Origin of the sequence: Streptomyces enissocaesilis (genome assembly GCF_039533765.1) — a bacterium.
In the GTDB taxonomy this organism is placed as follows: domain Bacteria; phylum Actinomycetota; class Actinomycetes; order Streptomycetales; family Streptomycetaceae; genus Streptomyces; species Streptomyces enissocaesilis.
This window is the reverse complement of sequence record NZ_BAAAUD010000062.1, coordinates 1-46,814: the sequence shown is the minus strand read 5'-3', so window position 1 is coordinate 46,814 and position 46,814 is coordinate 1. Positions and strand designations below refer to the sequence as shown.

Annotated in this window: 45 protein-coding genes, 4 tRNA genes and 2 pseudogenes; 22 read left to right on the top strand and 29 right to left on the bottom strand. The window is 69.8% G+C overall.

The window, feature by feature from the left end; genetic code table 11:
• Positions 1–244, top strand: a pseudogene (locus ABD374_RS31505) (hypothetical protein); the annotation flags it as partial.
• Here the strand turns inward: ABD374_RS31505 and ABD374_RS31500 are convergent.
• Positions 237–623 (bottom strand): DUF3592 domain-containing protein, encoded by a 387-nt coding sequence (locus tag ABD374_RS31500; RefSeq protein WP_344500029.1) that lies wholly within the window; start codon positions 621–623, stop codon positions 237–239. The pseudogene ABD374_RS31505 and the gene ABD374_RS31500 sit on opposite strands and share 8 nt — an antisense overlap.
• Positions 624–704: 81 nt before the next feature.
• Here ABD374_RS31500 and ABD374_RS31495 point away from each other — a divergent pair, with 81 nt between their 5' ends.
• The 12 genes from ABD374_RS31495 to ABD374_RS31440 all read left to right on the top strand — a co-directional run bounded on the left by ABD374_RS31495 (position 705) and on the right by ABD374_RS31440 (position 12,039).
• The gene (locus tag ABD374_RS31495; protein WP_344500027.1) at positions 705–1,628 is read left to right on the top strand and encodes a hypothetical protein; all 924 of its coding nucleotides are present in this window, start codon (positions 705–707) and stop codon (positions 1,626–1,628) included.
• Between the two features lie 21 nt (positions 1,629–1,649).
• Positions 1,650–2,849 carry a phage tail protein gene (locus ABD374_RS31490; RefSeq protein ID WP_344500025.1) on the top strand — a complete coding sequence of 400 codons (1,200 nt, stop codon included), beginning with the start codon at positions 1,650–1,652 and terminating at the stop codon, positions 2,847–2,849.
• Positions 2,846–4,132 (top strand): phage tail tape measure protein, encoded by a 1,287-nt coding sequence (locus ABD374_RS31485; protein ID WP_344500023.1) that lies wholly within the window; start codon positions 2,846–2,848, stop codon positions 4,130–4,132. Before ABD374_RS31490 ends, ABD374_RS31485 begins: the two co-directional genes overlap by 4 nt.
• 36 nt (positions 4,133–4,168) lie before the next feature.
• Positions 4,169–5,104: a phage distal tail protein gene (locus ABD374_RS31480; RefSeq protein ID WP_344500021.1), complete on the top strand. Its 936-nt coding sequence runs from the start codon at positions 4,169–4,171 to the stop codon at positions 5,102–5,104.
• A 49-nt stretch (positions 5,105–5,153) separates the two neighbouring features.
• Positions 5,154–6,356 carry a hypothetical protein gene (locus ABD374_RS31475; protein WP_344500019.1) on the top strand — a complete coding sequence of 401 codons (1,203 nt, stop codon included), beginning with the start codon at positions 5,154–5,156 and terminating at the stop codon, positions 6,354–6,356.
• 8 nt (positions 6,357–6,364) lie between these two features.
• Positions 6,365–7,471 (top strand): hypothetical protein, encoded by a 1,107-nt coding sequence (locus ABD374_RS31470; RefSeq protein ID WP_344500033.1) that lies wholly within the window; start codon positions 6,365–6,367, stop codon positions 7,469–7,471.
• Positions 7,472–7,474: 3 nt separating this feature from the next.
• Complete coding sequence (locus tag ABD374_RS31465) at positions 7,475–8,191, top strand: hypothetical protein (protein WP_344500017.1); 717 nt, start codon at positions 7,475–7,477, stop codon at positions 8,189–8,191.
• Between the two features lie 155 nt (positions 8,192–8,346).
• Entirely contained in the window at positions 8,347–9,792 is a 1,446-nt protein-coding gene (locus ABD374_RS31460) for a phage tail protein (protein WP_344500015.1), read from the top strand.
• A gap of 82 nt (positions 9,793–9,874) precedes the next feature.
• The gene (locus ABD374_RS31455) at positions 9,875–10,516 is read left to right on the top strand and encodes a peptidoglycan recognition protein family protein (protein ID WP_344500013.1); all 642 of its coding nucleotides are present in this window, start codon (positions 9,875–9,877) and stop codon (positions 10,514–10,516) included.
• A gap of 74 nt (positions 10,517–10,590) precedes the next feature.
• On the top strand, positions 10,591–11,544 hold the full coding sequence (locus ABD374_RS31450) for a peptidoglycan-binding protein (protein ID WP_344500011.1): 954 nt from the start codon (positions 10,591–10,593) through the stop codon (positions 11,542–11,544).
• Positions 11,545–11,555: 11 nt separating this feature from the next.
• Entirely contained in the window at positions 11,556–11,792 is a 237-nt protein-coding gene (locus ABD374_RS31445) for a hypothetical protein (protein ID WP_344500009.1), read from the top strand.
• Positions 11,776–12,039, top strand: coding sequence for a hypothetical protein (locus tag ABD374_RS31440; protein ID WP_344500007.1), 264 nt, complete (start codon positions 11,776–11,778; stop codon positions 12,037–12,039). Before ABD374_RS31445 ends, ABD374_RS31440 begins: the two co-directional genes overlap by 17 nt.
• Before the next feature lie 72 nt (positions 12,040–12,111).
• Here the strand turns inward: ABD374_RS31440 and ABD374_RS31435 are convergent, their stop codons facing one another.
• From ABD374_RS31435 to ABD374_RS31395, 9 genes are all read right to left on the bottom strand, one after another.
• Positions 12,112–16,026 carry a DNA-directed RNA polymerase subunit beta' gene (locus ABD374_RS31435; RefSeq protein WP_344500005.1) on the bottom strand — a complete coding sequence of 1,305 codons (3,915 nt, stop codon included), beginning with the start codon at positions 16,024–16,026 and terminating at the stop codon, positions 12,112–12,114.
• Positions 16,027–16,124: 98 nt separating this feature from the next.
• Positions 16,125–19,607 (bottom strand): DNA-directed RNA polymerase subunit beta, encoded by a 3,483-nt coding sequence (gene rpoB / locus ABD374_RS31430; protein ID WP_344500003.1) that lies wholly within the window; start codon positions 19,605–19,607, stop codon positions 16,125–16,127.
• 547 nt (positions 19,608–20,154) lie between these two features.
• On the bottom strand, positions 20,155–20,541 hold the full coding sequence (gene rplL, locus ABD374_RS31425) for a 50S ribosomal protein L7/L12 (RefSeq protein WP_344500001.1): 387 nt from the start codon (positions 20,539–20,541) through the stop codon (positions 20,155–20,157).
• 110 nt (positions 20,542–20,651) lie between these two features.
• Complete coding sequence (gene rplJ / locus ABD374_RS31420; RefSeq protein ID WP_028812389.1) at positions 20,652–21,182, bottom strand: 50S ribosomal protein L10; 531 nt, start codon at positions 21,180–21,182, stop codon at positions 20,652–20,654.
• A 318-nt stretch (positions 21,183–21,500) separates the two neighbouring features.
• The gene (rplA, locus tag ABD374_RS31415; protein WP_069927476.1) at positions 21,501–22,223 is read right to left on the bottom strand and encodes a 50S ribosomal protein L1; all 723 of its coding nucleotides are present in this window, start codon (positions 22,221–22,223) and stop codon (positions 21,501–21,503) included.
• 79 nt (positions 22,224–22,302) lie between these two features.
• Entirely contained in the window at positions 22,303–22,737 is a 435-nt protein-coding gene (rplK, locus tag ABD374_RS31410; protein ID WP_028812391.1) for a 50S ribosomal protein L11, read from the bottom strand.
• Between the two features lie 161 nt (positions 22,738–22,898).
• Positions 22,899–23,789, bottom strand: a complete 891-nt coding sequence (gene nusG, locus ABD374_RS31405) for a transcription termination/antitermination protein NusG (RefSeq protein WP_344499997.1) — start codon at positions 23,787–23,789, stop codon at positions 22,899–22,901.
• A gap of 74 nt (positions 23,790–23,863) precedes the next feature.
• Complete coding sequence (gene secE, locus ABD374_RS31400) at positions 23,864–24,151, bottom strand: preprotein translocase subunit SecE (RefSeq protein ID WP_344499995.1); 288 nt, start codon at positions 24,149–24,151, stop codon at positions 23,864–23,866.
• 106 nt (positions 24,152–24,257) lie between these two features.
• Positions 24,258–24,330, bottom strand: a tRNA-Trp gene (locus tag ABD374_RS31395).
• Positions 24,331–24,523: 193 nt separating this feature from the next.
• On the opposite strand from ABD374_RS31395, the gene ABD374_RS31390 reads away from it, so the two are divergent.
• Positions 24,524–25,750, top strand: coding sequence for a pyridoxal phosphate-dependent aminotransferase (locus ABD374_RS31390; protein ID WP_344499993.1), 1,227 nt, complete (start codon positions 24,524–24,526; stop codon positions 25,748–25,750).
• Positions 25,751–25,889: 139 nt separating this feature from the next.
• On the top strand, positions 25,890–26,909 hold the full coding sequence (locus tag ABD374_RS31385) for an adenosine deaminase (RefSeq protein WP_344499991.1): 1,020 nt from the start codon (positions 25,890–25,892) through the stop codon (positions 26,907–26,909).
• Here the strand turns inward: ABD374_RS31385 and ABD374_RS31380 are convergent.
• A complete protein-coding gene (locus ABD374_RS31380; RefSeq protein WP_344499989.1) occupies positions 26,878–27,495 on the bottom strand; it encodes a TetR/AcrR family transcriptional regulator in 618 nt (205 codons plus the stop codon). The genes ABD374_RS31385 and ABD374_RS31380 overlap by 32 nt on opposite strands.
• A 96-nt stretch (positions 27,496–27,591) precedes the next feature.
• Here ABD374_RS31380 and ABD374_RS31375 point away from each other — a divergent pair, with 96 nt between their 5' ends.
• Positions 27,592–28,230 (top strand): NAD(P)-dependent oxidoreductase, encoded by a 639-nt coding sequence (locus ABD374_RS31375; RefSeq protein WP_344499987.1) that lies wholly within the window; start codon positions 27,592–27,594, stop codon positions 28,228–28,230.
• A 57-nt stretch (positions 28,231–28,287) separates the two neighbouring features.
• On the opposite strand, the gene ABD374_RS31370 is transcribed toward ABD374_RS31375, so the two are convergent.
• The 6 genes from ABD374_RS31370 to ABD374_RS31345 all read right to left on the bottom strand — a co-directional run bounded on the left by ABD374_RS31370 (position 28,288) and on the right by ABD374_RS31345 (position 30,848).
• Entirely contained in the window at positions 28,288–29,268 is a 981-nt protein-coding gene (locus ABD374_RS31370; RefSeq protein ID WP_344499985.1) for a UDP-N-acetylmuramate dehydrogenase, read from the bottom strand.
• A 153-nt stretch (positions 29,269–29,421) separates the two neighbouring features.
• The gene (locus ABD374_RS31365; protein ID WP_344499983.1) at positions 29,422–29,850 is read right to left on the bottom strand and encodes a MaoC family dehydratase; all 429 of its coding nucleotides are present in this window, start codon (positions 29,848–29,850) and stop codon (positions 29,422–29,424) included.
• On the bottom strand, positions 29,850–30,302 hold the full coding sequence (locus ABD374_RS31360; RefSeq protein ID WP_344499981.1) for an FAS1-like dehydratase domain-containing protein: 453 nt from the start codon (positions 30,300–30,302) through the stop codon (positions 29,850–29,852). Before ABD374_RS31360 ends, ABD374_RS31365 begins: the two co-directional genes overlap by 1 nt.
• A gap of 99 nt (positions 30,303–30,401) precedes the next feature.
• Positions 30,402–30,566: a 50S ribosomal protein L33 gene (gene rpmG, locus ABD374_RS31355; protein WP_003956487.1), complete on the bottom strand. Its 165-nt coding sequence runs from the start codon at positions 30,564–30,566 to the stop codon at positions 30,402–30,404.
• An 89-nt stretch (positions 30,567–30,655) separates the two neighbouring features.
• Positions 30,656–30,728, bottom strand: a tRNA-Met gene (locus tag ABD374_RS31350).
• Positions 30,729–30,775: 47 nt separating this feature from the next.
• Positions 30,776–30,848 (bottom strand) — tRNA-Thr (locus tag ABD374_RS31345).
• 232 nt (positions 30,849–31,080) lie between these two features.
• Between ABD374_RS31345 and ABD374_RS31340 the strand changes: the two genes are divergently transcribed.
• Positions 31,081–32,340: an amidohydrolase family protein gene (locus ABD374_RS31340; protein WP_344499979.1), complete on the top strand. Its 1,260-nt coding sequence runs from the start codon at positions 31,081–31,083 to the stop codon at positions 32,338–32,340.
• A 104-nt stretch (positions 32,341–32,444) separates the two neighbouring features.
• Positions 32,445–33,101: an SDR family oxidoreductase gene (locus ABD374_RS31335; RefSeq protein ID WP_344499977.1), complete on the top strand. Its 657-nt coding sequence runs from the start codon at positions 32,445–32,447 to the stop codon at positions 33,099–33,101.
• 110 nt (positions 33,102–33,211) lie between these two features.
• On the opposite strand, the gene ABD374_RS31330 is transcribed toward ABD374_RS31335, so the two are convergent.
• Positions 33,212–33,293 (bottom strand) — tRNA-Tyr (locus tag ABD374_RS31330).
• A gap of 224 nt (positions 33,294–33,517) precedes the next feature.
• Between ABD374_RS31330 and ABD374_RS31325 the strand changes: the two genes are divergently transcribed.
• The 3 genes from ABD374_RS31325 (at position 33,518) to ABD374_RS31315 (ending at position 35,384) form a co-directional block, all read left to right on the top strand.
• Positions 33,518–34,006 (top strand): YajQ family cyclic di-GMP-binding protein, encoded by a 489-nt coding sequence (locus ABD374_RS31325; RefSeq protein ID WP_028812401.1) that lies wholly within the window; start codon positions 33,518–33,520, stop codon positions 34,004–34,006.
• 182 nt (positions 34,007–34,188) lie between these two features.
• The gene (locus tag ABD374_RS31320; protein WP_344499973.1) at positions 34,189–34,731 is read left to right on the top strand and encodes a methylated-DNA--[protein]-cysteine S-methyltransferase; all 543 of its coding nucleotides are present in this window, start codon (positions 34,189–34,191) and stop codon (positions 34,729–34,731) included.
• The gene (locus ABD374_RS31315; protein WP_344499971.1) at positions 34,728–35,384 is read left to right on the top strand and encodes an alpha-ketoglutarate-dependent dioxygenase AlkB family protein; all 657 of its coding nucleotides are present in this window, start codon (positions 34,728–34,730) and stop codon (positions 35,382–35,384) included. The genes ABD374_RS31320 and ABD374_RS31315 overlap by 4 nt, the downstream gene beginning before the upstream one ends.
• Before the next feature lie 46 nt (positions 35,385–35,430).
• Here ABD374_RS31315 and ABD374_RS31310 read toward each other — a convergent pair whose 3' ends face one another.
• The gene (locus ABD374_RS31310) at positions 35,431–35,700 is read right to left on the bottom strand and encodes a GlsB/YeaQ/YmgE family stress response membrane protein (protein ID WP_344499969.1); all 270 of its coding nucleotides are present in this window, start codon (positions 35,698–35,700) and stop codon (positions 35,431–35,433) included.
• 57 nt (positions 35,701–35,757) lie between these two features.
• On the opposite strand from ABD374_RS31310, the gene ABD374_RS31305 reads away from it, so the two are divergent.
• Complete coding sequence (locus ABD374_RS31305; RefSeq protein WP_344499967.1) at positions 35,758–37,017, top strand: APC family permease; 1,260 nt, start codon at positions 35,758–35,760, stop codon at positions 37,015–37,017.
• Between the two features lie 179 nt (positions 37,018–37,196).
• Here the strand turns inward: ABD374_RS31305 and ABD374_RS31300 are convergent, their stop codons facing one another.
• The 10 genes and pseudogenes from ABD374_RS31300 to ABD374_RS31255 form a co-directional block, all read right to left on the bottom strand.
• Positions 37,197–37,589 carry a YccF domain-containing protein gene (locus tag ABD374_RS31300; RefSeq protein ID WP_344499965.1) on the bottom strand — a complete coding sequence of 131 codons (393 nt, stop codon included), beginning with the start codon at positions 37,587–37,589 and terminating at the stop codon, positions 37,197–37,199.
• Positions 37,586–38,449: a zinc metalloprotease HtpX gene (gene htpX / locus ABD374_RS31295; RefSeq protein WP_344499963.1), complete on the bottom strand. Its 864-nt coding sequence runs from the start codon at positions 38,447–38,449 to the stop codon at positions 37,586–37,588. The genes ABD374_RS31300 and htpX overlap by 4 nt, the downstream gene beginning before the upstream one ends.
• A 144-nt stretch (positions 38,450–38,593) precedes the next feature.
• Positions 38,594–40,102 carry an NADH-quinone oxidoreductase subunit N gene (locus ABD374_RS31290; RefSeq protein WP_344499961.1) on the bottom strand — a complete coding sequence of 503 codons (1,509 nt, stop codon included), beginning with the start codon at positions 40,100–40,102 and terminating at the stop codon, positions 38,594–38,596.
• Entirely contained in the window at positions 40,099–41,658 is a 1,560-nt protein-coding gene (locus ABD374_RS31285; protein WP_344500031.1) for an NADH-quinone oxidoreductase subunit M, read from the bottom strand. The genes ABD374_RS31290 and ABD374_RS31285 overlap by 4 nt, the downstream gene beginning before the upstream one ends.
• Positions 41,659–41,685: 27 nt before the next feature.
• Entirely contained in the window at positions 41,686–43,680 is a 1,995-nt protein-coding gene (locus ABD374_RS31280) for an NADH-quinone oxidoreductase subunit 5 family protein (protein WP_344499959.1), read from the bottom strand.
• Positions 43,677–44,075 (bottom strand): NADH-quinone oxidoreductase subunit NuoK, encoded by a 399-nt coding sequence (gene nuoK / locus ABD374_RS31275; protein WP_344499957.1) that lies wholly within the window; start codon positions 44,073–44,075, stop codon positions 43,677–43,679. The genes ABD374_RS31280 and nuoK overlap by 4 nt, the downstream gene beginning before the upstream one ends.
• Positions 44,075–44,665: an NADH-quinone oxidoreductase subunit J family protein gene (locus ABD374_RS31270; RefSeq protein ID WP_344499955.1), complete on the bottom strand. Its 591-nt coding sequence runs from the start codon at positions 44,663–44,665 to the stop codon at positions 44,075–44,077. Before ABD374_RS31270 ends, nuoK begins: the two co-directional genes overlap by 1 nt.
• Entirely contained in the window at positions 44,662–45,273 is a 612-nt protein-coding gene (locus tag ABD374_RS31265; RefSeq protein ID WP_344499953.1) for a NuoI/complex I 23 kDa subunit family protein, read from the bottom strand. Before ABD374_RS31265 ends, ABD374_RS31270 begins: the two co-directional genes overlap by 4 nt.
• Complete coding sequence (locus tag ABD374_RS31260; RefSeq protein WP_344499951.1) at positions 45,273–46,241, bottom strand: complex I subunit 1/NuoH family protein; 969 nt, start codon at positions 46,239–46,241, stop codon at positions 45,273–45,275. Before ABD374_RS31260 ends, ABD374_RS31265 begins: the two co-directional genes overlap by 1 nt.
• Positions 46,238–46,814, bottom strand: a pseudogene (locus tag ABD374_RS31255) (NADH-quinone oxidoreductase subunit C); the annotation flags it as partial. The pseudogene ABD374_RS31255 and the gene ABD374_RS31260, both read right to left, overlap by 4 nt.

The window sequence follows — 46,814 nt, the reverse complement described above, 5'->3', positions numbered from 1 at the left end:
CCTCCTGAGGCACTACGGCGTGGACCTGCTGGATTGGCACCGCGGCCGGCTCACGGCCCGCCGGCTCGCAGTGCTGATCAAGCACATGCCACGTGACAGCGCCCTGCTCAACGAAATCGACGGTCGCGCCCGGTGTCACGCTCGGGTGACAAGAAGGCGCATGAACCCGCGCCTACGGCACAGGCACAGGACACCGAGCCGGAAAACGCTGGGCCCTGCCGAACTGGCCGGGTTCTTCAGCTGAACGCGACCATCAGCAGGAGAACGGCTTCCACTACTACGAGGGTGATGACGTCCCCTTGCTTCCACAAGGGCTTCCTCGCCGTCAAGGCCGTCTCCACACGGCCAGGCTCCCTGGGGTCATAGCAGACCGTGACGGACGTGCCGACACGGGTTCCGGACGGAACGTCGCTCTCACTGGCGGTGCAGGACATTTTCCGACCGTCCGGTGCTCGATAGCTGAGGAGGAACGTCGGTCCGCCCTTGCCGCGCCATTCACGGTCGTAACAGTGAGCCGCGACCTCGACCCCTCGCGCCCGCAGCAGCAGTCGACGTCGGATTATCCAGGCGAGGGCAATTAGTCCAAGAAAGGGCGGTATTAATTTCAGGATCTCTGGGTTCACTTTCAGTCCCTCTTGAAGTCGACCAGGCAAGAGAGACATTCAACCACGCCCCCAGAACCAGATCAAGGCGGGTGAGACAACGTGACAGAACTTACGAATGAACAGCTTTCTGATCAAATTAGCTCCTTGCGGGAGGACTTGCGAAAAAAAGCAGACAAAGAATCCCTCGAAAACCTCCTGAAGCGCGAAGATGTTCGACCCAAGGCGCTGGTCGACGGTCCGGAGGAAAACAAGGAACCGGCGCCGGCGGATCCCAAGCCGGAGGGTGGCGCGGCGAAGGGAGGTGAACAGAAAGAAAATCCGGACCCGAACGACCTTACTACACAGAAGGAGCTTGAGGAGGCGACCGCAGATTCCGTTTGGCAGCACGTAAAGCCCATGGAGTTTGTCGGCGCTGCTCTTGCCTGGCAAGCACTCAAATTTGAGATTCCCACGCTTTTCAACCTTGAAATTTTCACCGAGAAGATGCTCAGCAAGGTGGAACTCTTCAAGAATGAAGAGGGTCGTGGATTCCAAATTCAGCGCAGCGAATATGGATGGATGTCGATCAAGCGGAGGGCCGCCGAGGCGAACGCCGACGGCGATGGCAGCGACCCCACCCTGCCCGGAGACAGCGACCCCGCCAACCGCACCCCGCCCGCAGACGGCGACAACACCAACCGCACCCCACCCGCCGACGGCGACAACACCAACAACGCAGGTAACGCGGGCGGCGACGGCAGTAACGGCGCGACTCCTCGCGCCCGGGAATCCCGCCGCGCGCGTCGCCGTCGCGAGCGGGAGGCGCAGCAAGCCGCCGGCCGGGCCCAGTCTGCCGGAGGACCCGCCGGAAGGACGCCGTCTGCCGGTGGCCGCACGCCGCCCCGGACGCCGGTACCGCCCACGGGCCCGGTGCGCGCGGTCGGGGACGCCGCTCGTGCGGCAGCCCCTGCGGTGCAGGGGTTGACCCGCGACGTGAACAACCTCGGGGGAACCGGAGACCGAACATCGCGCACCATCGGTTAAGTCACAGAAATCTGGTGGCCCATGTCTCTCGTCAGCTCTCTCGGTAGAGCATCCAATTCATTCAAGGATTTCCAGTCCAAAGCCACTTCCACCGACCGCGCGCTCAGCGGACTCCGCAGCGGCGCCACCCGCGGTGAGCAGGGCCTCAAGAACATTCGGAGCGCTGCGCAGGGCTCCACTCGTGAACTGAACAACCTCAAGTCGGCCGCCGACCGGGCGGACAAGTCGCTCGCCAAGGCCGGAAAGACCGGCACGACCAGCGGAAACCAGGTCGGTCAGTTCAAGAAGGGTGCCGACAACGCCTCGAAGGGGATGAACGGCCTCAACAAGTCCATGAAGGGCAACTTCATCGCCCGGCTCATGGAACTGTTCATGCCGCTCATCGAGAAGGTGGTCGAGATGGCCGCCCGATCGAAGACCATGCAGAAGGTGCTCAAGGTCGCCTTCGACGCCATCAAGAAGGTCATCACCGCCGTCATGAAGGCCATCGGCCCGATCATGAAGGCGGCCGGAAAGCTGATCAAGACGGTCTGGGACGGCATCAAGAAGGCCGTCACGGTCGTCGTGAACGCGGTCTCCAAGGTCATCTCGACCACCTTCAACGCCATCAAGAAGGTCATCACCTCGGTGATGAACGGCGTGAAGTCGGTGATCTCCGGTGTCTGGAACGGCATCAAGCGCATCATCATGCCGGTGGTCAACTGGATCAGGGATGTCGTCCCGAGGGCGTTCAGCGCCGTCAAGGACAAGCTCTCCAGCATCTGGGGCGGCCTGAAGGACATCGCCGGCCGGGCGTTCGACAAGATCAAGGGTGCTGTGAAGGGCCCGATCAACGCCGTCATCGGCCTGATCAACAGTGCGATCGGCAAGCTGAACGGCATCAAGGTCTCGATCCCGAGCTGGGTCCCCCTCGTCGGTGGCAAGACCTTCGGCGTCAGCCTGCCGAGGATCCCGCAGCTGGCTCAGGGTGGTGTCGTCCAGCCGCGTCGCGGCGGTGTCCACGCCATCGTCGCCGAGGCCGGTGAGGCCGAGGCCGTCCTGCCGCTGTCCAAGCTGGACCGGCTGCTGCGCCACACCGCACGGGCCGCCCGCGCCCAGTCGATCAACTCGGGCGCCGGCGCGACGCACGGCTTCCAGATCGAGCACTACTACGAGGCGTCCTCCAGCGATCTGCGCGAGACCGCCTCCGCCCTGCTGTTCCTGTCGAAGGCGCGCGGATGAGCACCGCCCTGGTCGTCTCCGTGAACAGGGTGATGCCCCACCTGCGGGGGCTGCCCAATGCCGCGAAGCTGCTCCAGGGCCACGTGCGCGGCGCCACGCGCGCGTTGAACGGCTTCCGGAGCGGGGTCGCCCGCAGCGGCTCCGCTCTCGACCGCGTCCGTTCCTCCGCATCCTCCGCCGCCCCCCAGGTCCAGCAGATCAAGGCCCGGGCCGAAGGCGCCGGTCAGTCGCTCACCAAAGTGGGCCGCACCGCCGCCACCGCCGGGACGCAGATCAAGGGCGGTGCCGGGAAGACCAGGGGCGCGGCCGCGCCGCTGAAGTCGCTGGCTTCGGGGGCGGATTCGTTCGGCAAGGTCTCCGGGCTCCTCGGCAAGGCCACCGGGCCCATCTCCCGGATCATGTCGGCCCTCGGCACCGGCCTGACCATCGCCGCCGGCGTCATGACCGGCATCAACGTCGCCATGCGCGCCAACCCGCTCGGGTTCCTGGCCGGGCTGATCGTCCCCGTCCTCGCGGCCATCATCACCTACGCCATGAACACCGAGACCGGCCAGAAGATCATGAAGCAGGTCTTCGACCACGTGCTGAAGGTCTTCCAGCAGATCCTGAAGTTCCTCGGCCCGGTCGTCACCTTCTACGGCACCGTCATCGGCACCTACTTCAAGGCCGTCGGCGTCATCATCACCACCGTCGTCAAGGTCGTCGGCGCCGCCGTCTCCGGTGACTTCGGCAAGGCCAAGGGCGCGATCTCCCGGGCCACCGAGGCGCTCAGCGCTCTCGTCCGCCGTCCCTGGAACGCGTTCAAGACCGTGATCCAGCCCGTCCTGGACTGGATCACCAAGAAGATCCCCGACATGTTCACCCGGGTGAAGGACGCCACCTCCAGCACCCTCGGCGGCATGGGCGATTTCATCTCCACCGGCCTCCAGACCCTCGCCGGTGTCATCACCGGCCCCATCAAGGGCCTGATCGCCTTCGCCAACTGGGTCATCGACGGCCTCAACAGCCTCAGTGGCGAGTTCCTCGGCAAGAAGTTCGGCATCAAGCTCGACAAGATCCCGCAGCTCGCCGAGGGCGGCGTCGTCGACCCCTCGCGCGACGGCGCCTCCGCCGTACGCCCCCTGTCCTCGCTCGACCGGCTGCGGCCGGCCGAGACCGGGCACCGGGCGGGCGGCCCCCGCTCCCCGCACCGCGACCGGCTGCACACCTACCGCGAGCCGGAGGGCCGCAGCGCCCTCACGGTCGCCGAGGACCTGCTCTTCCTGCACCGGACCGCGGCCTGAGGGCGCGGCCTGACGAAAGTGAGGTGACGGCCCGTCATGGCCGAGACCACAATCGCATACACGGACGAGACCGCACCCGGCTCACTGATCACCCGCGACGGGCAGATCCAGTGGGCCGGACTGCTGATGGGTCCCGGGACGCCGTACCAGATCGACCGTTCCGGCATCACCGGCTGGGACGATCTGCCCACCCTCGACACCGGTGACGTCGCCCGGCCCGACCAGCACGGCGCCTGGCCCGGCGCGGTCTGGGCGCAGCCCCGGCTGGTGACCGGCACCGTCTGGCTGGTCCCGCCGACCGCGGCGCAGGCCGCGGACACCACCGCCGCGTTCCGCGCGGCCACCGGCCCCGAGGGCGGGGAGCGCTGGCTCGCGGTGCGCCTGCACGGCGAGACGCTCGCGGTCCGCGCCCGGGTCAGCCGCCGGGTGGTCCCCCAGGACCGCACGTACGTACGGCAGGGCATGGCCAAGGCCAGCCTCCAGTGGACGGCGACCGACCCCCGCCGCTTCAGCACCGCCCTGCGCGAGGGCCAGGCCGTGCTGCCGGTCCCGGAGCCCGGACTGGTCTGGGACAACGAGGTCGGCAGCGGACTGGACTGGCCGATGGACTGGGGCGGCGACGCGGAGGCCGGCAGTTTCACCGCCGTCAACGAGGGCGGCGCGGCCGCCCACCCGGTGATCGAGTTCCGCGGCCCGGTGCGCCGCCCGACCCTGAGCCGGCTCAGCGACGGCCGCCAGCTCCAGTACGACATCGCGCTCGGCGCCGGTGAGGTCCTCACCGTCGACACCGAGGCGGGGACGGTCCGGCTCAACGGCACGGCGTCCCGGCTCTACACGGCGACGCCCGCGTCGGCGCCCGAGCAGCTGTTCCGGCTGGAGCCGGGGCGTACGTCGCTCGCCTTCCGCTCCGACGACGCGACACCCGACCCCCGGGCCTCGGTCACGGTCCGCTGGCGCGACTCCCACTGGTGACCGGCCCCGCACTCCCCGACGTCCGCAACGCATCTCCCAGGAGGACCTCATGCCCGTACGCAGCGCATGGCTGATCAACCGCACGACGACCGACTCCGGTCAGTCCCGCTCCGACACCCGGCTCGCCCCCACCGGCACCATGGCTCCCAGCGGCGCGCTGACCAGCGTCTCCGGTGTCGTCCCGGGGTCCAAGGACGGCCGGTACATGATGGACGCCCTGTACGTCTACGGTGACACCGCCGGGATGACGGCGAACGTCGCCCCCGGCCGTGCCGTCGTCCAGGGCTCCCCCGCGGCCGGCGCCTACCCGGTCGTCCTCACCGACTACACCCAGATCACCTTCGACGACGGCGACGCGAACAACCCGCGCGTCGACCTGGTGCTGCTGCGGGTGTACGACGCCCAGTTCGCCCCGGTCTCCGGGCGCACCGAGGCCGTCCTGGAGATCCTCAAGGGCGCCCCGGCGCCCAACCCGGAGCCGCAGCCGGTGCCGGAGGGCGCCATCGCTCTCGCCCGGGTCAACGTCCCGGCCGGCGCGTCGGTCGGCACCGGCGGTCTGGACTGGTCCAAGGCCGTCTACGACATGCGCCACACCACGGTGGCGGCCGGCGGCATCCTCGCCGAGTCGTGGAACCGCGACAGCAAGGGCGGCTACGCGGGCCAGTACCGCGACAACGCCAGTCAGCTCCAGCGCTGGGACGGCGCCCGGTGGGTCTCCTACCCGCGGCACATCGGCGGCGTCGCTCCGCAGGGCGCGCTGGCGGCCGGCGAGTACGCGGGCCAGTACCGCGACGAGGGCGGCAGGCTCCAGCGCTGGGACGGCTCCGTGTGGCGGCCGATCGTCCCCGCCACCGGCTGGGCCTACAACAACGACGGCGGCTACTGCAAGTCCACCACCTGGGTGGAGGCCGTCACCGACACCACCGGCCCGTCCATCTCCGCCCAGTTCACCACGCCGGTCTCGGGCGCGGTCCTCGTCACCGTCGGCTACTTCGGCAGCAACCCGGTGGACGGCGCCTGGTCGAAGATGACCGCGGTCATCCGGCTGGCCGGCGCCGTCGTACTCCCGGCCGACGAACAGCGGGCGGCCCAGGCGACCGGGAAGAACGGCCACTCCGTGGTGCACACCTTCCGGGTCACCGGCCTCAAGCCGCACACGGTCTACACCGCGGTCGGCGCGTACTCGTCCTCAGCCACCAGCAACAACGCCTGGGTCGACAACCGGTTCATCCGCGTCGACCCGATGCTGTGAGCCGCCCCATGGGCGGAGCCGTCATCACGCCCGTCTACCGGGCGGTCTTCTGCGACCTGCGTACCGACCAGGTCCTCGACGTCCTGCCGCTCACGGAGGCCAAGTTCGACGACTTCATCGGCAAGTCGGGATCACTGTCGGCGACCGTCCCGCTGCCCGAGCCGGCCCTGGCCGCCCGCGCCAAGGAGGCCCTCCAGCCCGGCCGTACCGCGGTCTGGCTGGAGCGGGACGGGGACATCTGGTGGGGCGGGGTGCTCTGGACCTGCACCCCCGCCACCGACGAACAGGGCCGGATGACGGTGCAGTTCCAGGCGGGCACCTTCGACTCGTACCTGGACCACCGCATCCTCTCCGCCGACATGCTGCTCGTCCAGGCCGACCAGTTCGACATCGCCCGGGCCCTGGTGGCCCACGCCCAGGAACAGGAGGGCGGCGACATCGGGATCAGTCTGGGCGCGGAGATGTCGGGGATACGGCGCGACTTCGCGTCCGGCTACACCGCCCTGGCCCGGGTCCGGGAGCTGATCGACAAGCTGGCACAGCTGGCGGACGGTTTCGAGTGGCGCGTCCACTGCCACCGCGACGGTCAGGGCCGCCGCGTCAAACGGCTCCAGCTGGGGCATCCGAGGATCGAGTCGAGCCAGGCGGACATCGTCCTGGACCATCCCGGCTCCGTCCTGTCGTACAGCCTGCCCACGGACGCCACCGTGCAGGCGAACGTCTGGGTCGCCCGCGGCGAGTCGGACAACACCGACCAGGCCCAGGACTCGCTGCCCCTCACCGCCATGGAGAGCGAGCCGGCCGACCTGACCGGCGGCTGGCCCCGGCTGGAGCGCACCTCGGACCACAGCGCTGTCAAGGACGCGGCCACCCTCCGCTCCCTGGCCAGGGCCGAACTGGCGCGGCAGCGCCGGCCGGAGCTCATCCCCGAGCTGACCGTCGTCCTCGACGGTCGGATCACACCCGCCCTGCTCGGCGCCCGGATCCGGCTGCGGATCCACGACCTGTGGCACCAGGACGGGCTCGACGCCCACTACCGGATCGTCGGGCTCGCCGTGAACCCGCCGCAACGCACCAAGCCGGAAACGGCCACGCTCTACCTGGAAGGGGTGTAACCCGTGGCGATCATCCCCACCGATCTGCTGGACCGCATCCGCACCCTGGAACGGCAGATCCGGGACCTCATGGGCAGTGCCAACACCACTCCCGCGCTCAACCAGATCAGCGACGGCGATGTCGTCATCGGTGACGGCGGCCGACTGCGCGTCCGGACCGCCGGCGGTGAGGACCTGATCCACATGGGCCGGGTCCAGCCCGACCGCGGCCCGGGCACCCCGCAGCAGGGTCTGATGATCCGCCGGGACGACGGATCCATGGCGCTGACCGTACGGACGACCGCCCCGGACCAGCTGGAGACCCAGCCGGTGCAGATCTTCGACCGGCGCGGCAACGTCGTCGTCGCCGACGACGCCGCCCAGCGCGGCCTCGCCCGTCCGTACATCCCCTACCCGCTGCCCCGGCCGGTCGACGTGGCCCGCTGGGAGTCGACCGGGAACACGGACTGGACCACGCTCTACAGCGGTCCGGCCATCTCCCAGCACCCGCGGCTGTACGCCCGGATAGCCGTCCAGGGCCCGGCGGGCGCGGAAGTCCGCCTCCGCGTCGACGGAGTCCAGGTGGGTCCGGCCGGCGGCCCCGGCGCGGACCTGGAGTTCAGGGAGTCCCTGGGCGTCGGCTTCAGCGCGACGGTCACCTTCGAGATCCAGGCGAAGGTCGCGGCGGCGGGCGACACCGTCCGCTGCCGTCCGCTCGCGCTGTACGGCGTCCAGTCCTGACCCCGGGTCCCGTCCACCGGACCGCACCGCCCCTCCGGTCGCACCGTCCTCCTCCGGAGGCATGCCCGCATGCCTCCGGAGGACTGCACCGGGCTGACGATCCGGTCCCCCGCCCCCGTCGGCCATCGCCCCCGAACCTGTGAAGGAGACCCTCCGTGCTCCCCGCGTCAATCCCCACCGTCCGTGTCACCGCCCGGTATCTGACCCCGGACGGCAGCCCGATGAGCGGATCCGTCGAGTTCCGCCCGCCGTCCCTGCTCACCCACGCCACCGCCGACGTCTTCGTCGGCGGACCGACCGTCGCCCGCCTCGACGGCGAGGGCCGGATCAACGTCGTGCTGCCGGCCACCGACGCCCCCGGCTGGAACCCGGTGGACTGGACCTACCAGGTCACCGAGAAGCTCGCCGGACTCGGCCGCAACCGCGCGTACCAGATGGCACTGCCCGCGTCCCAGTCGGCGATCGACCTGGCCGACTCGGCCCCGGCCGACCCGAACACCCCGAACTACGTGGCCGTCCCCGGCCCGCCCGGCCCGGTCGGCCAGATGGGCCCGGCCGGCCCGGCGGGCCCGGTCCGGTCCGTCAACGGGCGCACCACTCCCGACATCACCCTCACCGCCGCCGATGTCTCCGCCATCGCCGCCAACCGGGCGGGCGTGGCCGGCGGTGTCGCGAGTCTCGGCCCCGACGGCAAGGTGCCGACGGGGCAGCTGCCCGCGATCACGGGCGCCGTCTCCTCGGTGAACGGACGTACCGGCGACGTCACCGTCACCGCCGCCGATCTCGGCGCGCTGACCCCGGCCTCCGGCGACACCCGCTACCTCGGCATCAACGCGGCCCCGGTCAAGACCGTCAACGGCCAGGCGGGGGCGGTCCAGCTGACCGCCACCGACGTCTCGGCGGTCGCGGCCGGCGACGCCGTGCTGATGACCGGCGACCAGACGGTGAACGGCGCCAAGACCTTCGTGGTCCCTCCCTCCACCAGCGTCAACCCGTCCACCGCCAACCAGCTGGCCCGACGCGGCTACGTCGACTCCGTCTCGGCCGCCGGCACCTGGTCCCCCGGCTCGATGGGCTTCTCCAGCTGGGCGTTCGACCCGGCGGCGTCCTCGGCCAACTCCGTCCAGTACTGCGTCAGCGGCTGGGTGTACCTGATCGGCGTCCCGCTGCACACGGCCACGACCGTGCGGAACGTGGTGTTCTACATCCCCGGTTATGTGGGCGGCACCCTCGCGGCCACCTCCTTCGCCGGCCTCTACACCAGCGCCGGCGCCAAGGTCGGCCAGACGGCCGCTCTGAACGGCCTGCTCACCGCGACCGAGGGCAGGACGGCCGTACTGCCGCTGACCACCGCGTACGCCGCCGCTCCCGGCAACTACTGGGTGGCACTGGTGGTCAACGGCCCGAGCCCCAACACCAGCGGCCCGGCCTTCATGCGCGGCGCGTCCATGGGCGAGGCCCCGGGCGGCAGTGCCCGGATGCCGGGCGCCTTCATCCGCCACGGCCGGCTCCCCACCACGGGCCAGACCGCGCTCCCGGCGTCGTTCACCCCGTCGACGGTGCTCGCGGACTCGAACGCGATCTGGGCCGCGCTCTCCTGACCCCCACGCACCACCCGCACCACGAGCCCCGTGCCGTCCTCCACCGGCACGGGGCTTTCCCGCTCTCCGGAAGGACATCCCCATGGCCACTCCCCTCACCGCCGACCAGCTCCTGGCCGCCCTGCGCACCGAAGGCGTCACGGTCGTCGAGCACGACGGCTGGCGCACCCACAACCGCAACCACGTGGGCGCCTGGGGTCCTGTCAACGGCGTGATGATCCACCACACCGTCTCCAGCGGCACCACCGCCTCCGTCGAGCTCTGCTACAACGGGTACGAAGGCCTGCCCGGCCCCCTCTGCCACGGCGTCATCGACAAGGACGGCACCGTCTACCTGGTCGGCAACGGCCGCGCCAACCACGCCGGCGGCGGCGACCCGGACGTCCTGAAGGCCGTGATCGCGGAGAACTACGGAGACCGCCCGCCGACCACCAACGAGCACCAGGGCAGCGCCGGGGCCGTCGACGGCAACACCCGCTTCTACGGCTTCGAATGTGTGAACCTCGGCGACGGCGCGGACCCCTGGCCCGCCGCCCAGCTCGACGCCGTCGAGCGCGTCTCGGCCGCCATCTGCCGCGTCCACGCCTGGACCTCCAAGTCGGTCATCGGCCACCTGGAGTGGTCCGACTGGAAGAGCGATCCGCGCGGCGTCCCCATGCCCGGCATGCGGACCCGGATCGCGAGCCGCCTGGCCGCCACCCCGCCGCAGCCGCCCGCCTCCTGACCCTCCCGCCCCACCCGTACACCGCCCCGCGCCCGCCGAGGCCCGGGGCTCTCGCATGTTCGGAGGAGACCCGTATGGCCACTCCCCTCACCGCGGACCGGCTGATCACCGCGCTCCGCGCCGAAGGCGTCACCGTTGCCGAGCGCAACGGCTGGCGCTCCCGCAACCGCAATCACGCCGGTGCCTGGGGCCCCGTCAACGGCGTGATGATCCACCACACCGTCTCCAGCGGCACGGCCTCCTCCGTCGAGCTCTGCTTCAACGGATACGCGGCGCTGCCCGGCCCGCTCTGCCACGGCGTCATCGCCAAGGACGGCACCGTCCATCTGGTCGGCAACGGCCGGGCCAACCACGCCGGCGGCGGCGACCCGGCCGTCCTCGACGCGGTCAGCGCCGAGAGCTACGGCAGCCGCCCGCCCGCGAGCGGCAAGCACCAGGGCAGCTCCGGGGCCGTCGACGGCAACGCCCGCTTCTACGGCTTCGAGTGCGTCAACCTCGGCGACGGCGCGGACCCCTGGCCCGCCGCCCAGCTCGACGCCGTCGAGCGGGCCTCCGCCGCGATCTGCCGCGCCCACGGCTGGAGCGCCAAGTCCGTCATCGGCCACCTGGAGTGGTCCGACCACAAGAGCGACCCGCGCGGCTTCGCCATGGCGGACATGCGCGCCCGGATCGCCGCCCGCCTCGCCTCGGCCCCGAGTGGCAAGCCCGCCCCGCGCCCGGCCCCGCCGAAGCCGGCCCCCTCGAAGCCGGTTCCCCCGAAGACCACCCCGCCGCGGAAGTACCACCCCTTCCCCGGCGCGGACTTCTTCACCGGCCGGACCAGCTCCCCGGTCATCACCGCGATGGGCCGGCGGCTGATCGCCGAGGGGTGCTCCCAGTACGCGGTCGGGCCCGGTCCCCGCTGGACCGAGGCCGACCGCCGCAGCTACGCGAAGTGGCAGCGCAAGCTCGGCTTCCGCGGCTCCGACGCCGACGGGATGCCCGGGCGCACCTCCTGGAACGCCCTGAAGGTCCCGTACACCAACTGAGGAGACCCACCATGTCCGACGCCGCCAAGCGCACGGCACGCACCGTCCTCCAGTCCGCCGTCGGCATCGCCGTCGTGCTCCCCGCCCTCGTCGACGCCTCCGGCCTTCCGGCCACGCTCCCCTGGGTCGCCGGAGCCCTGGTCATCGCCGGCGCGCTGACCCGGATCATGGCCCTGGAGGCCGTCCAGAAGACCCTGCCCTCGTGGCTCCGGAGCTACTCGGGGGCCGCCGATGATGGAGATCGATAGGAACGACCCCGTGATGGTCGCCCTTGAGCTGGAACGGCTCCGCGGCACGCTGGAGGCCGGGTTCGCCCGCGCCGACGGAGCGCTCGCCCTCCTCGTCCAGCGCAGCGACCAGACCGACAAACAGCTCGCCGACCACGAGGCGCGGCTGGACGCGCTGGAGCGCAGCCGCTGGCCGCTGGCGAGCATCACGGCCGTCACCGCCACCGCCGGTTTCACCCTCGCCCTCTGGCAGGCGGTCGGCCGCTAGGCCGGCCGTGTCCGCACAGCCCGAAGGGCGGCCACCCCCACGGGGTGACCGCCCTTCGGCCGAGCGACTCGCTTACTGGTTGTACGGACCGTAGTCGTAGTCCTCCAGCGGGACGGCCTGGCCGGAGCCGGTGCCGAACGGCGAGTAGTCGATGTCGTCGTAGCCGACGGCCGAGTACATCGCGGCCTTGGCCTCCTCGGTGGGCTCCACCCGGATGTTGCGGTAGCGGGACAGACCCGTACCGGCCGGGATGAGCTTACCGATGATGACGTTCTCCTTGAGGCCGATCAGGGAGTCGGACTTGGCGTTGATCGCCGCATCCGTCAGAACCCTGGTCGTCTCCTGGAAGGACGCCGCCGACAGCCACGACTCGGTCGCCAGCGAGGCCTTGGTGATACCCATCAGCTGCGGACGGCCGGAGGCCGGGTGGCCGCCTTCCGTGACCACACGACGGTTCTCGCCCTCGAAGCGGCCGCGCTCGACGAGCTCGCCCGGAAGCAGCTCGGCGTCGCCCGACTCGATGATCGTCACGCGGCGGAGCATCTGCCGGATGATGATCTCGATGTGCTTGTCGTGGATCGACACACCCTGGCTGTTGTAGACCTTCTGGACCTCGCCGACCAGGTGGACCTGGACCGCGCGCTGACCGAGGATCCGCAGCACGTCGTGCGGGTTGGTGGCACCCACGGTGAGCTTCTGGCCCACCTCGACGTGGTCGCCCTCGCCCACGAGCAGACGGGCACGCTTCGAGATCGGGAACGCCGTCTCGTCGCTGCCGTCGTCCGGGGTGACGACGATCTTCTTGGTCTTCTCGGTCTCCTCGATACGGATGCGGCCGGCCGCCTCCGAGATCGGGGCGACACCCTTGGGCGTACGAGCCTCGAAGAGCTCGACCACACGGGGCAGACCCTGGGTGATGTCGTCACCGGCCACACCACCGGTGTGGAAGGTACGCATCGTCAGCTGGGTACCGGGCTCACCGATGGACTGGGCGGCGATGATGCCGACCGCCTCACCGATGTCGACCAGCTTGCCGGTGGCGAGCGAGCGTCCGTAGCAGAAGGCACAGGTGCCGACCGCGGACTCGCAGGTCAGGACCGAGCGGGTCTTGACCTCCTCGACGCCGTGCATGACCAGCTGGTCGATGAGCACGTCACCGAGGTCGACGTTGGCCGGCGCGATGACCTTGCCGTCGATGACGACGTCCTCGGCGAGCATGCGTGCGTACACGCTCGTCTCGACGTCGTCGGTCTTGCGGAGGATGCCGTCGGCGCCCTTCTCCGCGATCTTCAGCTTGAGGCCGCGATCGGTGCCGCAGTCCTCCTCGCGGATGATCACGTCCTGCGAGACGTCCACCAGACGACGGGTCAGGTAACCCGAGTCGGCGGTACGCAGGGCGGTGTCGGCGAGACCCTTACGGGCACCGTGGGTGGAGATGAAGTACTCCAGCACGGACAGACCCTCACGGAACGACGCCTTGATGGGCCGCGGAATGGTCTCGTTCTTCGCGTTCGACACCAGACCACGCATACCGGCGATCTGACGCATCTGCATCATGTTTCCTCGGGCACCCGAGTCAACCATCATGAAGATGGGGTTCGTCTTGGGGAAGTTCGCGTTCATCGCCTCGGCAACCTCGTTGGTCGCCTTGGTCCAGATCGCGATGAGCTCCTGAGTGCGCTCTTCCTTGGTGATGAGACCGCGCTCGTACTGCTTCTGGACCTTCTCGTCCTGCGCCTCGTAGCCCTTGACGATGGCCTTCTTGGCCTCGGGCACGACGACGTCGGAGATGGCCACGGTGACGCCCGAACGGGTCGCCCAGTGGAAGCCGGCCGCCTTCAGGTTGTCGAGCGTCGCCGCCACGATCACCTTGGGGTAGCGCTCCGCCAGGTCGTTGACGATCTCGGAGAGCTGCTTCTTGCCCACCGAGTAGTCGACGAACGGGTAGTCCTCGGGCAGCAGCTCGTTGAAGAGTGCGCGGCCCAGCGTGGTGCGCAGCCGGAAGCTGTCACCCTGCTGGAACTCTCGCTCCCCGACGCCGTCGTCCCCTCCCTCGGCGACCGGCGGCACCCAGCCACGCGGCGGGATGGTGCCCACCGGGAAGCGGATGTCGACCTTGGCCTGGAGCGAGAGCTCGCGGTTGTCGAACGCCATGGTCGCCTCGGCGGTCGAGCCGAAGCTGCGGCCGGCACCGATGACCTTGCGCTCTTCCTCGTCGGTCGTGAGGAAGAAGAGACCGAGAACCATGTCCTGGGTCGGCATGGTGACGGGACGACCGTCGGCCGGCTTCAGGATGTTGTTCGAGGACAGCATCAGGATGCGGGCCTCGGCCTGCGCCTCTGCCGAAAGCGGCAGGTGCACGGCCATCTGGTCACCGTCGAAGTCCGCGTTGAACGCGGTGCAGACGAGCGGGTGGATCTGGATGGCCTTGCCCTCGACCAGCTGCGGCTCGAAGGCCTGGATGCCGAGGCGGTGCAGCGTCGGCGCACGGTTCAGCAGAACCGGGTGCTCGGCGATGACCTCTTCCAGGACGTCGTACACGACCGTGCGGCCGCGCTCGACCATGCGCTTCGCCGACTTGATGTTCTGCGCGTGGTTCAGGTCGACCAGGCGCTTCATCACGAACGGCTTGAAGAGCTCCAGCGCCATGGCCTTCGGCAGACCGCACTGGTGCAGCTTGAGCTGCGGGCCGACGACGATCACGGAACGCGCGGAGTAGTCCACACGCTTGCCGAGAAGGTTCTGACGGAATCGGCCCTGCTTGCCCTTGAGCATGTCGGACAGCGACTTCAGCGGACGGTTGCCGGGGCCCGTGACCGGGCGACCACGACGGCCGTTGTCGAAGAGCGCGTCGACGGCCTCCTGAAGCATGCGCTTCTCGTTGTTCACGATGATCTCGGGGGCACCGAGGTCGAGGAGACGCTTGAGACGGTTGTTGCGGTTGATCACGCGGCGGTACAGGTCGTTCAGGTCGGAGGTCGCGAAGCGGCCACCGTCCAGCTGCACCATCGGACGCAGGTCCGGCGGGATGACCGGCACGCAGTCGAGCACCATGCCCTTGGGGCTGTTGCTGGTCTGCAGGAACGCGGAGACGACCTTGAGGCGCTTGAGCGCACGGGTCTTCTTCTGGCCCTTGCCGGTACGGATGATCTCGCGGAGCTTCTCGGCCTCTTCGTCCAGGTCGAAGGACTCCAGGCGCTTCTGCAGAGCAGCGGCGCCCATCGAGCCGTCGAAGTACGTGCCGAAGCGGTCGCGCAGCTCGCGGTAGAGCAGCTCGTCGCCCTCGAGGTCCTGGACCTTGAGGTTCTTGAAGCGGCTCCACACCTCGTCGAGACGGTCGATCTCGCGCTGCGCACGGTCGCGCAGCTGCTTCATCTCACGCTCGGCGCCTTCGCGCACCTTGCGGCGCACGTCGGCCTTGGCGCCCTCGGCCTCGAGCTCGGCCAGGTCGGTCTCGAGCTTCTTGGCGCGGGCTTCGAGGTCGGCGTCGCGACGGTTCTCGATCTGCTGACGCTCCACGGAGACGTGCGCCTCCAGCGACGGCAGGTCGCGCGTGCGGCGCTCCTCGTCCACGAACGTGATCATGTACGCGGCGAAGTAGATGACCTTTTCGAGGTCCTTCGGCGCGAGGTCGAGCAGGTAGCCGAGGCGCGAAGGAACGCCCTTGAAGTACCAGATGTGCGTGACAGGGGCGGCCAGCTCAATGTGGCCCATCCGCTCACGACGCACCTTGGCGCGAGTGACCTCGACGCCGCAGCGCTCGCAGATGATGCCCTTGAAGCGGACACGCTTGTACTTGCCGCAGTAGCACTCCCAGTCCCGGGTCGGGCCGAAGATCTTCTCGCAGAAGAGTCCGTCCTTCTCGGGCTTGAGCGTGCGGTAGTTGATGGTCTCAGGCTTCTTCACTTCGCCGTGCGACCAGGTCCGGATGTCGTCCGCGGTGGCGAGGCCAATCCGCAGCTCGTCGAAGAAGTTGACGTCGAGCACTTGTCGTCAATCCCTCTTTCGGGGTCGAGAGTCAATCATGGTCTGAACGGGTCCGGGGAGAGCCGGCCGCCGCGGTGAAGCGGCGGCCGGCCAACCCGTCAGACCTCTTCGACGCTGCTCGGCTCGCGCCGGGACAGGTCGATACCGAGCTCTTCCGCAGCGCGGAAGACGTCCTCGTCGGTGTCGCGCATCTCGATGGACATGCCGTCCGAGGACAGCACCTCCACGTTGAGGCACAGGGACTGCATCTCCTTGATGAGCACCTTGAAGGACTCGGGGATGCCGGGCTCAGGAATGTTCTCGCCCTTGACGATGGCCTCGTAGACCTTCACGCGGCCGGTGACGTCGTCGGACTTGATGGTCAGCAGTTCCTGGAGGGCGTAAGCGGCGCCGTAAGCCTCGAGCGCCCACACCTCCATCTCACCGAAGCGCTGGCCACCGAACTGGGCCTTACCACCCAGCGGCTGCTGGGTGATCATGGAGTACGGACCGGTCGAACGGGCGTGGAGCTTGTCGTCGACCAGGTGGTGGAGCTTGAGGATGTACATGTACCCGACCGAGACCGGGTCCGGGAACGGCTCACCGGAGCGGCCGTCGAACAGGTGGGCCTTGCCGGACGGAAGGACCATCCGGTTGCCGTCGCGGTTCGGGATCGTGGACTCGAAGAGACCGGAGATCTCGTCCTCGCGCGCACCGTCGAAGACCGGCGTGGCGACGTTGGTGCCGGGGGCGACCTCGTCGGCGCCGATGACCTTCAGACGCTCCATCCAGTCCTCGCTGCCCTCGACCTTCCAGCCCTGGCTGGCGAGCCAGCCCAGGTGGATTTCGAGGACCTGTCCCGGGTTCATTCGGGACGGGACACCCAGCGGGTTGAGGATGATGTCGACCGGGGTGCCGTCCTCCAGGAACGGCATGTCCTCGATCGGCAGGATCTTCGAGATGACGCCCTTGTTGCCGTGACGGCCGGCGAGCTTGTCACCATCGGTGATCTTGCGCTTCTGCGCGACGTAGACGCGGACCAGCTGGTTCACGCCCGGCGGCAGCTCGTCGCCCTCTTCGCGGTCGAAGACGCGGACCCCGATGATCTTGCCGACCTCGCCGTGCGGGACCTTCAGCGAGGTGTCGCGCACCTCGCGCGCCTTCTCACCGAAGATCGCGCGCAGCAGGCGCTCTTCCGGCGTCAGCTCGGTCTCGCCCTTGGGCGTGACCTTGCCGACGAGGATGTCACCGGCGACGACCTCGGCACCGATACGGATGATGCCGCGCTCGTCGAGGTCCGCGAGGACCTCCTCGGAGACGTTCGGGATGTCCCGGGTGATCTCCTCCGGGCCGAGCTTGGTGTCACGGGCGTCGACCTCGTGCTCCTCGATGTGGATCGAGGAGAGGACGTCGTCCTGCACCAGGCGCTGGCTGAGGATGATCGCGTCTTCGTAGTTGTGACCCTCCCACGGCATGAACGCCACGAGCAGGTTCTTGCCAAGCGCCATCTCACCCTGCTGGGTGGCCGGACCGTCGGCGAGGACCTGGCCCTCGACGACGCGGGCGCCCTCGTCCACGACAACCTTCTGGTTGACCGAGGTGCCCTGGTTCGAGCGGGAGAACTTGGCGATCCGGTACGTGGTGTACGTGCCGTCGTCGTTGGTGACGGTGACGTAGTCCGCGGATACCTCCTGGACCACACCGTCCTTCTCCGCCTTGATGACGTCACCGGCGTCGACCGCGCAGCGGTACTCCATGCCGGTGCCGACGAGCGGCGCCTCGGACGTGATCAGCGGCACGGCCTGACGCATCATGTTCGCGCCCATGAGCGCGCGGTTGGCGTCGTCGTGCTCGAGGAACGGGATCATCGCGGTGGCGACCGACACCATCTGGCGCGGCGAGACGTCCATGTAGTCGACGTCGTCGCCGGGGATGTAGTCGATCTCGCCGCCACGACGGCGGACCAGGACGCGCGACTCGGTGAAGCGCATGTCCTCACCCAGCGTCGCGTTGGCCTGCGCGATGACGAAACGGTCTTCCTCGTCGGCGGTCAGGTAGTCGACGTCGTCGGTGACGACACCGTCGACGACCTTGCGGTACGGCGTCTCGACGAAACCGAACGCGTTGACGCGGCCGTACGAGGCGAGCGAACCGATGAGACCGATGTTCGGGCCTTCGGGAGTCTCGATCGGGCACATGCGGCCGTAGTGGGACGGGTGCACGTCACGGACCTCGAAGCCGGCCCGCTCACGGGAGAGACCACCCGGGCCGAGCGCCGACAGACGGCGCTTGTGGGTGAGACCCGACAGCGGGTTGTTCTGGTCCATGAACTGCGACAGCTGGCTGGTGCCGAAGAACTCCTTGATGGAGGCGACGACCGGCCGGATGTTGATCAGGGTCTGCGGCGTGATCGCCTCGACGTCCTGAGTCGTCATGCGCTCGCGCACGACGCGCTCCATACGAGCCAGACCCGTGCGGACCTGGTTCTGGATGAGCTCGCCGACGTTGCGCAGACGACGGTTGCCGAAGTGGTCGATGTCGTCGGTCTCGACGACGATGCTGCGACCCGACTCGCCGACCGTCTCGACCTCGCCGGCGTGCAGCCGGACCAGGTACTTGATGGTGGCGATGATGTCCTTGCTGGTGAGGACACCGGCGTTCAGCGGCTCATCGGCGCCGAGCTTCTTGTTCACCTTGTAGCGGCCGACCTTCGCGAGGTCGTAGCGCTTCGGGTTGAAGTAGAGGTTCTCGAGCAGCGTCTGAGCAGCCTCACGCGTGGGCGGCTCGCCCGGGCGCAGCTTGCGGTAGATGTCGAGCAGCGCGTCGTCCTGGCCCTGGGTGTGGTCCTTCTCCAGGGTGGCGCGCATGGACTCGTACTCGCCGAACTCTTCGAGGATCTGCTCGGTGGTCCAGCCGAGAGCCTTGAGGAGGACGGTGACGGACTGCTTGCGCTTGCGGTCGATGCGGACACCGACCATGTCGCGCTTGTCGATCTCCATCTCCAGCCAGGCACCCCGGGAAGGGATGATCTTGGCCGAGAAGATGTCCTTGTCGGACGTCTTGTCGATGGAGGAGTCGAAGTAGACACCCGGCGAGCGGACCAGCTGCGACACCACGACACGCTCGGTGCCGTTGATGACGAAGGTGCCCTTGTTCGTCATGAGCGGGAAATCGCCCATGAAGACCGTCTGGGACTTGATCTCGCCGGTCTCGTTGTTGGTGAACTCGGCCGTGACGAAGAGGGGAGCCGCGAACGTGAAGTCGCGCTCCTTGCACTCGTCGATCGAGTTCTTCGGAGGCTCGAAGCGGTGGTCGCGGAACGTCAGCGACATCGACCCGGAGAAGTCTTCGATCGGCGAGATCTCCTCGAAGATCTCTTCCAGACCAGACTTGGTGGGGACGTCCTGTCCGCTCTCGAGAGCGGCCTCGACGCGACCCTTCCAAGCGGCGTTGCCGAGCAGCCAGTCAAAGCTCTCGGTCTGCAGCGCGAGGAGGTTAGGAACCTCGAGGGGCTCCTTGATCTTTGCAAAGGAGATGCGCAGCGGGGCGGTGCTGGCGCCGTTGTTCGTATTGGAGGTCGAGGCGTTGCGCGAGGCGGCCAAGAGGGGGTCCTTCCGAGGGCTCGGACTCACTACGCGCGTACCGGTCCCAAGCTGGCACAGCGGCAGATATCCCTGGTCAGGGAAGTCGGTCATCGATGCTCGAGCGTGGGCATGCCCCTGGTGACGGGCAGGAGGCAGCTAACAGGCAGCGCAAAGGGTCAGTGTAGCCACTCGGCTCACTGATGTCCAGAGCGGGTTCTTCGAGACCCTCGCTGTACTCAACTCCTGCGGAAAGCCATGCGCTCTATGCGCATATCGATACTGCCCTCTACGTCGTCGATCCATGCCTCGGATCCGAATCGGTATGACGACGCGTCCTGAGAATTGCGCGCCTCGTGCAGTTCGTCAAGGCCCCCCGCCCTCCGGAAGGGTCGGTCGCCGGCCACGGCGCCGTGCGGCACCTGGGCGCCGCGGGGCGTACGGCGAAGATCACGATACTCGCCGCAGCGCCAAGAGCAAGGACGGCACCCGGAAACGCCTAAGGGCGACCACCCGAACGGGTGATCGCCCTTAGAACGAGAGCAGCTGAGTCAGAGACTCAACGAGGTCACTTGACCTCGACGGCCGCGCCCGCGCCCTTGAGGGACTCGGCAGCCTTCTCGGCGGCCTCCTTGGTGACCTTCTCGAGGACCGGCTTCGGAGCGCCGTCGACGAGGTCCTTGGCCTCCTTCAGACCCAGCGAGGTCAGCTCACGCACGACCTTGATGACCTGGATCTTCTTGTCGCCGGCACCGGTGAGGATGACGTCGAACTCGTCCTGCTCCTCGACGGCCTCGGCGGCGCCACCGGCGGCACCACCGGCGACGGGGGCGGCAACCGCGGCGGCGGCGGTGACGTCGAACTTCTCCTCGAAGGCCTTCACGAACTCGGAGAGCTCGATGAGGGTCATCTCCTCGAACTGCGCGAGCAGGTCGTCCTGGGTGAGCTTCGCCATGATGGCGTCCTTCCACTAATTCGGCTGGTGCCGATGTACATGTGAGGCGGGCGTACTTCCGGCCCGCTGCGACCTGCGCCTAGACGGCGTCGGTCAGAAAGCGAGCCGAATTACTCGGCACCGCCCTGCTCGGCCTGCTTGGCACGAAGCGCCTCCGCGGTGCGGACGAACTTCGAGGGAAGCGCCTTGAACAGCGAGGCAGTCTGGGACTGCTTGCCCTTCATGGCACCCGCCAGCTTGGCGAGCAGAACCTCGCGGGACTCGAGGTCCGCAAGCTTCTTGATCTCATCGGCGGACAGCGCCTTACCGTCAAGGACACCGCCCTTGATGATGAGGTTGGGGTTCTCCTTGGCGAAGTCACGAAGACCCTTCGCCGACTCCACCGGGTCACCGGTGATGAAGGCAACCGCCGTCGGGCCTGCGAACAGGTCGTCCAGCGTGTTGATCCCGGCCTCGTTGGCCGCGATCTTGGTCAGCGTGTTCTTCACCACGGCGTACTGGGCGTTCTCACCGAGCGAACGACGCAGCGTCTTGAGCTGCGTCACGGTGAGACCCCGGTACTCGGTCAGCACGGCGGCGTTCGAGCTACGGAACTGGTCCGCGAGCTCGGCTACCGCGGCAGCCTTGTCGGGCCTTGCCATAGAGCGTCGGCCTCCTTCCGGGTGATGAGGACCGCTCAGAAGGGGCTGGGCAAAACGAAACGCCCCGGCGCAGGCGCACGGGGCTGAGCTCGACCGGAACGAGCCCGGGAGCTTTCCACGACACCTGCGCAGGTCGTCCGCACCTAGCGGATCCTTCGGCCACCGCACCCTTCGCAAGGCACGGCAACGACCAGCGGTCTTTGGCTTCTGGGGAAGACTACGTGAACGGGTCACCCACAAGCAAATCGGGCCCCGCGCCTCCCGGAGGAAGTGCGGGGCCCGACTGAGCCACTCGGTGAGCCGTCAGGCCCGACCCGGTCAGACAGCTGCCGGGTCCTCCTCGACGAGGAGGTTACGGGTGCGGTTCGGGTCCAGCGGGATGCCGGGACCCATCGTCGTGGCGAGGGCGGCCTTCTTGATGTAGCGGCCCTTCGCGGCGGACGGCTTGAGACGGAGGATCTCCTCCAGCGCCGCGGCGTAGTTCTCGACCAGCTTCGTCTCGTCGAAGGAGACCTTGCCGATGATGAAGTGCAGGTTCGAGTGCTTGTCGACGCGGAACTCGATCTTGCCGCCCTTGATGTCCGTGACAGCCTTCGCCACGTCCGGGGTGACCGTTCCGGTCTTCGGGTTCGGCATCAGGCCACGCGGACCGAGCACGCGGCCGAGGCGGCCGACCTTGCCCATGAGGTCCGGGGTGGCGACGACGGCGTCGAAGTCCAGACGGCCCTTCGCGACCTCGTCGATGAGCTCGTCGGAGCCGACGATGTCGGCGCCGGCGGCCTCCGCGGCCGCAGCACGGTCACCGGTCGCGAAGACCAGGACCCGGGCGGTCTTGCCGGTGCCGTGCGGCAGGTTCACGGTGCCGCGGACCATCTGGTCGGCCTTGCGCGGGTCGACACCCAGACGCATGGCGACCTCGACGGTGCCGTCGAACTTCGTGGTGGAGGTGTCCTTGGCGATACGGACGGCCTCGAGCGGGGCGTACAGGCGCTCCCGGTCGATCTTCGCGTCCGCGCTGCGGAAGTTCTTGCTGCGCTTCACTTCTGCTCCTGAGGTAAGGGAGGTGGAGTCGTGGTGCGGACCAGCGCTTGGCCCTACCACTGAGGTGCTACGGGGACTTTCAGCCCTCGACGGTGATGCCCATGGAACGGGCGGTACCGGCGATGATCTTGTCCGCGGCCTCGAGGTCGTTGGCGTTCAGGTCGGGGAGCTTGACCGTCGAGATCTCACGCACCTGAGCGGCGGTGAGCTTCGCGACCTTGGTCTTGTGGGGCTCGCCCGATCCCTTGTCCACACCAGCGGCCTTGAGGATCAGCTTCGCGGCCGGCGGGGTCTTCGTCACGAAGGTGAAGGAGCGGTCCTCGTAGACCGTGATCTCCACCGGCACGACCATGCCACGCTGCGACTCGGTCGCGGCGTTGTAGGCCTTGCAGAACTCCATGATGTTGACGCCGTGCTGGCCGAGCGCGGGGCCGACCGGCGGAGCCGGGTTGGCCGCGCCGGCGTTGATCTGGAGCTTGATGAGCCCCGTGACCTTCTTCTTCTTGGGAGGCATTGCTCTCTCCGGGTCCTAGTGAGAGTTTCCTGCCATCCGATCACCGGACGGAGGCATACCGCACAACGATAACGGGTATCGAGGTGCGGCTAAAAACCGAGCAGGTCAGACCAGCTGCGAGAGCCGGTCTGACCTGGTCGGAAGCAGGTGTCCAGAGAGGGTCAGTTCTTCTGGATCTGGTCGAAGCTGAGCTCGACCGGGGTCTCGCGGCCGAAGATCTCGACGAGGCCCTTGACCTTCTTCGAGTCGGCGTTGATCTCGTTGATCGTCGCCTGGAGGGTCGCGAAGGGGCCGTCGGTGACGGTGACCGAGTCGCCCACCTCGAAGTCCAGCACCTGGACCTCCATCTTGCGGCTGGGCGCCGGCTTGCCCTCGGCCTCGGCCGCCTCACGGGCGGCCTTCTCCTCGGCCTCCGGGGCGAGCATCTTGACGATCTCGTCCAGCGTCAGCGGGTACGGGTCGTAGGCGTTGCCGACGAAGCCGGTGACGCCGGGGGTGTTGCGGACAACGCCCCAGGACTCGTTGGTGAGGTCCATGCGGACCAGGACGTAACCGGGAAGCTTGTTCTGGCGGACGTTCTTGCGCTCGCCGTTCTTGATCTGGACGATCTCTTCCTCGGGCACTTCCGCCTGGTAGATGAACTCCTCGACGTTCAGCGACACCGCGCGCTGCTCCAGGTTCGCCTTCACGCGCTTCTCGTACCCGGCGTACGTGTGGATGACGTACCACTCGCCGGGCAGGGTGCGGAGCTCCTCGCGGAGGGCGGCGATGGGGTCGACCGGCTCCTCCGCGGGAGCCTCTTCCTCGGAGGCCTCTTCCTCGGCTTCCTCGGTGTCGGCGGCTTCCGTGGCGTCGTCCGCCCCGTCGGCTTCCTCGGCGTCGTCCTCGTCGGACTCGACGCTCACGGCGGACTCTTCCGCCGGCTCGCCCGCAGCGGCGTCAGCAGCTTCCGCCTGGTCCTCGTCGGCCGCCTCGACGATGTCGAGCTGGTCCTCAGCGGACTCCGCGCTTTCGCTCGGCTCAACGGCGTCGTTCAGGTTCGGGTCAGACACGGTGGCTGCTTCTTCCTGGATACAAATGGGTGGAACGTGCGAAAGGGGCGCCGGAGAGGGCGCCCTACGCGGGATCAGCCGAAGACGTACTTGACGGCTCGGGCGAAGCCCATGTCGATCACGGTCACAATGCCGATCATGACGACGACGAAGACAATCACCACGGTGGTGTATGTCGTCAGCTGGCTGCGGGTGGGCCAGACGACCTTGCGCAGCTCGGCGACGATCTGGCGGTAGAAGAGCGCGAGGCGGCCCAGAGGGCCCTTCTTGCCGCGCTTGCCGCCCTTACGGGACTTCTTCTTGGAATCCGGCGTCTCGTCCTGGGCATCAGGCATGTCGATGGAGCCCACGGCGTCCGTCACGCTACTCACCTGATTCCGGGTCGTGGCCGTGCCGCGCCCGGTGGAGCCGCACGGCGGTGCATAGAAGTACGTACATGCGCACACATCCTGGCGAAGATGTGTGTAGCAGGGCCGGAGGGACTTGAACCCCCAACCGCTGGTTTTGGAGACCAGTGCTCTACCAATTGAGCTACGACCCTTTGTGGTTACCCCAACCTACCGCATCCGGCCGAGTGCACGGAGTGCGCACGGAGGAGCCGTCGTTGAGGGCCAACGACGAGTGAGTGTACGTGGTCACAGGCCCGGCGTCGAACAGACTGCCCCGGAGCGCTTCGCGTCCACCCCTCGACATCTGTGTGCTCAGCCTGTTTGCGGTCTGGGACGATGGGCCGTATGAGCGCTGCAACTCCTCCCACCGAGCGCCGGGTCTCAGCCCGAATCGGCGCGATCTCCGAGTCCGCGACCCTTGCCGTGGACGCCAAGGCCAAGGCCCTGAAGGCCGCCGGCCGTCCGGTCATCGGCTTCGGCGCCGGCGAGCCCGACTTCCCTACGCCCGGTTACATCGTCGAGGCCGCGATCGAGGCCTGCCGCAACCCGAAGTACCACCGCTACACGCCGGCCGGCGGGCTCCCCGAGCTCAAGGCCGCGATCGCCGCGAAGACGCTGCGTGACTCCGGCTACGAGCCGGACGCCTCGCAGGTCCTGGTCACCAACGGCGGCAAGCAGGCCATCTACGAGGCCTTCGCCGCGATCCTGGACCCGGGTGACGAGGTCATCGTCCCGGCGCCGTACTGGACGACGTACCCCGAGTCGATCCGTCTCGCGGGCGGTGTCCCGGTCGACGTGGTCGCCGACGAGACCACCGGCTACCGCGTGTCGGTCGAGCAGCTGGAGGCGGCCCGTACGGAGAAGACCAAGGTCGTCCTCTTCGTCTCCCCGTCCAACCCGACCGGCGCGGTGTACACCGAGGCCGAGACCGAGGCGATCGGCCGCTGGGCCGTCGAGCACGGTCTGTGGGTGCTGACGGACGAGATCTACGAGCACCTGGTGTACGGCGGCGCGTCCGCGGTCTCGCTCCCGGCGGTCCTGCCCGAGCTGCGGGACAAGTGCATCGTGGTCAACGGCGTCGCCAAGACCTACGCGATGACCGGCTGGCGCGTGGGCTGGATCATCGGCCCGAAGGACGTGGTGAAGGCCGCGACCAACCTGCAGTCGCACGCCACGTCGAACGTCTCCAACGTCGCGCAGGCGGCGGCGCTGGCCGCGGTCTCCGGTGACCTGGACGCGGTCGCCGAGATGCGCTCCGCCTTCGACCGCCGCCGCAGGACGATCGTGCGGATGCTCAACGAGATCGACGGCGTCGTCTGCCCGGAGCCGGAGGGCGCGTTCTACGCGTACCCCTCGGTCAAGGCGCTGCTCGGCAAGGAGATCCGCGGCAAGCGCCCGCAGACCTCGGTCGAGCTGGCCGCGCTGATCCTGGACGAGGTCGAGGTGGCGGTGGTCCCGGGCGAGGCGTTCGGCACGCCGGGTTACCTGCGGCTTTCGTACGCGCTGGGCGACGAGGACCTGGCCGAGGGCGTGTCGCGGATCCAGAAGCTGCTGGCGGAGGCCCGCGACTGACGCGGCCGGTTCTCCAGTCGCTCTTCCAGCGACTGAACGGGTCCCCGGTCGGTGCCGGGGGCCCGTTTCTGCGTTCGGGCGGCTACTCGTTCGAGAAAAGGCGCTTCCGGGCGGCTCTTACGTGCGGCAGGATCTTGGGATGTTGAGTGTGCGCGATGTCCGACTGCTGCCGAAGGCCCATCTGCATCTGCATTTCACCGGGTCGATGCGGCCCGGCACGCTGCTCGATCTGGCCGACAAGTACGGCGTGCACCTGCCGGAGGCCCTGACGAGCGGGGAACCGCCGAAGCTGCGTGCGACCGACGAGCGCGGCTGGTTCCGCTTCCAGCGGCTGTACGACGCCGCCCGGTCGTGTCTGCGCGAGCCCGAGGACATCCAGCGGCTGGTGCGCGAAGCCGCCGAGGAGGACGTGCGGGACGGCTCGGGGTGGCTGGAGATCCAGGTCGACCCGACGTCGTACGCGCCGACGCTGGGCGGGCTGATCCCGGCCCTGGAGATCATCCTGGACGCGGTGGACAGCGCGTCGCGGGAGACCGGGCTCGGAATGCGGGTGCTGGTCGCGGCGAACCGGATGAAGCATCCGCTGGACGCGCGGACGCTGGCACGTCTGGCCGTGCGGTACGCGGACCGCGGGATCGTCGGCTTCGGGCTCTCCAACGACGAGCGCAGGGGCATGGCCAGGGATTTCGACCGTGCCTTCGCGATCGCGCGGGAGGGCGGGCTGCTGGCCGCGCCGCACGGCGGGGAGCTGGCGGGGCCGGCGGCCGTACGGGACTGTCTGGACGATCTGCGCGCTTCGCGGATCGGGCACGGCGTACGGGCGGCCGAGGACCCGCGGCTGCTGCGGAAGCTGGCCGAGAGGGGCGTGACGTGCGAGGTGTGCCCGGCCTCGAACGTGGCGCTCGGGGTGTACGAGAAGCCCGAGGACGTGCCGCTGCGGACGCTGTACGACGCCGGGGTGCCGATGGCGCTGGGCGCGGACGACCCGCTGCTGTTCGGGTCGCGGCTGGCGGCGCAGTACGAGCTGGCGCGGCAGTACCACGGGTTCACGGACGCCGAGCTGGCGGAGCTGGCGCGGCAGTCGGTGCGCGGGTCGGCCGCGCCCGGCGACGTACAGGCGAAGCTGCTCACCGGGATCGATCACTGGCTGGCCGGCTGATCCCGTTCAGCAGGGTGCGGGCGAGAGCGGCGGCGAACTCGTCCACGGGCTGCGGGGGCTCCTTGCCGATGGTGGAGTCATAGGCGAAGGCGCGCTGGGCGCAGGCGCCCAGGAGCAGTGACGCGGCCGCGAAGGTGTCGGCGCCGGGGCTGACGCGCCCGGCTTCGCGCTCCGAGCGCAGGTAGGTGTCGAGGCCCTCGATGGGCGTATGGGGGCCGGTGCCCATCTCCCGCATGGAGTCGTCGTGGCGGCGCTTGAGCCTGGTCTCGGCGTAGAGCGAGGCGGCGATCGGGAAGCTCTCCGCGTAGAAGTGGACGGCCTGGCGGGCGATCTCGGTGAGGTTCTCCTCGACGGAACGGTCCCCCGGATCGGCGGTGAGGCGGTGGAGGAGCGGGCCCAGCTCGGGCAGGCGCTCCTTCAGTACGGCCACGAAGAGCTCCTCCTTGCTCGCGAAGTGCTTGTACAGCGCGGCCTCGGAGCAGTCGGCGGCCCGGGCGATCTCCTTGGTGGTGGTACGGGCCAGGCCGATGGTCCGCATCAGCTCGTGGGAAGCGTCGAGGATCCGCTCTCGTGCGGGCTTCTGCATGTGTGCTCCATGAAAGCTTGACGGGTGAGTGAACGCTCACCCACTCTGGTGGGAAGTGAAGTGAGTGAATACTTACCCACCCGGGGAGGGTGTGCAATGAAGATCACTGTTTTCGGCGCGACCGGCGGCATCGGGCAGGAGATCGTCAAGCAGGCGCTGGCGGGGGGACACCAGGTCACAGCGGTGGTGCGCGACCCGGCGCGGTTCGGCATGACGGGGCAGCGCCTGGAGGTCTTCACGGCGCAGCTGGGCGACGGGGACACCGAGGCGCTGCGCCGGGCGGTGGCGGGACGCGACGCCGTGTTCTCCGGCCTCGGGGCCCGCTCCCGCAAGGACGCGGGGATCACCGCGCCCCTCACCCGCCGGGTGCTGCGGGCGATGGAGGCGGAGGGCACGCGACGCCTGCTGGTGGTCAGCGCGGCTCCGGTCGGGCCGGTGCCCGAGGGCCAGCCGTTCCTGGACCGCGCCATGCTGTCGGTGGTCGGCGCGGTCCTGAAGGACGTGTACGCCGACCTGCGCGTCATGGAGGAGGAGCTGGCGCGCTCGGCGACCGAATGGACGTCGGTGCGGCCGCCGAGGCTGCTCGACAGGCCGGGGACGGGGGCGTACCGGACGGTCGTCGGGGGCAGTCCGCGCAGTGGCAGGAGCATCGCGCGGGCCGATGTCGCGCACGCGATGCTCTCGATGGTGGACGACCCGGCGACGGTGAAGCAGGGGGTGGGGGTCGCGTACTAGGCCGGCGCGCCCCCGGGGCTTCCCCTGCCGCTACAGCCGCTACAGCCGCTACAGCCGCTACAGGCTGACGCCCACCGTCACCGGTTCGTTCACCAGCGTCACGCCGAACGCTTCGCTGACCCCGTCGACGACCTCGCGCGCGAGCGCCAGCAGGTCGTCGGCGGTCGCGTTCCCGCGGTTGGTGAGGGCGAGGGTGTGCTTGGTGGAGATACGGGCCGGACCCGCGCCGTACCCCTTGGTGAATCCGGCCTTGTCGATCAGCCAGGCCGCCGAGGTCTTGGTCCTGCCGTCGCCCGCCGGGAACGCGGGCGGCGTCACGCCGGAGCCGAGGCGCTCCTGGGCGCGGGCGAGGAAGGCTGCGTACTCCTCGTCCGTCAGGATCGGGTTGGTGAAGAAGGACCNGGCGACGGCGGCGGGCACGCGGTCGCCGGCCGCGACGCCCAGCGTGCGCGCGGTCTCGGGGTACTTGATGGGCGCGGACAGGCCGCCCGCGTCCTCCAGCGCGAAGCGGACGCGCAGGACGACGAAACGGTCCGGGTCCCGCTTGAAGCGGCTGTGGCGGTACGAGAAGTCGCAGTCGGCGGCGGGGAGGGTGACCGTCTCGCCCGCCCGGCGGTCGTAGGCGACGACCTCGGTGATGACGCCGGACACTTCCTGGCCGTACGCCCCGACGTTCTGGATCGGGGTCGCGCCGGCCGAACCGGGGATGCCCGCGAGGCACTCGATGCCCGCGAGTCCCGCCTCGACGGTGCGGGCGACGGCGTCGGTCCAGACCTCGCCTGCGGCGAGTTCCAGGGACGTGCCGTCGAGGTGGAAGCCGGTGGTCGCGATGCGCAGGGCGGTGCCGTCGAAGCCCTTGTCGCCGATGACCAGGTTGCTTCCGCCGCCGATGACGAGCAGCGGGGTGCCGGCCGCGTCGGCCTCGCGGACGACGGAGATCACCTCGTCGTCGGTGGCGGCCGTGACGAGACGGGTCGCGGGGCCGCCGAGCCGAAAGGTGGTCAGGGGGGCGAGGGGAGCGTCGTGGAGTTCCTGCACGGGACAAGCGTACGGGGCGCCTCCGGCTGCCGGAGGCGCCCCGTAGGCGGTCCCGCAGGGCGCGGACGAGGTCGAGGGGTAAGGGGCATCCGCAAGGGCGGGGTGCCCTTTACCCCACGTCGTCCATCGGCGAGCTGCGTCGGGCGAGTCGTGTCAGGCGAGCTGGACCACGGCGCGGGACATGCCCAGCACCTTCTGCCCGGCGCTCATCGCGGTCAGGTCCACCCGGACCCGGTTGTCGTCCAGCAGCGCGGCGACCTTGGCGCTGACCTCGATCAGCGCACCCCTGTCGTCGTTCGGGACGATGACCGGCTTGGTGAAGCGCACGCCGTACTCGACGACGGCGGCCGGGTCGCCGGCCCAGTCGGTGACCACCCGGATCGCCTCGGCCATGGTGAACATGCCGTGCGCGATCACGTCCGGCAGCCCGACCTCGGTGGCGAACTTCTCGTTCCAGTGGATCGGGTTGAAGTCGCCGGAGGCGCCCGCGTACCGCACGAGCGTGGCGCGCGTCACGGGAAAGGACTGGGACGGCAGCTCGGTGCCGACCTCGACGTCCGCAGAGGAGATCTTCGCAGTCATCACGCCTCCTGCGCCGCACGTGCGACGAGCTTCGTCCATGCCGTCACGACATGCTCACCGGTCTCGTCGTGGACGTCGCCGCGGATGTCCACGATGTCGTTGCCGGCCAGCGACTTGACCGCCTCGATCGTCGAGGTGACCGACAGCCGGTCCCCCGCGCGCACCGGGCGCTTGTACGCGAACTTCTGGTCGCCGTGCACCACACGGCTGTAGTCCAGACCCAGCTGCGGGTCCTCGACGACCTGCCTCGCCGCCATGAAGGTGATGGCGAAGACGAAAGTCGGCGGTGCGATCACATCGGAGTGACCGAGCGCCTTGGCGGCTTCCGGGTCGGTGTACGCGGGATTGGTGTCCCCCACGGCCTCGGCGAACTCACGGATCTTCTCCCGGCCGACCTCGTACGGTGCGGTGGGCGGATAGGCCCGCCCCACGAAGGACTGATCGAGCGCCATGGGCTCGTACCTCCTGATGCCTGATGCCTGATGAGTTGACTGGGCAAACGACACGAGGCCGCCCCCGGAGTGGGGACGGCCTCGCATACGAGCCTGTATTTAGCGGGTTTCGCGGTGCGCGGTGTGCGAGTTGCAGCGCGGGCAGTGCTTCTTCATCTCAAGACGGTCCGGGTTGTTACGCCGGTTCTTCTTGGTGATGTAGTTCCGCTCCTTGCACTCCACGCAGGCCAGCGTGATCTTCGGGCGGACGTCGGTGGCAGCCACGTGAGTGCTCCTTGGACGGACGGATGAACGGATGAACGCATAAAAGAGTAGCCGATCGAAGGACCGACCCCACAATCGGCTACCGTGTGTAGCGGTGACCGGACTTGAACCGGTGACACAGCGATTATGAGCCGCTTGCTCTACCGACTGAGCTACACCGCTTTGATGACGGATCCCCCCGCCCGAAGGCGGGGATCACCGATCACCAGAGCCCCAATACGGAATCGAACCGTAGACCTTCTCCTTACCATGGAGACGCTCTACCGACTGAGCTATTGGGGCGAGCGATGAAGACATTACACGGTTGCCCGCCGATCGCCCAAATCCGTTTTCGGCCCCGCTCTCCCGCCTTCTTTCCCGTGCTCACCACACCTGTCCCGTACGCCACTCGTGCCCACACCGGTACGACTATTCCGCTCCTCCTCGAAGGCCGGTTTGCGGCCCCCTAGGCTCGTCTCACGCTGCGTGATCTTGATCTTGATCTTTGTACGCCCGAGCCCCCCACAGGAGCCCGATGTCCGACAGCCAGCCGCAGCCGCCCCGTTCGTCCGGCGGCGGTCCGGGAAACAGCGACGGCCCTCCCGGCACCGACAGCACCACGCTGCTGCTGTGCTCGGCCCGTCTCACCGACGGCCGGACTGTGGACGTGCGGCTCAGCGGCGGGCGCATCGAGGCCGTCGGCACCGCGGGCAGCCTCCCCGCGGTGGGCGCGCGCGTGGACCTCGGCGGTCATCTCCTGCTGCCCGCCCCCGCCGAGCCGCACGCCCACAGTGACACCGCTCTCACCGCCGACGTCGGCGGCCCCGTTCCGTACCGCACCGAGGACGTCCAGCGCCGGACCACCGAGGCGGTGCTGCTCCAGCTGGGCCACGGTGCGACCGCGGTGCGCTCGCACGTACGGATCGGGGACGTGCAGGGGCTCAGGTCCATGGAGGCGGTGCTCCAGGCGCGGCGCTCGCTGCGCGGGCTGGCCGACCTGACCGCCGTCGCCGTGCCCCGGCTGCTCACCGGCCTCGCGGGCGCGGACGGCCTGTCGATGCTGCGGGACGCCGTGAAGATGGGCGCCGGTGCGGTGGGGGGCTGCCCGGACCTCGACCCCGACCCGGCCGGCTACACGGAGGCGGTCCTGGAGGTCGCCGCCGAGCACGGCTGCCCCGTGGACCTCCATACGGAGGGTGACGATCCGGCCCGGCTCGCCCGGCTCGCGGCGATGGTGGGCGGCCTGCGGCCCGGGGTCACGATCGGCCCGTGCGCCGGGCTCTCCCGGCTGCCCCTGGACGCGGCGAAGCGTGCCGCCGGACAACTGGCCGCGGCCGGGGTGACCGTGGTCTGCCTGCCGCAGGGCGACTGCGCGGGGGTGGAGCGGCGGGGCGGCGGGGCGGCTCCCGTACGGCTGCTGCGGGCGGCCGGGGTGCGGGTCGCCGCGGGCAGCGGGGCGCTGCGGGACGTGGCCAATCCGGTGGGGCGCGGGGATCCGCTGGAGGCCGCCTACCTGCTGGCCTCGCAGAGCGGGATGCGGGCCTCGGACGCGTACGGGACGGTGAGCTCGGCGGCGCGGGAGGCGATGGGGCTGCCCGAGGTGCGGGTGGAGGCGGGATTTCCCGCGGAGTTGGTCGCCGTACGCGGGGAGCGGATCGCGGGGGTGCTGTCGCTCGCGTACAGCCGTGTCGTCATCCACCGCGGGCGGGTGGTGGCACGTACCAGCGCGGTACGGGAGTACTGCGACTCGGCGGCCGCCGTCGCGCTCGGCCTGCCGCGCCAGGGGCGGGGCTGAGCCGGCGCGCGGACCGCGCTTCGCCCGGGCGTTTCACCTGGGCGTTTCACCCGGGGCGGCCGGGACTTGGGCATACGCGCAGAGGTGCGCGTACGGTCGGGAACATGCGCATTGTCATCGCGGGTGGACATGGTCGGATCGCGTTGCGGCTGGAGCGGTTGCTCGCCGCACGCGGGTATGGGGTCGCGGGCATCGTCCGCGATTCCGGGCAGAGCGAGGATCTGCGGGCGGCGGGCGCCGAACCGGTCGTGCTGGACCTGGAATCGGCCTCCGTGGAGCAGGTCGCCGAGCTGCTGGAAGGCGCCGACGCCGCCGTCTTCGCGGCGGGCGCGGGGCCCGGCAGCGGCACCGGGCGCAAGGACACGGTGGACCGGGGCGCGGCCGTGCTCTTCGCGGACGCGGCGGAGCGGGCGGGCGTACGCCGCTTTCTCGTCGTGTCCTCGATGGGTGCGGATCCTGAGCGGGCGGGCGACGAGGTCTTCGACGCGTACCTGCGCGCCAAGGGCGCGGCCGACGCGGACGTGCGCTCCCGGGCCGGACTGGACTGGACGATCCTGCGGCCGGGCAGCCTGACGGACGACGCGGGCACGGGGCTCGTGCGCCTCGGGGTCTCGACGGGGCGTGGGCCGGTGGCGCGCGACGACGTGGCGGCCGTCCTGGCCGAGCTGCTGGAGACTCCGTCGACGGCGGGTCTGACTCTGGAGCTGATCAGCGGCTCGGTGCCGGTCACCGTCGCGGTGAAGGACGTCGCCGGTAACTGAACGCCCTGCGCCGGCCCGAGAGTTCCGGGACGGGGACGGCAACCGGATCAGATACCAGAAAACCCCCTCCGGTCCGCATTTCTGCAGTCCGGAGGGGGTTTCCCTACCTGTGGCGGCGCCAGGATTCGAACCTGGGAAGGCTAAGCCGGCGGATTTACAGTCCGCTCCCATTGGCCACTCGGGCACACCGCCATGGGATGTCGCTCCGGTCGACCGCCTGGGCGGTGTTCCGTGGCAACGACGTAAACGATACCCGATGCCCGGGGGTGCTCCGCCACCGGATTGATCAGTACTCGGGGCGGGCGCGGGTGACTAGGCTTTACGGAAGCGGCCCGGGAGCACCGGCCGCGTACCCCGCCCGGCGAGGCAACCCGGAACCGGTACCCCCATCCCCCGATCACAAGGAGCCACAGGACATGGCCGACTCCAGTTTCGACATCGTCTCGAAGGTCGAGCGGCAGGAGGTCGACAACGCCCTCAACCAGGCCGCGAAGGAGATCTCGCAGCGCTACGACTTCAAGAACGTCGGCGCCTCGATCGATTGGTCCGGCGAGAAGATCCTGATGCAGGCCAACTCCGAGGAGCGGGTCAAGGCGATCCTCGACGTCTTCGAGACCAAGTTGGTCAAGCGCGGAATCTCGCTCAAGGTGCTGGACGCCGGCGAGCCGCAGCTGTCCGGCAAGGAGTACAAGATCTTCGCGTCCATCGAGGAGGGCATCTCCCAGGACAACGCCAAGAAGGTGGCGAAGATCATCCGCGATGAGGGTCCCAAGGGCGTCAAGGCGCAGGTCCAGGGCGACGAGCTGCGGGTCAGCTCGAAGAGCCGTGACGACCTCCAGGCCGTGCAGGCGCTGCTCAAGGGCAAGGACTTCGATTTCGCGCTGCAGTTCGTGAACTACCGCTGAAGTCCGTGAACCACCGCTGACCCGGCGGTTCGCTGCGGAGCGGGGGTGGAGGCGGCGCGGCCGGCTCCGCCTCCGCCGCGATGTCCGAATCCCGCCAGTTCCGGCGGGCCCGGTGGCGCAGACTCGTCGTGACGGGGCGTACGGGAACGTACGGGAACGCACTGTGAGGGAAGGGACCGGCCATGACGCTCTACGCGACCGTGGACAGCCCACTGGGCGAGCTGCTGCTGGTGGGCGAGGAGTCCGCGACCGCCGTCGGCGGTACGGCGCTGGCCTCGCTGTCGGTGCCGGGGCAGAAGGGCGGGGTCGCCGTCGGTGACGTGCCGGACGGTTGGCGGCGCGGGCCCGGGGCCTTCGAGGAGATCGCGCGGCAGGTACGGGCGTACTTCGACGGGGAACTGACGCGCTTCGACCTGAAGTACGCCGGCGGTGCCGGCACGGACTTCCAGCGGCGGGTGTGGGAGGCGCTGGAGACGATTCCGTACGGCACCACGACGTCGTACGGAAAGCTCGCCGAGCGGATCGGGGTCCCGCGGGCCGGGGTACGGGCGCTGGGGACGGCCATCGGGCGCAACCCGCTGCTCGTCGTGCGGCCGTGCCACCGGGTGATCGGGGCGGACGGTTCGCTGACCGGGTACGCGGGCGGGCTGGAGCGCAAGCGGCAGTTGCTGGAGCTGGAGCTTGAGGGAGTCGGGGCGGCCGGGGTGGCCGGGGCGCGGGCGTGACCGGGCTGTTCCCCCGGGAGCCGGCGCAGATCGCGCCGGGGGCGGTGCACGTGCCCGGCTGGCTTTCGGTGGACGAGCAGCGGGAGCTGGTCGGGGCGTGCCGGGAGTGGGCGCGGGGTCCGGTGCCGATCCGGCACACACGGCTGCCGCACGGCGGGGTCATGTCGGTGCGGACGGTGTGCGTGGGGTGGCACTGGCAGCCGTACCGGTACACGCGCACGGCGGACGATGTGAACGGCGCGCCGGTGGCCGCGTTTCCCGCGTGGCTGGCGGAGCTGGGGCGGCGGGCGCTGGTCGTCGCGTACGGGGACGAGGAGGCGGCGCGGGGGTACGCGCCGGACACCGCGCTCGTCAATTTCTATGACGGTGACGCGAAGATGGGGATGCACCAGGACAAGGACGAGCGGTCCGGGGCTCCCGTGGTGTCGCTGAGCATCGGCGACACGTGCGTGTTCAGGTTCGGCAATCCGGAGAGCCGGGGGCGGCCTTACACGGATGTGGAGCTGGCCTCGGGGGATCTCTTCGTCTTCGGGGGACCTTCGCGCTTCGCGTACCACGGGGTGCCGAAGGTGCTGCCGGGGACGGGTGGTCCGGGAAACGGGATGGCGGGCGGGCGGCTCAACATCACGTTGCGGGAGACGGGGCTCGGGTAGTTCAGGTGGCTCAGGTAGTTCAGGTGGCTCAGGTGGCTCAGGTGGCTCAGCGGGAGCGTGAGTGGCCGAAGAGGATCCGGTACACCACCAGGAGGGCGAGCGCTCCGCCGACGGCGGCGGCCCAGGTGGCCCCGTCGTAGAACTCGTTGGCGATCGGACGGTCGAGGTAGCGGGCCGAGGCCCAGCCGCCGATGAACGCGCCCGCGACACCGATGAGGGTCGTGCCGATCAGGCCGCCCGGATCGCGCCCGGGAAGCAGGATTTTTGCGACGGCTCCGGAGAGCAGCCCGAGGACGATCCAGCTGATGATGCTCATGCAGCCGAAGACGTTCCGGAGCTCGGAGCGGTTGCGCAGGTCAGTAGGGTGCGGCCCATGACACAGGAACTGCGGCGGACGCTCGGGGTCTTCGACGCCGTGGTGGTCGGGCTCGGGGCGATGGTCGGTGCGGGGATCTTCGTGGCGCTCGCGCCGGCGGCGGAGGTGGCCGGTTCCGGGACGCTGCTGCTGGCGGGGCTGGCGCTGGCCGCTGTGGTGGCGTACTGCAACGCGATGTCCTCCGCGCGGCTCGCGGCCCTCTACCCGGCCTCCGGTGGGACGTACGTGTACGGGCGGGAGCGGCTCGGGCCCTTCTGGGGGTATCTGGCGGGCTGGGGCTTCGTGGTGGGGAAGACCGCTTCCTGCGCGGCCATGGCGCTGACGGTCGGGGTGTACGTGTGGCCGGAGCAGGCGCACGGGGTGGCTGTCGCCGCTGTGGTGGTGCTGACCGCGGTGAACTACGGGGGTGTTCAGAAGTCGGCGTGGCTGACGCGGGCGATCGTGGCGGTGGTGCTGGCGGTGCTGGTGGCTGTCGTGGCGGTGTGTCTTGGGGTGGAGGGGCCTTCGCTGGGGCCGGGGACTGGTGGTTCGGGCCCTGGTGGTTCGGGGATCGGTGGTTCGGGGGCCGGCGGGGTGCTTCAGGCTGCCGGGCTGTTGTTCTTCGCGTTCGCCGGGTACGCGCGGATCGCCACCTTGGGGGAAGAGGTGCGCGACCCGGCCCGTACGATCCCGCGCGCGATTCCGGTGGCGCTGGGGATCGCGCTGGTGGTGTACGCGTGCGTGGCGGTCGCGGTGCTGTCGGTGCTGGGGGCCGGGGAACTGGCGTCTTCGGCGGCGCCGTTGGCGGACGCGGTGCGGGCGGCGGGCGTGGGGGAACTGGCGCCTGCGGTGCGGGTGGGGGCGGCCGTGGCGGCGCTGGGGTCGTTGCTGGCGCTGATCCTGGGGGTGTCGCGTACGACGCTGGCGATGGCCCGGGACGGGCATCTGCCGGGTGCGCTGGCCGCCGTACATCCGCGGTTTCAGGTGCCGCACCGGGCCGAGTTGGCGGTGGGGACGGTTGTCGCTGTGGTGGCGGCGGTGGGGGATGTGCGGGGGGCGATCGGGTTTTCGTCGTTCGGGGTGCTGGCTTATTACGCCGTGGCCAACGCTTCGGCGTGGACGCTGGGTCCGGGGCGCGGGCGGGCCGTGGCGGTGGGCGGGGCCGTGGGGTGCGTGGGGCTGGCGTTCGCGCTGCCGGTGGCCTCGGTGGGGGCGGGGGCGGCGGTGCTGGCGGTGGGGGCGGCCGCGTACGGGGTGCGGAGGGCGGCCGGACGCTGAAGTCCGGCCCCGCGCCCGGCGCTTCTGGGAGGGGCGGGAGTTCGGGGTCGGTGCCGCGCCGGGGCGTCTCCTCGGGCGCCGAACGCTCGGTTACGGGGGACTTCTTCGGGGTGGTCGCGTTCGGCGTCCTGCGGGGAGCGCCCCGGCACCGCGGGCCTGCGGGGCGGGGCGCTGTACGGCTACCTGGTCGCGAACGGCTGGTCCGTCGGGACGATTTCGCGGCCCAGCGGGAGCAGCGAGACGGGGATCATCTTGAAGTTGGCTATGCCGAACGGGATGCCGATGACCGTGACGCAGAGCGCGATGCCCGTGACGACGTGACTCAGTGCCAGCCACCAGCCCGCCAGGACCAGCCACAGGACGTTGCCCACGCAGGAGGGGGATCCCGCGTCGCGGCGCTCCACCGCTGTGTAGCCGAAGGGCCAGAGGGCGTAGCGGCCGATGCGGAAGGCCGCCAGGCCGAAGGGGATGCCGATGACCGTGACGCAGAGGAGCACGCCTGCCAGGAGGTAGCCGAGGAAGAGCCAGAAGCCGCTCAGCACCAGCCATACGACGTTGAGGATTGTCTTCATGGGCGGTGACCTGCCATCTGTTCGAGTCGGGCAATGCGTTCCGCCATGGGTGGGTGGGTCGAGAACAGCTTCGATCCGGTCTGTCCCGGGCGGAACGGGTTAGCGATCATCATGTGGCTCGCGGTCTCGATGCGCGGCTCGGGAGGGAGTGGCAGCTGCTTCGTGCCTGCTTCGAGTTTGCGCAGGGCGCTCGCGAGGGCGAGCGGGTCGCCGGTGAGCTGGGCTCCGGAGGCGTCTGCCTGGTACTCGCGGGAGCGGCTCACCGCGAGTTGGATCACGGAGGCGGCCAGGGGGCCCAGGATCATGATCAGCATCATGCCGAAGAGACCCGGGCCCTCGTCGTCGTCGGAGCGGCCGAAGGGGATGAGCCAGGCGAAGTTGACCAGGAACATGATCACTGACGCCAGGGCGCCGGCGACCGAGGAGATCAGGATGTCCCGGTTGTAGACGTGGCTCAGCTCGTGGCCGATGACACCGCGCAGTTCGCGCTCGTTCAGGAGCCGCAGGATGCCGTCGGTGCAGCAGACCGCGGCGTTGCGGGGGTTGCGGCCGGTCGCGAAGGCGTTGGGGGCCTGGGTCGGCGAGATGTACAGGCGGGGCATCGGCTGGCGGGCCTGGGTGGAGAGGTCACGGACCATGCGGTAGAGCTGTGGCGCTTCGAACTCGCTCACGGGGCGGGCGCGCATCGCGCGAAGTGCCAGTTTGTCGCTGTTCCAGTACGCGTAGGCGTTGGTGCCGAGTGCGACGAGAACCGCGACGATCAGGCCCGTACGGCCGAAGAAGCTGCCGATGGCGATGATGAGTGCTGACAGTCCCCCGAGGAGTACGGCGGTCCTCAGCCCGTTGTGCCGGCGGTGCACGGTGCGCCCTCCAAATGGTGCGGCAGGGGAACCCCTTGCTGGGGGGGTGCTTCCACATTCAGTGGACCCTCCCTCACTGGTCAACGCCAAGCGAGGGGGGCTAGTTCCCTTGTGCTACCGGGGCGGCCGCTGGGCCATCCGTGCTTACTGGAGGAGATTGCCGATGGCGAAGCGCAGTGCCAGCTGCGGTACGCCGGACAGGGCGATGCCCGCGACGGCGGTCAGGGCGATGGCGGCCGTGATGGGCACGGGGACCGCGTGGCGGGACGGTTCGCCCTCGGGTGCGCGGAAGAGGACGGCGGTCCACTGGAGGTAGTAGTAGAGCGCGATCACCACGTTCGCCGCCATGACGACCGCGAGCCAGCCGAGCCCCGCGTCGACGGCCGCGGAGAAGACCGTGACCTTGGCGAAGAGGCCGATGATGCCGGGCGGCAGCCCCGCGAGGCAGAGGAGGAAGAAGCCGAGCGCGAGGGCGGTGAGGGGGCGGGTCGCGTAGAGGCCGCGGTAGTCGGTGATCCGGTTGAGCGGGTGCGTACGGGCGACGAGGGCCGCGACTGCGAAGGCACCGAGGTTCACCACGGCGTACATCAGGGCGTACGCGACGGTGGAGCCGATCTGGTCGTCGCTGGAGTACGCCGCCGCGGCGATCGGGACCAGGATGTAGCCGGCCTGGCCGACCGACGACCAGGCCAGGAGCCGGACCGCGCTGTACGCGCGCGTGGCCGACTGGCGGAGGGCCGCCACATTGCCCACGGTCATGGTGAGGGCCGCCAGCACGGCGACGGCCGGGCCCCATACGTCGGCGTAGGAGGGGAAGGCCACGACGGTGACCAGGATGAGGCCCGTGAAGCCGACCGCCTTGCCGATGACGGAGAGGTAGGCGGCGACGGGGAGGGGCGCTCCCACGTAGGTGTCGGGGACCCAGAAGTGGAAGGGGACCGCGGCCGTTTTGAAGGCGAAGCCGATGAGGGTCAGGGCGACGCCGGCCTTGGCGAGGGTGTCGAGCTGCGCCGGTACGTCGCCGAGGCGCACGGCGATCTCGGTGAGGTGCAGGGTGCCGGTCGTCGCGTACACGAAGCTGACGCCGAGCAGGGTCACGGCGGTCGCGGTGACGGAGGAGAGGAAGAACTTCAGGGCCGCCTCGGAGGAGAGGCGGTCGCCGCGCTTCATGCCGACGAGGGCGAAGGCGGGCAGTGTCGCGACTTCGAGGGCGACGACGAGAGTGGCGAGGTCGCGGGCGGCGGGGAGCAGGGCCGCCCCGGCTGCCGAGGACATCAGGAGGAACCAGAATTCGCCCGCGGGGAGCTTGTCCTTCGTCGTCTCGGTGAGCGAGAGGAGGGCGGTGAGCAGGGCGCCGCCGAGTACCAGGAGCTGGATGACCAGGGTGAAGTGGTCCGCCGTGTAACTGCAGACGTCGGTGTCGGAGGTCAGGCAGAAGGTCGAGCGGTCGCCCTGGCGGAGGGGGAGGAGAGCGAGGGCCGCCACGGCCAGGCCGGCGACGGAGACCCGGCCGAGCAGCTGCTTCCTGCTCTCGGGTACGAAGAGGTCGGCGACCAGGACGATCAGGCCGACGGCCGCCGTGACGGTCGGCGGGGCGATCGCCAACCAGTCGACGGACTGGACGAGGCTGGCGCTTTCGGCGGCCACGGTCACGACTTGCCTCCTGCGAGGAGCTTCTGCACGGCCGGGTCGGTGAGGCCGAGGAGGACCGCGGGCCAGAGTCCGGCGAGGAGGGTGAGGGCGACGAGGGGGGTCCAGGTGGCGAATTCGTAGCCCTGGACGTCGGTGACCGTCGCCGGCTCGGATGCTTGCTGCGGGGGCACGCCCATGCAGACGCGGCGCACGACGATCAGTAGGTAGGCGGCGGTCAGCAGCGTGCCGGCGCCGGCGATCGCCATGAAGGTGAGGAAGGCGGGGCGGCTGAGGCCCTCGGCGGGGTCGAAGGCGCCGAACATCGTCAGCATCTCGCCCCAGAATCCGGCGAGGCCGGGGAGGCCGAGGGAGGCGACCGCGGCGAAGGCGAGGAGGCCGCCGAGGCGGGGGGCGCGGCCGTAGAGGGCCGCGCCGGTGGCGCCGGCGAGGGTGTCGAGGTCGGCGGTGCCGTAGCGGTCCTTGAGGGCTCCGACCAGGAAGAAGAGCAGGCCGGTGATCAGGCCGTGGGCGATGTTGGCGAAGAGCGCGCCGTTGACGCCGGTGGGGGTCATGGACGCGATGCCGAGGAGCACGAAGCCCATGTGACCGACGGAGGAGTACGCGATCAGGCGCTTGAGGTCGCCCTTGGCGCCCTTGCGGGCCAGGGCGAGGCAGGCCAGGGACCCGTAGATGATGCCGACGACCGCGAAGGCGGCGAGGTAGGGCGCGAAGGCGTGCATGCCGTCGGGGGCGATGGGAAGGGCGATGCGGACGAATCCGTACGTACCCATCTTCAGCAGGACGCCGGCGAGGAGGACCGAGCCGACCGTGGGGGCGGCGGTGTGGGCGTCGGGCAGCCAGCTGTGCAGCGGCCACATCGGGGTCTTGACGGCGAGGCCGAGGCCGATCGCGAGAACGGCGATGACCTGCACGGATGTGGTGAGTCCACGGCCGTTGTCAGTGGCGAGTGCCACCATGTCGAACGTGCCCGCCTTCAGTCCGACGAGGAGGAGACCGAGCAGCATGACGACGGAGCCGAGCAGCGTGTAGAGGATGAACTTCCAGGCGGCGGGCTGCCTCTGCTCGCCGCCCCAGCGGGCGATGAGGAAGTACATCGGGATGAGGACCATCTCGAACGCCAGGAAGAAAAGGAGCAGGTCGAGTACGGCGAAGGTCGCGAGGGTGCCGGATTCGAGGACCAGGAGCAGGGCGACGAATGCCTTCGGGGAGGGGCCCGCGGGCATCTTGAAGTAGCTGTAGAGCGCGCAGAGGAAGGTCAGCAGCGCGGTCAGTACGAGGAGGGGGAGCGAGATGCCGTCGATGCCGAGGTGGATCCTGACGTCGAGCGCCGGGATCCAGCTGATGTCGGTCGTGGCCTGCATCGTGGAGGGGTGGCTGTGGTCGAAACCGAGGGTGAGGGCGATGGCTGCGAGCAGGATCGCGCCGGTCACGGTCACGCCGTGGCGTAGCACGGCCTGGCCGGGGTTCTTGCCCTTGAGGCCCGGCGGGGCCGGGAGGAGCGCCGCGGCGGCGCCGACGAGCGGGGCGACGACGATGAACGCCAGGAGGAACTGCATCACGGACGGGCTGATATCGATCACGGCTCACGCTCCGACGGCGGCGACGATGACGGCGGCGATCGCCAGGACGACGGAACCGGCGAGCAGCGCGCTGAGGTAGGTCTGCACGTTGCCGGTCTGGGCTCGGCGGACGCCCGCGCCGAGGAGGCGCGGGACGGCGCCCGCTCCGCGTACGTACGTCTCGACGACCTCACGGTCCAGGAAGCGGACCAGTTCGGCGCCCGCCAGGACGGGCCGTACGAAGAGGGTGTGGTGGACGGCGTCGAGGTGGAAGCCGACCGCTGCGTGGCGGTGCAGCGGGCCCAGGAGGAGCCGACCGGGGTCGGCGGGGTCGGGGGCCGACGCGATGTCGCCGTAGGCGGGGGTGTGGGTGGCGACGGCTTCCGCCTCGGAGACGGCCGGGCTGTCCTCGGGATGGGCGGCCACGGCGCCGATCGGGGGACGGCCGGCCATGGACGTGGTGTGGCGCCAGGCGCCGTAGGTGACCAGTCCGCCGACGAGGGCGACACCGGTGCCGAGGACCGCCGTGGTGACGGTCGGGGTGAGGGCGTGGACGTCGAACCAGCCGGCGAGCTCACCGACGGTGAGGCCGAGGGCCAGGGAGGGGACGGCCAGGACCCACAGCACACCGTTCATGACGAGGGGCTGCTTGCCGTGAGCGGGGGCGGCGGGGCCGCGGCCGCGGAAGGCCAGCAGCCACAGGCGGGTGGCGTACGCCGCGGTGAGGAGGGCGGTGAGCAGGCCCGCGACGAGCACGGTCCAGCCCGCGGCGGAGGGGACGCCCGCGGTCTCGCCGAAGGAGGCGTGTTCGGCGGCGACGAGGACGGCTTCCTTGGAGAAGAAGCCGGCGAAGGGAGGGATCGCCGCGAGCGCGAGCAGGGCGATCGTCATCGTCCAGTACGCGTCGGGGATGCGCTTGGGCAGGCCGCTCGTGCGGGACATGGCGGCGAGGGAGTTGGTGCCGGCCGCGTGGATGATCACGCCGGCGCCGAGGAAGAGGAGCGCCTTGAAGGCGCCGTGGGAGAGGAGGTGGAAGACGGCGGCGCCGCGGTCGCCGACGGCCAGGGCCCCGGTCATGTAGCCGAGCTGGCCGATCGTCGAATAGGCGAGGACGCGCTTGATGTCGTCCTGGGCCAGGGCGGCGAGGGCCGAGCCGACCATCGTGACCGCTGCCGTCACGGCGAGGACGGTCAGGGCGGCGGCGGAGGCGGCGAAGACGGGGAGGAGGCGGGCCACGAAGTACACACCGGCGGCGACCATCGTGGCGGCGTGGATCAGCGCGGAGACGGGCGTGGGGCCCGCCATCGCGTCGGGCAGCCAGGTGTGCAGCGGGAACTGGGCCGACTTGCCCGCCACACCGGCGAGGAGCAGCAGGGCGATGAGGGTGGGGTGGTCCAGTCCGTCGCCGGCGACGGTTCCGAGGATGCCGGTGATCCGGAACGTACCGGCGTCGACGGCGAGTGCGAACAGGCCGAAGAGGAAGGGGACGTCGCCGAGCTTGGTGACCAGGAATGCCTTGAGGGAGGCGGCGCGGGCCTCGGGCGTCTCCCAGTAGTGGCCGACGAGGAAGTACGAGCAGATGCCCATGATCTCCCAGCCGACCAGCAGCACCATCAGGTCGCCGGAGTAGACGACGAGCAGCATCGCGGAGGTGAAGAGGGAGACCAGGGCGGCGTACGAGGGGTAGCGCGGGTCGTCGCGCAGGTAGCCCGTCGAGTAGAGCTGCACGCAGGTCGCGACGGCCGCGACCAGGACGGCGACGAGAGCCGCGAAGCCGTCGAGGTGCAGGGCGAGGTCGATGGGAACCGAGCCCGTGGGGGTGAGCTGGGTCGAGGCGTCGATCGCCCTGCCGCCGCCCTGGCGTACGGCGACGATCACGGCCAGCACGGCGGCGGCCAGGGTCGGCAGTACGGCCAGGGGGCGGACGAATCCGGGGGCGGTGCGGCCGAGCAGCAGGCCGGCCGCGGCGCCCAGGAAAGGAAGGAGGGGAACGAGGACGGCGAGGGTCGTGGTCGTCACGCGGCGGCCTCGGTCTTCTGTGCGGCCTCTGGTGCGGCCTTCTGTGCCAGGGCGGAAGCTCCGTCGCCGGCCGGGCCGGACGGGTCCGGGCCTTCGGCGGTGTCGCGCAGTTTGTCGATGTCCGAGGATCCGCGATTGCGGTAGACCATCAGGACGATCGCCAGGCCGATGCCGATCTCGGCCGCGGCGATGGCGATGGTGAAGAGGGTGAGGGCCTGGCCGGAGTGGAGGGTGTCGCGGAGCCACACGTCGAAGGCGACGAGGTTGAGGTTGACGGCGTTGAGCATCAGCTCGACGGACATCAGGACCAGGATCGCGTTGCGGCGCGCGAGTACTCCGTACAGCCCGGTGCAGAAGAGGAGGGCGGCGAGCACGGCGGGATAGGCGAGGTGCATCAGCGCTGCTCCTTGTCTTTGGCGCTGTCGCCGGCGCTGTCTTCGGCGCCGTCGCTCTTGCGGGAGAGGACGATCGCGCCCACGAGAGCGGCGAGCAGGAGGACGGAGAGGGCCTCGAAGGGCAGCACCCAGTGCTGGAAGAGGATCTCGCCGCTCACCCTGGTCGAGCCCTGGGCCGGTCCGTCCAGGTCGATCCAGGTGGTGCGGAACGCGTCCACGACCACCCAGACGAGGGCGGCGGCCGCGGCCACGGCCACCGTGAGGGCGGCCCAGCGGTTGCCCGAGTCGGCGTCCGGGGAGCGCCCGATGGGGGCCCTGGTGAGCATCAGCCCGAAGAGGAGGAGGACGACCACGGAACCGACGTAGATCAGGACCTGCACCCAGGCGATGAACTCGGCCGTCAGCAGGAGGTACTCGACGGCGAGGCCGCCGAGCGCGACGACCAGCCAGAGGGCGGCGTGCACCAGCTGCTTGGTGGTGACCGTGACGACGGCCGCGCCGAGGGTGACGATGCCGACGAGGAGGAAGGCGATCTCGACGCCGGTCGGAGAGAGGAAGCCGTGTCCGGCGGCTGCGGCGAGGTGGCTCATTCGGCGGGGCCCTCTGCTTCCTGCTGGGCTGCCTGGTCCTGGGGCGTCTGCTGCTGCGCCGCCTGCTCCTGAGCTGCCTGCTGCTGGGCTGCCGCGAGCTTGTCGGCGGTCTTGCGGGCTGCCGCGATCTCCTTCGGTTCCTCGGCGCCCGGGTCCAGCGCGGGCGGCTCGGGGACCGTCCACATCCACTCGCGGAGCTTGTCCCGCTCGTGGGTGAGTTCGTGGATCTCGGTCTCGGCGTACTCGAACTCCGGGGACCAGAAGAGCGCGTCGAAAGGACAGACCTCGATGCAGATGCCGCAGTACATGCAGAGCGAGAAGTCGATCGCGAAGCGGTCGAGGACGTTGCGGCTGCGCTCGCGACCGCCGGGGGCGGCGGCCGGGACCGTCTCCTTGTGCGAGTCGATGTAGATGCACCAGTCGGGGCACTCGCGCGCGCAGAGCATGCAGACCGTGCAGTTCTCCTCGAACAGGCCGATCACGCCGCGCGTGCGGGGCGGGAGTTCGGGCTGGACGTCCGGGTACTGCGCGGTGACGGTCTTCTTCGTCATCGTGCGGAGCGTGACGGCCAGGCCCTTGGCGAGGCCGGAGCCGGGGATCGGAGCCATTACTGGATCGCCACCTTCACGATGCCGGTGAGCGCGATCTGCGCGAGAGCGAGCGGGATGAGTACGGTCCAGGCGAGCTTCTGGAGCTGGTCCTCGCGCAGCCGGGGGTAGGTCACGCGGAGCCAGATGATGCCGAAGGCCAGGACCGCGGTCTTGAGCAGCGTCCAGACCCAGCCGAGGCCGTCCGCGCCCCAGGGACCGTGCCAGCCGCCGAGGAAGAGGACGGTGGTCAGGCCGCAGAGAACGACGATTCCGGCGTACTCGGCGAGCAGGAAGAGCGCGAAGCGCAGGCCCGTGTACTCGGTGTACGCACCGAAGATGATCTCCGAGTCGGCGACCGGCATGTCGAACGGCGGGCGCTGGAGTTCGGCGAGGCCGGCGACGAAGAAGACGATCGCGCCGACGATCTGCCACGGCAGCCACCACCACTCGAAGGCGTTCAGGATGCCGGGGAGCGAGACGGTGCCGGCCGCCATCGCCACGGAGGCGGCGGCGAGCAGCATCGGCAGTTCGTACGCGAGCAGCTGGGCGGCGGTGCGCAGGCCGCCGAGGAGGGAGAACTTGTTGGCCGAGGCCCAGCCCGCCATGAGCGAACCGAGCACGCCGACGCCCATGACGGCGAGCACGAAGAAGATGCCCGCGTCGATGACCTGGCCGACCGCGCCCTCGCTCGGGCCGATCGGGATCGCGACGAGCACCAGGAGGTACGGGAGGAGTGCGACGGCGGGTGCGAGCTGGAAGATACGGCGGTCGGCGTTGGCCGGGACGATGTCTTCCTTCTGCGCGAACTTCACGCCGTCGGCGACGAGCTGTGCCCAGCCGTGGAAACCGCCCGCGTACATGGGGCCGAGGCGGCCCTGCATGTGGGCCATCACCTTGTGCTCGGCCTGCCCCACGACGAGCGGCAGGACCATGAACACGGCGAAGACGATGACCAGGCGGAGGGCGACATCGAGTACGTCGTTCACGCGTCGTCGCTCCCTCGGTCCTGGGTGGGGTCGGTCGTGCCCTCGTCGGCGGAGCCGGCCCGGCCGGGCTCCTTCGCGGCCGCCGCGTCGCCGCCCAGTGCTTCGTCGGCGGCCGCGTCGGCGGCTTCCGCCGCGTCGGCCTCGGTGTCCGCGGATGCGCCCGTCTTGGTCGCGGCTTCTGTCTCCGGCGTCCCCGGCGTGTCCGGTGTCCCCGGCTGCGCTTCCCCGTCCTGGAACGCGGGGCGCGGGTGGTGCCACGGCGCGTCCGCGCTGCGCGCGGGTGCCGACGCGGCCTGGGCGGCGGTCTCGCCTCCGGCGGGCGTGGCGCCCTCGGCCGGCGGCGTCACGGCCTCCGGCTGGGGGGACGGCTGCGCCTCCGGTGCGGGGGGCACGGCCTCGGCCGCCTGGCTCGCCGAGCCCTCGCTCACGCTGCGCGTGCGGCGCGGCGGCCTCGGGGCGGTCGCCTCCGGGGCACCGGGCACGGCCTCGGCCGCCTGGCTCGCCGAGCCCTCGGTGATGCTGCGGGCGCGGCGCGGCGGGCGTACGGCAGCCGCGCCCGCGGCGACGGCCCCC

What these genes read in the sequence shown, in the direction of transcription:
- ABD374_RS31490 (WP_344500025.1), top strand. Translation starts at nt 1,650, where the DNA reads ATGTCTCTCGTCAGCTCTCTCGGTAGAGCATCCAATTCATTCAAGGAT.
- ABD374_RS31485 (WP_344500023.1), top strand. Translation starts at nt 2,846, where the DNA reads ATGAGCACCGCCCTGGTCGTCTCCGTGAACAGGGTGATGCCCCACCTG.
- ABD374_RS31480 (WP_344500021.1), top strand. Translation starts at nt 4,169, where the DNA reads ATGGCCGAGACCACAATCGCATACACGGACGAGACCGCACCCGGCTCA.
- ABD374_RS31475 (WP_344500019.1), top strand. Translation starts at nt 5,154, where the DNA reads ATGCCCGTACGCAGCGCATGGCTGATCAACCGCACGACGACCGACTCC.
- ABD374_RS31470 (WP_344500033.1), top strand. Translation starts at nt 6,365, where the DNA reads ATGGGCGGAGCCGTCATCACGCCCGTCTACCGGGCGGTCTTCTGCGAC.
- ABD374_RS31455 (WP_344500013.1), top strand. Translation starts at nt 9,875, where the DNA reads ATGGCCACTCCCCTCACCGCCGACCAGCTCCTGGCCGCCCTGCGCACC.
- ABD374_RS31450 (WP_344500011.1), top strand. Translation starts at nt 10,591, where the DNA reads ATGGCCACTCCCCTCACCGCGGACCGGCTGATCACCGCGCTCCGCGCC.
- ABD374_RS31445 (WP_344500009.1), top strand. Translation starts at nt 11,556, where the DNA reads ATGTCCGACGCCGCCAAGCGCACGGCACGCACCGTCCTCCAGTCCGCC.
- ABD374_RS31440 (WP_344500007.1), top strand. Translation starts at nt 11,776, where the DNA reads ATGATGGAGATCGATAGGAACGACCCCGTGATGGTCGCCCTTGAGCTG.
- rplL (WP_344500001.1), bottom strand. Translation starts at nt 20,541, where the DNA reads ATGGCGAAGCTCACCCAGGACGACCTGCTCGCGCAGTTCGAGGAGATG.
- rplJ (WP_028812389.1), bottom strand. Translation starts at nt 21,182, where the DNA reads ATGGCAAGGCCCGACAAGGCTGCCGCGGTAGCCGAGCTCGCGGACCAG.
- rplK (WP_028812391.1), bottom strand. Translation starts at nt 22,737, where the DNA reads ATGCCTCCCAAGAAGAAGAAGGTCACGGGGCTCATCAAGCTCCAGATC.
- ABD374_RS31390 (WP_344499993.1), top strand. Translation starts at nt 24,524, where the DNA reads ATGAGCGCTGCAACTCCTCCCACCGAGCGCCGGGTCTCAGCCCGAATC.
- ABD374_RS31385 (WP_344499991.1), top strand. Translation starts at nt 25,890, where the DNA reads ATGTTGAGTGTGCGCGATGTCCGACTGCTGCCGAAGGCCCATCTGCAT.
- ABD374_RS31380 (WP_344499989.1), bottom strand. Translation starts at nt 27,495, where the DNA reads ATGCAGAAGCCCGCACGAGAGCGGATCCTCGACGCTTCCCACGAGCTG.
- ABD374_RS31375 (WP_344499987.1), top strand. Translation starts at nt 27,592, where the DNA reads ATGAAGATCACTGTTTTCGGCGCGACCGGCGGCATCGGGCAGGAGATC.
- ABD374_RS31365 (WP_344499983.1), bottom strand. Translation starts at nt 29,850, where the DNA reads ATGACTGCGAAGATCTCCTCTGCGGACGTCGAGGTCGGCACCGAGCTG.
- ABD374_RS31360 (WP_344499981.1), bottom strand. Translation starts at nt 30,302, where the DNA reads ATGGCGCTCGATCAGTCCTTCGTGGGGCGGGCCTATCCGCCCACCGCA.
- ABD374_RS31340 (WP_344499979.1), top strand. Translation starts at nt 31,081, where the DNA reads ATGTCCGACAGCCAGCCGCAGCCGCCCCGTTCGTCCGGCGGCGGTCCG.
- ABD374_RS31335 (WP_344499977.1), top strand. Translation starts at nt 32,445, where the DNA reads ATGCGCATTGTCATCGCGGGTGGACATGGTCGGATCGCGTTGCGGCTG.
- ABD374_RS31325 (WP_028812401.1), top strand. Translation starts at nt 33,518, where the DNA reads ATGGCCGACTCCAGTTTCGACATCGTCTCGAAGGTCGAGCGGCAGGAG.
- ABD374_RS31320 (WP_344499973.1), top strand. Translation starts at nt 34,189, where the DNA reads ATGACGCTCTACGCGACCGTGGACAGCCCACTGGGCGAGCTGCTGCTG.
- ABD374_RS31310 (WP_344499969.1), bottom strand. Translation starts at nt 35,700, where the DNA reads ATGAGCATCATCAGCTGGATCGTCCTCGGGCTGCTCTCCGGAGCCGTC.
- ABD374_RS31305 (WP_344499967.1), top strand. Translation starts at nt 35,758, where the DNA reads ATGACACAGGAACTGCGGCGGACGCTCGGGGTCTTCGACGCCGTGGTG.
- ABD374_RS31300 (WP_344499965.1), bottom strand. Translation starts at nt 37,589, where the DNA reads ATGAAGACAATCCTCAACGTCGTATGGCTGGTGCTGAGCGGCTTCTGG.
- ABD374_RS31285 (WP_344500031.1), bottom strand. Translation starts at nt 41,658, where the DNA reads ATGCAGTTCCTCCTGGCGTTCATCGTCGTCGCCCCGCTCGTCGGCGCC.
- nuoK (WP_344499957.1), bottom strand. Translation starts at nt 44,075, where the DNA reads ATGCACCTCGCCTATCCCGCCGTGCTCGCCGCCCTCCTCTTCTGCACC.
- ABD374_RS31270 (WP_344499955.1), bottom strand. Translation starts at nt 44,665, where the DNA reads ATGAGCCACCTCGCCGCAGCCGCCGGACACGGCTTCCTCTCTCCGACC.
- ABD374_RS31265 (WP_344499953.1), bottom strand. Translation starts at nt 45,273, where the DNA reads ATGGCTCCGATCCCCGGCTCCGGCCTCGCCAAGGGCCTGGCCGTCACG.